This is a genomic window from Orrella sp. 11846 (assembly GCF_048820935.1).
Lineage (GTDB): Bacteria > Pseudomonadota > Gammaproteobacteria > Burkholderiales > Burkholderiaceae_B > Algicoccus.
On sequence record NZ_JBMERD010000001.1, the window covers coordinates 1 to 56229 of the forward strand.

Annotated in this window: 57 protein-coding genes, 1 tRNA gene and 2 pseudogenes (1 of these 60 only partly in view); 44 read left to right on the top strand and 16 right to left on the bottom strand. The window is 47.8% G+C overall.

Annotation, left to right across the window (positions count from 1 at the left end; translation table 11 throughout):
• The 4 genes from ACOI06_RS00005 to ACOI06_RS00020 all read right to left on the bottom strand — a co-directional run.
• A partial coding sequence (locus ACOI06_RS00005) for an AAA family ATPase (RefSeq protein ID WP_420660355.1) occupies positions 1–362 on the bottom strand: 362 nt, incomplete at its 3' end.
• Between the two features lie 297 nt (positions 363–659).
• Complete coding sequence (locus ACOI06_RS00010) at positions 660–1112, bottom strand: DUF805 domain-containing protein (protein WP_420660356.1); 453 nt, start codon at positions 1110–1112, stop codon at positions 660–662.
• Positions 1109–2053, bottom strand: coding sequence for an NAD-dependent epimerase/dehydratase family protein (locus tag ACOI06_RS00015; protein WP_420660357.1), 945 nt, complete (start codon positions 2051–2053; stop codon positions 1109–1111). The genes ACOI06_RS00010 and ACOI06_RS00015 overlap by 4 nt, the downstream gene beginning before the upstream one ends.
• Positions 2050–2967 carry a class I SAM-dependent methyltransferase gene (locus ACOI06_RS00020; RefSeq protein ID WP_420660358.1) on the bottom strand — a complete coding sequence of 306 codons (918 nt, stop codon included), beginning with the start codon at positions 2965–2967 and terminating at the stop codon, positions 2050–2052. Before ACOI06_RS00020 ends, ACOI06_RS00015 begins: the two co-directional genes overlap by 4 nt.
• 170 nt (positions 2968–3137) lie before the next feature.
• On the opposite strand from ACOI06_RS00020, the gene ACOI06_RS00025 reads away from it, so the two are divergent.
• From ACOI06_RS00025 to ACOI06_RS00045, 5 genes are all read left to right on the top strand, one after another.
• Positions 3138–3983 carry a haloacid dehalogenase-like hydrolase gene (locus ACOI06_RS00025; protein ID WP_420660359.1) on the top strand — a complete coding sequence of 282 codons (846 nt, stop codon included), beginning with the start codon at positions 3138–3140 and terminating at the stop codon, positions 3981–3983.
• Complete coding sequence (tadA, locus tag ACOI06_RS00030; protein ID WP_420660361.1) at positions 3976–4542, top strand: tRNA adenosine(34) deaminase TadA; 567 nt, start codon at positions 3976–3978, stop codon at positions 4540–4542. Before ACOI06_RS00025 ends, tadA begins: the two co-directional genes overlap by 8 nt.
• A 28-nt stretch (positions 4543–4570) precedes the next feature.
• Positions 4571–5530, top strand: a complete 960-nt coding sequence (locus ACOI06_RS00035) for an LD-carboxypeptidase (RefSeq protein WP_420660363.1) — start codon at positions 4571–4573, stop codon at positions 5528–5530.
• A 45-nt stretch (positions 5531–5575) separates the two neighbouring features.
• The gene (tsaD, locus tag ACOI06_RS00040) at positions 5576–6622 is read left to right on the top strand and encodes a tRNA (adenosine(37)-N6)-threonylcarbamoyltransferase complex transferase subunit TsaD (RefSeq protein WP_420660365.1); all 1047 of its coding nucleotides are present in this window, start codon (positions 5576–5578) and stop codon (positions 6620–6622) included.
• A gap of 198 nt (positions 6623–6820) precedes the next feature.
• A complete protein-coding gene (locus ACOI06_RS00045) occupies positions 6821–7012 on the top strand; it encodes a hypothetical protein (RefSeq protein ID WP_420660367.1) in 192 nt (63 codons plus the stop codon).
• Positions 7013–7627: 615 nt separating this feature from the next.
• On the opposite strand, the gene plsY is transcribed toward ACOI06_RS00045, so the two are convergent.
• Entirely contained in the window at positions 7628–8263 is a 636-nt protein-coding gene (plsY, locus tag ACOI06_RS00050; RefSeq protein WP_420660368.1) for a glycerol-3-phosphate 1-O-acyltransferase PlsY, read from the bottom strand.
• Between the two features lie 152 nt (positions 8264–8415).
• Here plsY and surE point away from each other — a divergent pair, with 152 nt between their 5' ends.
• Genes surE through rlmD form a run of 5 tightly spaced genes read left to right on the top strand, consistent with a single transcriptional unit; the run spans position 8416 to position 12861 of the window.
• Positions 8416–9165 carry a 5'/3'-nucleotidase SurE gene (gene surE / locus ACOI06_RS00055; protein ID WP_420660711.1) on the top strand — a complete coding sequence of 250 codons (750 nt, stop codon included), beginning with the start codon at positions 8416–8418 and terminating at the stop codon, positions 9163–9165.
• A gap of 23 nt (positions 9166–9188) precedes the next feature.
• On the top strand, positions 9189–9980 hold the full coding sequence (locus tag ACOI06_RS00060) for a protein-L-isoaspartate(D-aspartate) O-methyltransferase (protein WP_420660370.1): 792 nt from the start codon (positions 9189–9191) through the stop codon (positions 9978–9980).
• Positions 9981–9993: 13 nt separating this feature from the next.
• On the top strand, positions 9994–10737 hold the full coding sequence (locus ACOI06_RS00065) for a peptidoglycan DD-metalloendopeptidase family protein (protein WP_420660371.1): 744 nt from the start codon (positions 9994–9996) through the stop codon (positions 10735–10737).
• Positions 10738–10753: 16 nt separating this feature from the next.
• Positions 10754–11533 (top strand): 3'-5' exonuclease, encoded by a 780-nt coding sequence (locus ACOI06_RS00070; protein WP_420660372.1) that lies wholly within the window; start codon positions 10754–10756, stop codon positions 11531–11533.
• Positions 11530–12861: a 23S rRNA (uracil(1939)-C(5))-methyltransferase RlmD gene (gene rlmD, locus ACOI06_RS00075; protein ID WP_420660374.1), complete on the top strand. Its 1332-nt coding sequence runs from the start codon at positions 11530–11532 to the stop codon at positions 12859–12861. Before ACOI06_RS00070 ends, rlmD begins: the two co-directional genes overlap by 4 nt.
• Here rlmD and argH read toward each other — a convergent pair.
• Complete coding sequence (argH, locus tag ACOI06_RS00080; RefSeq protein WP_420660375.1) at positions 12841–14274, bottom strand: argininosuccinate lyase; 1434 nt, start codon at positions 14272–14274, stop codon at positions 12841–12843. The two genes, rlmD and argH, sit on opposite strands and share 21 nt — an antisense overlap.
• Positions 14275–14359: 85 nt before the next feature.
• Between argH and ACOI06_RS00085 the strand changes: the two genes are divergently transcribed.
• From ACOI06_RS00085 to ACOI06_RS00120, 8 genes and pseudogenes are all read left to right on the top strand, one after another.
• Entirely contained in the window at positions 14360–16114 is a 1755-nt protein-coding gene (locus ACOI06_RS00085; RefSeq protein ID WP_420660377.1) for an NAD+ synthase, read from the top strand.
• A gap of 8 nt (positions 16115–16122) precedes the next feature.
• Positions 16123–16461, top strand: a complete 339-nt coding sequence (glnK, locus tag ACOI06_RS00090) for a P-II family nitrogen regulator (protein ID WP_420660379.1) — start codon at positions 16123–16125, stop codon at positions 16459–16461.
• A gap of 128 nt (positions 16462–16589) precedes the next feature.
• A complete protein-coding gene (locus ACOI06_RS00095) occupies positions 16590–17819 on the top strand; it encodes an MFS transporter (RefSeq protein ID WP_420660381.1) in 1230 nt (409 codons plus the stop codon).
• Between the two features lie 90 nt (positions 17820–17909).
• Entirely contained in the window at positions 17910–18176 is a 267-nt protein-coding gene (locus ACOI06_RS00100) for a PAS domain S-box protein (protein WP_420660383.1), read from the top strand.
• Between the two features lie 36 nt (positions 18177–18212).
• Positions 18213–18536, top strand: a complete 324-nt coding sequence (locus ACOI06_RS00105; RefSeq protein WP_420660384.1) for a diguanylate cyclase domain-containing protein — start codon at positions 18213–18215, stop codon at positions 18534–18536.
• Positions 18529–18822, top strand: a complete 294-nt coding sequence (locus ACOI06_RS00110; RefSeq protein WP_420660386.1) for a diguanylate cyclase domain-containing protein — start codon at positions 18529–18531, stop codon at positions 18820–18822. The genes ACOI06_RS00105 and ACOI06_RS00110 overlap by 8 nt, the downstream gene beginning before the upstream one ends.
• A gap of 261 nt (positions 18823–19083) precedes the next feature.
• Positions 19084–20463 (top strand): RNA-guided endonuclease InsQ/TnpB family protein, encoded by a 1380-nt coding sequence (locus ACOI06_RS00115; RefSeq protein WP_420660387.1) that lies wholly within the window; start codon positions 19084–19086, stop codon positions 20461–20463.
• Between the two features lie 46 nt (positions 20464–20509).
• Positions 20510–20944, top strand: a pseudogene (locus ACOI06_RS00120) (EAL domain-containing protein); the annotation flags it as partial.
• On the opposite strand, the gene ACOI06_RS00125 reads toward ACOI06_RS00120, so the two are convergent.
• The 3 genes from ACOI06_RS00125 to ACOI06_RS00135 are packed head-to-tail and all read right to left on the bottom strand — an operon-like array spanning position 20936 to position 23573.
• Positions 20936–22342 carry an amidase gene (locus ACOI06_RS00125; RefSeq protein ID WP_420660388.1) on the bottom strand — a complete coding sequence of 469 codons (1407 nt, stop codon included), beginning with the start codon at positions 22340–22342 and terminating at the stop codon, positions 20936–20938. The pseudogene ACOI06_RS00120 and the gene ACOI06_RS00125 overlap by 9 nt on opposite strands.
• On the bottom strand, positions 22339–22584 hold the full coding sequence (locus tag ACOI06_RS00130; RefSeq protein WP_420660390.1) for a hypothetical protein: 246 nt from the start codon (positions 22582–22584) through the stop codon (positions 22339–22341). Before ACOI06_RS00130 ends, ACOI06_RS00125 begins: the two co-directional genes overlap by 4 nt.
• Positions 22584–23573 carry a Bug family tripartite tricarboxylate transporter substrate binding protein gene (locus ACOI06_RS00135; RefSeq protein ID WP_420660392.1) on the bottom strand — a complete coding sequence of 330 codons (990 nt, stop codon included), beginning with the start codon at positions 23571–23573 and terminating at the stop codon, positions 22584–22586. The genes ACOI06_RS00130 and ACOI06_RS00135 overlap by 1 nt, the downstream gene beginning before the upstream one ends.
• Positions 23574–23682: 109 nt before the next feature.
• Here ACOI06_RS00135 and ACOI06_RS00140 point away from each other — a divergent pair, with 109 nt between their 5' ends.
• From ACOI06_RS00140 to ACOI06_RS00185, 10 genes and pseudogenes are all read left to right on the top strand, one after another.
• Positions 23683–24591: a LysR family transcriptional regulator gene (locus tag ACOI06_RS00140; RefSeq protein WP_420660393.1), complete on the top strand. Its 909-nt coding sequence runs from the start codon at positions 23683–23685 to the stop codon at positions 24589–24591.
• Between the two features lie 163 nt (positions 24592–24754).
• Entirely contained in the window at positions 24755–25744 is a 990-nt protein-coding gene (locus tag ACOI06_RS00145) for a Bug family tripartite tricarboxylate transporter substrate binding protein (protein ID WP_420660394.1), read from the top strand.
• A gap of 128 nt (positions 25745–25872) precedes the next feature.
• A complete protein-coding gene (locus ACOI06_RS00150; protein ID WP_420660395.1) occupies positions 25873–27420 on the top strand; it encodes an acyl-CoA carboxylase subunit beta in 1548 nt (515 codons plus the stop codon).
• 6 nt (positions 27421–27426) lie between these two features.
• Positions 27427–28788: an acetyl-CoA carboxylase biotin carboxylase subunit gene (locus tag ACOI06_RS00155; protein ID WP_420660396.1), complete on the top strand. Its 1362-nt coding sequence runs from the start codon at positions 27427–27429 to the stop codon at positions 28786–28788.
• Between the two features lie 51 nt (positions 28789–28839).
• On the top strand, positions 28840–29055 hold the full coding sequence (locus ACOI06_RS00160; protein ID WP_420660397.1) for an acetyl-CoA carboxylase biotin carboxyl carrier protein subunit: 216 nt from the start codon (positions 28840–28842) through the stop codon (positions 29053–29055).
• A gap of 1 nt (position 29056) precedes the next feature.
• Positions 29057–31162, top strand: coding sequence for a 3-hydroxyacyl-CoA dehydrogenase NAD-binding domain-containing protein (locus ACOI06_RS00165; RefSeq protein ID WP_420660398.1), 2106 nt, complete (start codon positions 29057–29059; stop codon positions 31160–31162).
• Positions 31162–31854: a 3-oxoacid CoA-transferase subunit A gene (locus tag ACOI06_RS00170; RefSeq protein ID WP_420660399.1), complete on the top strand. Its 693-nt coding sequence runs from the start codon at positions 31162–31164 to the stop codon at positions 31852–31854. The genes ACOI06_RS00165 and ACOI06_RS00170 overlap by 1 nt, the downstream gene beginning before the upstream one ends.
• A complete protein-coding gene (locus ACOI06_RS00175) occupies positions 31847–32509 on the top strand; it encodes a 3-oxoacid CoA-transferase subunit B (RefSeq protein ID WP_420660400.1) in 663 nt (220 codons plus the stop codon). Before ACOI06_RS00170 ends, ACOI06_RS00175 begins: the two co-directional genes overlap by 8 nt.
• Before the next feature lie 161 nt (positions 32510–32670).
• On the top strand, positions 32671–34146 hold the full coding sequence (locus ACOI06_RS00180) for an aldehyde dehydrogenase (protein WP_420660401.1): 1476 nt from the start codon (positions 32671–32673) through the stop codon (positions 34144–34146).
• A 27-nt stretch (positions 34147–34173) separates the two neighbouring features.
• Positions 34174–35076, top strand: a pseudogene (locus tag ACOI06_RS00185) (NAD(P)-dependent oxidoreductase); the annotation flags it as partial.
• A gap of 173 nt (positions 35077–35249) precedes the next feature.
• Here ACOI06_RS00185 and ACOI06_RS00190 read toward each other — a convergent pair.
• Together ACOI06_RS00190 and ACOI06_RS00195 are read right to left on the bottom strand one after the other, a co-directional pair.
• On the bottom strand, positions 35250–35969 hold the full coding sequence (locus tag ACOI06_RS00190) for an IclR family transcriptional regulator (protein ID WP_420660402.1): 720 nt from the start codon (positions 35967–35969) through the stop codon (positions 35250–35252).
• Between the two features lie 57 nt (positions 35970–36026).
• Entirely contained in the window at positions 36027–36998 is a 972-nt protein-coding gene (locus ACOI06_RS00195; RefSeq protein WP_420660403.1) for a hydroxymethylglutaryl-CoA lyase, read from the bottom strand.
• A 204-nt stretch (positions 36999–37202) separates the two neighbouring features.
• On the opposite strand from ACOI06_RS00195, the gene ACOI06_RS00200 reads away from it, so the two are divergent.
• The 6 genes from ACOI06_RS00200 to ACOI06_RS00225 all read left to right on the top strand — a co-directional run bounded on the left by ACOI06_RS00200 (position 37203) and on the right by ACOI06_RS00225 (position 42293).
• A complete protein-coding gene (locus ACOI06_RS00200; protein WP_420660404.1) occupies positions 37203–38396 on the top strand; it encodes a CaiB/BaiF CoA transferase family protein in 1194 nt (397 codons plus the stop codon).
• A 17-nt stretch (positions 38397–38413) separates the two neighbouring features.
• Entirely contained in the window at positions 38414–39247 is an 834-nt protein-coding gene (locus ACOI06_RS00205) for a citryl-CoA lyase (protein ID WP_420660405.1), read from the top strand.
• A gap of 249 nt (positions 39248–39496) precedes the next feature.
• A complete protein-coding gene (locus tag ACOI06_RS00210) occupies positions 39497–40465 on the top strand; it encodes a Bug family tripartite tricarboxylate transporter substrate binding protein (protein WP_420660406.1) in 969 nt (322 codons plus the stop codon).
• 358 nt (positions 40466–40823) lie between these two features.
• Positions 40824–41075 carry a type II toxin-antitoxin system prevent-host-death family antitoxin gene (locus ACOI06_RS00215; protein ID WP_420660407.1) on the top strand — a complete coding sequence of 84 codons (252 nt, stop codon included), beginning with the start codon at positions 40824–40826 and terminating at the stop codon, positions 41073–41075.
• Positions 41062–41250: a hypothetical protein gene (locus ACOI06_RS00220; protein ID WP_420660408.1), complete on the top strand. Its 189-nt coding sequence runs from the start codon at positions 41062–41064 to the stop codon at positions 41248–41250. Before ACOI06_RS00215 ends, ACOI06_RS00220 begins: the two co-directional genes overlap by 14 nt.
• 374 nt (positions 41251–41624) lie before the next feature.
• Complete coding sequence (locus ACOI06_RS00225) at positions 41625–42293, top strand: M48 family metallopeptidase (protein ID WP_420660409.1); 669 nt, start codon at positions 41625–41627, stop codon at positions 42291–42293.
• Between the two features lie 271 nt (positions 42294–42564).
• On the opposite strand, the gene ACOI06_RS00230 is transcribed toward ACOI06_RS00225, so the two are convergent.
• Both ACOI06_RS00230 and ACOI06_RS00235 read right to left on the bottom strand, forming a co-directional pair.
• Entirely contained in the window at positions 42565–43365 is an 801-nt protein-coding gene (locus ACOI06_RS00230; RefSeq protein WP_420660712.1) for an IclR family transcriptional regulator, read from the bottom strand.
• A gap of 190 nt (positions 43366–43555) precedes the next feature.
• Positions 43556–45688: an acetate--CoA ligase family protein gene (locus ACOI06_RS00235; protein ID WP_420660410.1), complete on the bottom strand. Its 2133-nt coding sequence runs from the start codon at positions 45686–45688 to the stop codon at positions 43556–43558.
• A 144-nt stretch (positions 45689–45832) separates the two neighbouring features.
• On the opposite strand from ACOI06_RS00235, the gene ACOI06_RS00240 reads away from it, so the two are divergent.
• The 10 genes from ACOI06_RS00240 to ACOI06_RS00285 all read left to right on the top strand — a co-directional run bounded on the left by ACOI06_RS00240 (position 45833) and on the right by ACOI06_RS00285 (position 54337).
• Entirely contained in the window at positions 45833–46981 is a 1149-nt protein-coding gene (locus ACOI06_RS00240; RefSeq protein WP_420660713.1) for an acyl-CoA dehydrogenase family protein, read from the top strand.
• A 10-nt stretch (positions 46982–46991) separates the two neighbouring features.
• Positions 46992–48143, top strand: a complete 1152-nt coding sequence (locus ACOI06_RS00245) for a thiolase family protein (RefSeq protein WP_420660411.1) — start codon at positions 46992–46994, stop codon at positions 48141–48143.
• Position 48144: 1 nt separating this feature from the next.
• A complete protein-coding gene (locus ACOI06_RS00250; protein WP_420660413.1) occupies positions 48145–48564 on the top strand; it encodes a Zn-ribbon domain-containing OB-fold protein in 420 nt (139 codons plus the stop codon).
• A complete protein-coding gene (locus ACOI06_RS00255) occupies positions 48561–48971 on the top strand; it encodes a hypothetical protein (protein ID WP_420660415.1) in 411 nt (136 codons plus the stop codon). Before ACOI06_RS00250 ends, ACOI06_RS00255 begins: the two co-directional genes overlap by 4 nt.
• Positions 48972–48980: 9 nt before the next feature.
• Positions 48981–49355, top strand: coding sequence for a MaoC family dehydratase (locus ACOI06_RS00260; RefSeq protein ID WP_420660416.1), 375 nt, complete (start codon positions 48981–48983; stop codon positions 49353–49355).
• Positions 49356–49455: 100 nt separating this feature from the next.
• Positions 49456–50442 (top strand): Bug family tripartite tricarboxylate transporter substrate binding protein, encoded by a 987-nt coding sequence (locus ACOI06_RS00265; protein WP_420660418.1) that lies wholly within the window; start codon positions 49456–49458, stop codon positions 50440–50442.
• A 217-nt stretch (positions 50443–50659) separates the two neighbouring features.
• Positions 50660–52189 carry a pyruvate carboxylase subunit B gene (locus ACOI06_RS00270; protein WP_420660419.1) on the top strand — a complete coding sequence of 510 codons (1530 nt, stop codon included), beginning with the start codon at positions 50660–50662 and terminating at the stop codon, positions 52187–52189.
• Positions 52170–52742: an acetyl-CoA carboxylase biotin carboxyl carrier protein gene (accB, locus tag ACOI06_RS00275; RefSeq protein ID WP_420660420.1), complete on the top strand. Its 573-nt coding sequence runs from the start codon at positions 52170–52172 to the stop codon at positions 52740–52742. The genes ACOI06_RS00270 and accB overlap by 20 nt, the downstream gene beginning before the upstream one ends.
• A gap of 28 nt (positions 52743–52770) precedes the next feature.
• On the top strand, positions 52771–54132 hold the full coding sequence (gene accC / locus ACOI06_RS00280; protein ID WP_420660421.1) for an acetyl-CoA carboxylase biotin carboxylase subunit: 1362 nt from the start codon (positions 52771–52773) through the stop codon (positions 54130–54132).
• Between the two features lie 70 nt (positions 54133–54202).
• The gene (locus ACOI06_RS00285; RefSeq protein ID WP_420660731.1) at positions 54203–54337 is read left to right on the top strand and encodes a hypothetical protein; all 135 of its coding nucleotides are present in this window, start codon (positions 54203–54205) and stop codon (positions 54335–54337) included.
• Between the two features lie 169 nt (positions 54338–54506).
• Here the strand turns inward: ACOI06_RS00285 and ACOI06_RS00290 are convergent, their stop codons facing one another.
• From ACOI06_RS00290 to ACOI06_RS00300, 3 genes are all read right to left on the bottom strand, one after another.
• The gene (locus ACOI06_RS00290; protein WP_420660422.1) at positions 54507–55247 is read right to left on the bottom strand and encodes a Fic family protein; all 741 of its coding nucleotides are present in this window, start codon (positions 55245–55247) and stop codon (positions 54507–54509) included.
• Between the two features lie 584 nt (positions 55248–55831).
• Positions 55832–55908 (bottom strand) — tRNA-Pro (locus ACOI06_RS00295).
• Positions 55909–55951: 43 nt separating this feature from the next.
• Positions 55952–56229: the 3' portion of a MerR family transcriptional regulator gene (locus ACOI06_RS00300; RefSeq protein WP_420660423.1), read on the bottom strand. 97 nt of this gene lie beyond the right edge of the window; only the last 278 of its 375 coding nucleotides appear in the window; its start codon lies off the right edge, out of view; its stop codon occupies positions 55952–55954.

A 56229-nucleotide genomic window follows, 5' to 3' on the forward strand; every position in this document is an offset into this window, starting at 1 on the left:
GGACGTGCTATACCGAAGCGTGGTACAGAGAAATACAGCATTTCTGAGGTAAAAATGAGACCGTCATTTGCAGTTGGCTCCAGTTCTATATCATAACCATTTGGACCGAATCGAACCGATGTTTTTAGGACCGTAGTTTCTTTGACGCCAAAGGTAAGTATTCGGTCAGCACCACCTTGTTTGGCAACCCAAACTTGCAACCTACCTTCTACGAGTTCGGATAACATGCGGAAATAAGCAACAAAATTACTTTTCCCAGAGCCATTGGCTCCGATCAGAACATTGAGATTGCTTAAATGCAGGTTTTTCAGATTCCGTATAGACTTAAAGCCAGAAATGGATAAGGTTTTGATTTCACTCATTTTTATTTCCGGTGAGGCTAAGCATTACGGTTTGTTTTGTGAGATTGTTGGAGATTTTCATAATAAAACAACCAGCAACTCTGCTCTCGGTGTAATTTCATTGTTGGTTCGATAGGTTTGCGTGGTTGGAAATCCATCCAGTACAGCTTGTCATTGTAGCTGACCTTATCGTTTTGACTATTCGTGTGAGCGACAGTTTATTGCATCAAAATGTTCCAATTTTTTAATATGAATTTAGAAAAATTTAAGATAAAACCAAACCTAGTACATTCGAGCTGTGTGGCTGTGGCAAACCGTTCAGGAGTCACGACGGTTTTTTAGATCCAGATAACTAGCATCTCCAGTCTGTTTAGGGTCGATTGATGGAACTTCACGTGTTCTGTTGCGTTCATCTCTGGGATTTGGACCATACCTGTTAGGTCCGGCTTGACTCTTTAACAATAGAAGAATAAGCAGTATCAGAGTGCCTATGAGTGCAATAAATCCGACCATAAACCACCAGCCACTACGACCTGAGTCATGTAAACGACGGATACAGATAGCTATCGAGGGTATTGTTTGAAACAGAATGTAAATTCCCGATAGAAAGCCCACACCAAACTCTGGATTTAACTGATCCATCCCAACGTCTGCAACGATGAGTACCAAGGTCACGATCAGATTGATGACAAAGAATGACCAGTACTCTGCGCGTGAGGCTCGTCCATCAAACACTGCGTACTTTTTGAAAGCTTGTACGTAACCGTTCAATTTGGCTCCTTTCTGATCGCTTCGATCATGGTTTGATAGCCACTCAGTGCATTAGGCCATTCACACTCAAACCCTGTGCTTTTTAAAAGCGCATTACTCAAGCGCCTTTGTTGAATACCAGGTGTATAACGTGAGGGATCTGTCGTGCGTGATGGCACAGGAACATCAAGTTGTTTGGCCAGCGTGTCATAAAACTGGTGTGCTGGCAAGGGGCTGTCATCTGTGCCGATATAAATCGAAGGTTTGGGTGCAGGTGTTTTTTGAGCTTGTGGAGCTTGTGCAGTTTGTTGAGTTCGTTGCAACAAATGTAAACAAGCCCTAGCTGCATCTCGGATATGAATGCGATTGACCCAGTAATCAGGGTCTTCTGGCAATAGAATGCGGCCCGCCATCAATGAGCGCAATGCTCGGTCACGACCTGGGCCATACAAACCACTTAAGCGTAGGATGCTTACTTGTCCCCGGTAGGTTGTTTGCAACCACGTTTCTGCTTGTAAAAGGACTTGTCCATTGAATCGATCGGGTTCGGTTGGGGTCGACTCATCAATCCAGCCAGTTAGTGCCCGATCATAAACAGCCGTTGAAGTGACCATCAAGATGTGTGGTAGTCGGGCCTGAGTCATAAGTTGTGCGCACAGGGTTTGTAAACCCGTCAGAAATGTGTGCTCATAGCCTTGGCGTGTGAACGCATCGGGTGTTGGACAGTACACCACGTGGGTGATGTCGGTGGGCAAGGCTTTGAGTGATTCGCGATCGGTCAGATCGGCTGCGATGGTTCTGAAATGATCACTGTCTTGAGCCTGATCCGAGTGATGGCGTCGCAGTGCGATGATGCGTGCCGTGGCAGCTTGCTGTTGAGGATCAAGGGCTTGTATCTGTGTTTGATAGACGCTGGCGATATGTCGCCCGAGATCGCCGTAACCTGCAATGAGTAGTTTCATGCGTTTGTCAGTGACTCCTTAAGTTCTGGTGCAAAAAATCGTTCTTTGAGAGCGGGCAATCCAATCCGATCCAATAGGCTTTCCAAACGGTCAATGGCTTGGCGCTGTGGTGAGCCTTTGCGTTGTGCCAGAATAAGCTCGTTTTTAAGGGAGTGCTCCCAGCCCACCAATTCGGTGACGGTCACTTGGTAACCATGTGCTTCAAGCTGTAAGCAACGCAACGTATTCGTGAGATGGCTGCCAAATTCTCGGGTATGAATGGGGCGACGCCACAATTCACTGATTGGATCCTGGCTATAAGGTGTTTTACTGGCACGCAATAGGCTAGCGACCTCGGCTTGACAGCAAGGCACGACCACGATGTATTCAGATTGACGCTTTAACCCAAACCGAATGGCATCGTCTGTTGCCGTGTCACAAGCGTGCAGGGCAGTGGTGATGTCGATTTGTTCAGGGATCTCTGTGCTCTCTAATGCGTCTTGGGTGTCTTGTGCTAAGAACGTCATCTGCGCCTCAAACCCGCAGTCACGGGCCAGTGCTCTGGCGCTCTCAACCAGATCTTCACGCCGTTCGATGCTGATGACTTGCGCTTGTGGTGCATGCCGACTCACAAAACGGTCAGTGAGAATAAAGCCCAGATAAGATTTACCCGCGCCATGATCAACCAATGTCCAGTTGGGTTTTTTCTCGGTCAAGGCTTTGAGGGCAGGTTCAATAAATTGATACAGATGATTGACCTGCTTTAGCTTGCGTCGACTGTCCTGATTGAGTCGACCGTCACGTGTCAAGATGTGGAGTGCCTTGAGTAAAGCAGGAGACTGGTCGGGTGCGATTTGTGCAATGGTTTGTGCATCAGCTTGGCTGGCTTTGCGTGAACGAGCGGGTTTGGCTGCAGACGAGATCGCTTTAGGCATGATGATTGAAAAAGTTATCTGAATTAAAGGAGGAGTCACCTAGTACTTGTGATCTGTCTCGAGGCAACACGTACGGAGATTCTAGTGCATCGTGTGAATCCGAAGCTGAGAAGATCCCTGCGATTGGTAAACTAGCGTTTTAATTCAGTTCACTATAGGCGGATTCCACTATGTCTGATGTCATCGCATTGGTTTTTGATTTTGATGACACTCTAGCGCCCGACAGCACATCTGGTTTTTTGCAAGAAATCGGTGTGGATGTCGAGGCTTTCTGGCGTGATGATGTGAATCCTTTGATGGCGCAAGGTTGGGATCCAGTGCCCGCGTATTTGTACGCCATGATTGAATTGTCCCGTTCTGAGAAATATGGGTTGATTACCAAAGAGCGATTGCAAGCTTGGGGTGAAAAACTACCCTTACATCAGGGTGTGACGACTGTCTTTGATCGCCTACAAAAAGTCATTACCAGCACACACCCTAAAGTTCGCCTAGAGTTTTATGTGATTTCCAGCGGTATTGGTGATGTATTGCGCCATATTCCAATTGCCTATCATTTCACACAAATCTGGGCCTCAGAGTTCTCCTACGGTAAAGACGGTGGGATTGATTTTGCGCGCCGGGTGGTGAGCTTCACAGATAAAACTCGCTATTTGTTTCAGATTCAGAAAGGTATTATCGGTCCGGCTTATGAAAGCAAGCCTTTTGAGGTCAACCGTAAAGTCAGTACCGAACACCTGCGAGTGCCCTTTGATCAAATGATCTTTGTGGGCGATGGTTACACGGATATTCCATGCTTCTCACTGGTACGCAATGCCGGAGGCGTGGCCTTTGGTGTTTGGGATCCACGTCATCGAGACACCCGACGCCGTGCTTGGGGGTTTATCGAAGACGGGCGTGTCTCAAATCTGAATCTTGCGCGTTTTGATGAGGATTCAGAGCTTTATATTTGGCTTGAGGAAGCTGTCCATAGTCTGGCCGCTCGCATTACCGTGAAAGGCAAGGCTTACGGTGGTTGATCTTATAGACACTGTGGGAGAGGGCAGCACCTCTCAAGATGCGGTTTTTATGCGTCTAGCGCTTGAAATGGCGCAACAAGCGGCCGATGCCGATGAGGTCCCCGTGGGTGCGGTGCTTGTGAATGCGCAAGGTGAAATTGTGGGACGCGGTGCCAATGCGGTTTTGCGACGCTGCGATCCGAGTGCACATGCTGAAATTATGGCTATGCGTGAGGCTGGTCTTGCTTTAAACAACTACCGCTTACCGGACCTAACGCTCTACGTCACTTTAGAACCCTGCACCATGTGCTTGGGTGCGATTTTTCATGCGCGTATTGCACGTTTGGTTTATGGTGCCAGTGATCCAAAGACTGGCGCTTGTGGTGGCCGCCTAGATCTCACAGAAAAAGGTCTGATCAACTATCATTGCGAGATTGAAGGTGGTGTGCTTGCTGAGGATTGCGCAAAAATGCTGACTCGCTTTTTCTCACAAAGACGACAGCGTCAAGCTGAGAAAAAACGCATCGAACAACAACGTGCTGAACAAGAAACGATCCCACAAAACCCTGCCAAGTCCTGAAGAACCCATCTAATTTTGAGTAATTTACATGTCTGATCATCACAATCACGATTCTGAACCGTCCTCATCTTGTGGTCACTCGCATGACCATAGTGAGAGTAATCCTGATATTTACGTCATTTCCCCATCAGGCGCAGTTCCAACGCGGGAACGTCTTGAGTTAGGGGCAAAGAACTTACGATCTCTAGGGTTTGGTGTGACATTGGATCCAGATGCGGCTTGTCAGTACTCACGGTTTGGTGGAACGGATGCACAAAGGCTGGCCGCGATTGAGCGTAGTCTGGCGCAGCCTTCAGATGTGGTGATGGCCTCACGCGGTGGGTATGGCATGACACGTCTGTTGCCGCAGATTAATTGGAAAGCCGTTGCAGACAGTGGCAAACGTTTTATTGGGCACAGTGACTTCACAGCATTCAACCTGGCGCTTCTTGCACAAACCGGTGCACCGAGTCTGACTGGACCGAACGTGTCAACAGATTTTGGGGAAGAAATGCCCGATGAACTGATGACGGATTTGTTTGTTGAGACGTTGCGGGGCGAATTACAAATCCTAAGTTTTGAAAGCCCGGACTCAGACGAGTTTGATGGGCGGGGGATACTTTGGGGTGGCAACTTGGCGATGTTGATGACATTGCTCGGCACGCCTTATTTTCCCGCGATTCAGGATGGCATCTTATTTGTTGAGGATGTGCATGAACACCCGTATCGGGTTGAGCGCATGTTGTTGCAGCTCTTGCAAGCTGGGGTATTGGCCAAGCAACAAGCTTTGATACTGGGGCAATTTACCGACTATCGTTTATCCGCAGCTGATCAAGGTTACGATCTGGACGAGGTGATTGCCTATATTCGTCAGACAGCGGGTATTCCTGTCATCACAGGATTGCCTTATGGACACGTGCCTTTAAAAGCGACTTTGCCCATCGGTGTGCAGGTTGGATTGGCCACTGAAGATGACATGGCGTATTTGGTCTTAGATGAGCATGAGTGAGTTGTATCAGTTGTTTTATCTGTGGGTGAGTTTGGAGTACGTTGCATGATCGTCCTTGGGTTTGAAAGTTCTTGTGATGAAACCGGTGTGGCGCTTGTTTGCGCCAAGCGTGGTGTATTGGCACATGCCTTGCACTCGCAAGTGGCCATGCATGCAGAATATGGTGGGGTGGTGCCTGAACTCGCATCACGTGACCACGTACGACATGTCATTCCACTGACACGTCAGGTCTTAAAAGACGCACAATTGACTCTAGAAGATGTCGATGCGCTGGCGTATACCGCAGGTCCTGGTTTAGCCGGTGCTTTGCTAGTGGGTGCAGGGGCAGCCCAATCAATCGCTTGGTCTTTAGGTAAACCCGCATTTGCGATTCACCATCTGGAAGGTCATTTGTTGTCACCTCGCTTGGCAGATCCAAAGCCTGAATTTCCATTTGTCGCGCTCTTGGTGTCTGGTGGTCATACTCAACTGATGCAAGTGCGTCATGTGGGTGATTACACCTTATTGGGTGAGACACTCGATGATGCGGCGGGCGAAGCCTTTGATAAAACTGCCAAGCTCTTGGGATTGGGTTATCCAGGTGGTCCAGCACTGTCACGTCTTGCTGAAGAAGGTGATCCGCGTGCATTTGATTTGCCCAGACCATTGATTCACAGACCTGATCTGGACTTTAGTTTTAGCGGACTTAAAACAGCCGTCTTACAGCGTACAAAGACTTTAGGCGGGCTGGATCAAATGACGCATCAGCAACGTGCTGATTTGGCCGCTGCGACACAAATGGCGATTGTCGATGTCTTGGTGTCGAAGGCGACTGCGGCGATGCGCCAGGTCAAGTCTCCACGTTTGGTGGTTGCAGGTGGTGTGGGTGCGAATGCACTTTTACGCAAACGTCTGTATGCACAAGCTGAAAAGTTTGGATTTGAAGTGTATTTTCCACCACTGGATTTGTGTACGGACAATGGGGCGATGATTGCCTATGCGGCGGCAGAGCGTTTAAACGCAGGTTTGCTGGATCCGAAAGGGCAAAGCGATATTTTTGAGGTGCGTGCACGCTGGCCGCTCGATCAGCTGTCGCATCAATCAACTCCCTAACGTCACTGATATTCCAAATATTTCTAGACTAATTACATGAGCCACGTTAATCTCAACCAAATTAGCCAGTCAATATCAATTGACAGTGATTTTCTACTCAAGTAGATGAAATCATTGAGAGTTCTTAATCACGCATTCTGACAGAAAAATAAGTGAACATACTATTTAACGCAGTCTTTCGAGTCAGTAGAAAATATTATGAAAAACTTAATAATTGGTTTAATTGGACTGATTGTGCTGGGTGTTAGTCAACCAGCATTTGCGGTTAAGGTGTTTTGTGTTTTAGAGACTTATGAAGCCAGAAACAAGAATAAATGGTTTACTGAAATATTTGACACAAAAAAGAATTTAAACACACTTGAGACTGAGTTTTTTAAAGCATCTTTATAGTAAGCGTTTGATAAATCATGACGGCTCATATCACTGCACAACAGACAAAGAGCCTCTGTAGGATCAGAATAATCGATATCAGATTTCAATCGAAGAAAGTCATAAAAGGTTAATAAATCATAGAAATGCTTATTCTTTACCAACAAAAATCATCGATTGGCGACCGGGATCTACAGCCAAGCCTGGCAAACCCAGTTCAAGTCAGTCAGTAGCAGCTCCTGCAGCAAAGAAGCCTCAGTCACCTAAGCCTAATCTGCAAGCAGCGCCGAAAGATCTGAGTCACTGTATCAGCGTCACCCATAAATCGACAGGTCGAGCTTATTTGAAAAATTCTTGTGATTTAAAACTAAATGTTCGTTATTGTGTCGAAAGTACACAAAGCTCGTTTAACTGTGCGTCGAAACAATTCGGTCTCAAAACTCTTGAGGCCGGTGCTCAGAGTGGGATTCCATTCTATAAGCATGACGGGGGAGGGATATTCGGTGGGCGGCCTGTGAATATCCCAAGAGTTCAGCAGACTGGAATTTAAGCAACAGTACTTATATTTGTCGTTAACAGTCCAACCATCGTTCACACCATTGTTGTACGAATCAAAAAACGGTGATTAGCCGGTAGTTATTTTTTCTTGCGCTTGCCAAACTTGGGTTCCGTTCCTTTGAGTAAACGTGAGATGTTGGCTGCATGTCGATACAACAGCATGACACTCATAAAGATAATCGCCAGTAATAAATAAGGATTAAGGGTCCAAAACGAGTCTGCGCCTAATAGGTAATAAGTGGGTACCAGAACGGCTGCCATAATCGCTGCAAGTGATGACATGCGTGAGGTGTAAGCCACTGCAAGCCAAGTGATTAAGGTAAAGAGACCTAACCAGGGTGAGATTGCTAACAGAATACCGAGTGCAGTAGCGACACCTTTGCCACCTTTGAACTTTAAGAAAACGGGATATAAGTGCCCCAGAAAGGCGGCAACACAAGCCAAGGCAACGGCGCTGGCGCTGTAGTTCGTGACAACACCTGCAAGCCAAACTGCAAACCAACCCTTAAAGGCATCTCCTAAAAGTGTCAGGACAGCAGCAGTTTTATTCCCTGAGCGTAAAACATTGGTGGCGCCTGGGTTGCCAGAACCATAGCGACGGGGATCTTGTAAACCGAAGACCTTGCTCCAGACCACCGCAAAGGGGATAGAACCCAACAGGTAAGCGATGACGATGATGATCAGGTTGTAGGCATTGGGATCAAGAGTGTCCATGTTGTCTTGTGTCTCTTTTGTTCAAAGTTTGACTGCCCTGCGTATACGCAATTACATAGGGGCTTGATGCGCACAGTTTAAACCGTTGCACCTGAGTTCTGATGCCGAGCACAGTACAATGGTGGATGTTGCCTAATTATTTGTATTTTTCTATGAAGATTCTGATTTCCAATGACGATGGTTATAGTGCACCCGGGATTGAGATGCTCTATGAAGTACTCAAGCCTTTTGCACAGATCACCGTCATTGCGCCGGAAGTGAACCACAGTGGTGCGTCTAACTCATTGACGTTGAATCGGCCGTTGCAAGTTCGCAAGGCGAATAACGGTTTTTATGTGGTGAACGGCACGCCTTCGGATTGTGTGCACATTGCGTTGACAGGTTTGTTAGATTTCAAACCAGATTTGGTGGTGTCTGGCATCAACAATGGTGCGAATATGGGGGACGATACCTTGTATTCAGGAACTGTTGCGGCTGCGACTGAGGCCCATTTGTTTGGTATCCCTGCCATTGCGTTTTCTTTGGTGGATCGACACTGGAACCATTTGGATGCGGCAGGCCGGATTGCTAGAGAAGTGACATTGCGATTTATCCAGTCACCGCCTGTGGAGCAGGCGCTGCTGAATGTGAATATTCCTAGCTGCGAATATGAAGACATGCAAGGGGTTGTGATGACCCGCTTGGGTAAACGCCACAGTTCGCAACCGGTGATCCCAGCCACCAATCCCAGTGGAGAAACGGTTTATTGGATTGGGCCTGCAGGTGATGCGAGCGATCATTCGCGTGGCACGGACTTTCATGCCGTTTATAATCGCAAGGTCTCGGTCACGCCGCTTCGTTTGGATTTGACGCACGATTTACAATTAGGAGCCGTGCAGCGTTGGCTGACAACGCAACCGTAATTTGGGTCATGAGGAACTAAAACGTGACACGTAAGCCATGGGCCGATCCGTTTAAAGGATTTCGGGCTGCCAATAGCAATACTCGGATTCTGAAACCTGGTGAACCTTTACGGGGATCACCGAGTGCGGCTCTGCGTGCACAGCCTGTGTTGACGGGTTCACCCGACAATCTGGGCTTAACATCAGAACGATTGCGTCAGCGTATGGTGGAACGTTTACAGTTAAGGGACATTCATGATCAAAAGGTGCTGGCAGCGATGCGCGCTGTCCCTCGGCATTTGTTTGTGGATGAGGCGTTGGCCAGCCGTGCCTATGAAGATGTGTCTTTGCCCATCGGACATGGTCAGACGATTTCTCAACCCTGGGTTGTAGCGCACATGGTCTCATTGCTCCATGAGTCCGGAAAAACCGATAAGATTCTAGAGGTTGGGGCTGGTTGTGGATATCAAGCGGCGGTGTTGGCGAGGATTTATAAACGCGTTTATGCCGTTGAACGGGTTCGTCCGTTGTACGATGTCACAAAGGCGCGTTTACAGCGGCTTGGTTTGGAACAGGTACATTTACACTATGGCGATGGCATGCTGGGCTGGAAAACGCATGCGCCTTACGATGCCATCGTGGTTGCAGCAGCGGGTCTAGAAATCCCAAATGCGTTATTGCAACAGTTGAAAGTAGGTGGGCGACTGATTGCGCCCGAAGGACAGGAAAGCCAGCGACTGGTGTTGATTGTGCGTGAACAAGCGCAGCACTGGTCAAGGCAAGTGCTTGATGATGTGCGCTTTGTGCCGCTCAAGCCAGGTTTACAGATATCTTGAATTGGAGAGACGGATGAAGGAAATCCGCGCTTTAACTGAACATTTTGTGGATCAGACGGTCACTCAACGTCGTCCTTTGGCACGTTGGTACGCTGTCGCGGGTGCAGCCGTGTTAATCGCTTTGGCGGGTTGCTCCGGGACTGGGATGTCACCGGTGACTGATCTGGGCGCTGAGAGTTATACCGTGCGCTCGGGTGATACGTTGTCGTCGATTTCACGACGTACCGGGGTGAGCGTGGCTGAACTTCAGCGTCTGAACGGAATTTCAAATCCGAGCATGATTCGTCCCGGACAGCGTTTGCGCTTGGGTAGCGGCGCTCAATTGGCTTCTGGCGGCAGTCAAAAACCTTTGGAGCCTGCAAAAACAATCCCATCCGTTGATAAAGCCAAACTCAATATGATGTGGCCTACAAAAGGGAAAGTCACACAACGCTATAGCAAAGAGTCCCAAGGGATTGATATCGTCGGTGAGGTTGGCCAGCCTGTGCATGCAGCTACCGCGGGTAAAGTGGCTTATGCGGGTAATGGTGTGCGCGGTTTGGGTAATCTCATCATCCTTGAACACTCAGATGGCTATATGACGGTTTATGCACACAATGAGAAACTGCTGGTGAAAGTGGGCGACAACGTCGCACGTGGTTCACAAATTGCCACATTGGGACAGACTGAAACCACGTCACCCCGACTGCACTTTGAGGTGCGCCGTAAATCGGGTGAGATTCTTGATCCCATGGCCTATTTGCCGGATAACAATTAATCGCTGAGTTTAAAGAATGATTCCGATGCTTGTTTTTGATCTGGAAACGATTCCAGATGCGGCTGGCTTGCGCAAATTAAATCAATGGCATGATTTAGACGATGATGCTGTTGTCGAGCGGGCGTTTGCCGAGCGAGAAGAAAAAACAGGTAGTACGTTCATGCCGCACTATCTTCAACAGATTGTGGCCATCAGTTGCGTGTTTCGTGATGACAGTGGCGTGCGGGTCAAAAGTCTGGGGCAGCCCGATGACCCCGAAGAGGTTCTCATCACGCAGTTTTTTAAAACCATCGACCATTACACACCACAGATCGTGAGCTGGAACGGATCAGGGTTTGATTTACCCGTTTTGCATTACCGCAGCTTAATTCATGGTTTGACGGCCGTCCGTTATTGGGAAACTGGTAAAGATGATCGTGACTTTAAGTGGAATAACTATCAAAGTCGATATCATGATCGCCACCTTGATCTGATGGATGTGCTGGCACGCTTTACGGGTCGCGCCAATGCGCCGCTTGATGACCTCGCCAAACTGTGTGGTTTTGCAGGCAAACTTGGCATGGATGGCAGTCAAGTCTGGTCAGCTTGGCAAGATGGGAAGATTGATGAGATCAGAGCGTATTGTGAAACAGATGTGATCAATACTTGGTTGTTAACTTGCCGCTTCAATTTGATGCGCGGTGAATTGACACAGCAAGCCTACGACCATGAAGTCAAGATGGTATTCGATTTGTTAAGCCAGACACCTGGCCAGCAGTGGGATGATTATTTGCAAGCTTGGAATTACAACGCATGAGAAAACCACCACGTGAATTGATTGTTCAGATCGATAGTCTGGACGCCAAAGGGCAGGGTGTGGGTCGCGAAGAAGGCAAGATGGTCTTTGCGGAAGATGCGTTGCCAGGTGAGGTGGTGCGTGCCCGTAGTTTGCGCAATAAAACCAACTATCGCATGGTGCGTACCTTAGAGGTGCTCAAATCTTCAACGTTACGCACACGGCCTCGTTGTCCCCATTACGGCGTGTGTGGAGGCTGTGCGCTACAGCATATGGAAGCGAGTGCACAAGTTGCTCATAAGCAGCGCATGCTCGAAGAGGCGTTTGAGAGTGCGGCTGGAATGCGACCCGAACAGATGCTTGCCCCGATTCATGGACCTGATTGGGGTTATCGACATCGTGCGCGCCTAAGCGTGCGTTATGTAGCAAAGAAAGGTGAAGTCCTGGTTGGATTTCATGAAAGAAAAAGTAGCTACATTGCTGACATTCGAAGCTGTGAGGTCTTGCCACCTCAAGTCAGTGCTTTGCTCTTGCCATTGCGTGCCCTGATTGCATCAATGGATGGGATGGAACGACTGCCGCAGATTGAAGTGGCGGTGGGAGCCGATTTGACGGCACTGGTGTTGCGCCATCTTGAACCGCTGAGTGATGCCGATCAGCAAGCTTTGAGACAATTTGCCCAAACGCACGGTGTGCAATGGTGGTTGCAGCCAGCAGGGCCAGACTCGATTCATTTGCTAGATGCCGATGACACACGAGAGCTCGCATACAAATTGCCTGAGTTCGGTTTGAACATGGTGTTTCGTCCAACTGACTTTACGCAGGTGAATCCAGCGATCAACCGTGTGATGGTACGACGTGCGGTGAATTTACTGGATCCGAAGCCGCATGAACGAATTTTGGATCTCTTCTGTGGTTTGGGTAACTTTACATTGCCACTGGCCAGACAAAGTGTTCAAGTGCTTGGCTTGGAAGGCAGTGAGACGCTGGTGCAGCGTGCTCGCGATGGGGCCGCTGCCCATGGACTGACCAATGCGTCGTTTGAGGCGCGTGATCTCTTTGAAATGACACCTGAAAGCCTCATGGCATTAGGCCGTTTTGATGCATGGTTGATTGACCCAGCGCGCGAAGGCGCTTTGGCGGTTGTTGAAGCGTTGGCCGAAGTCGTGACAAAATTGGATCCGTCTTTCCGACCTCGACGCATTGTCTATGTGTCCTGTAATCCGGCCACTTTGGCACGCGATGCGGCCGTCTTACATCACAAAGCAGGTTTTCAATTGAAGGCGGCTGGTGTGATCAATATGTTTGCGCACACCAACCACGTGGAATCAATTGCTGTTTTTGAATGAGGCGATGCGTGATAGCAACGCTTGAGCGGCTTTGGTGACCTGTGCTGGGGCCGTGCCACCCTCATGGTTACGAGCATTGAGCGAGCCTTCGAGTGTCAGCACGTCATAGACATCTTGCTCGATTTTTTGATCAAACGCCTGTAAGTCTGCCAAGGGCAGGTCGGCCAGATCACATCCACGTTCTTCGCAGGTTCGCACAGCGAGTGCAACCACTTCGTGGGCGTCACGAAATGGTAAACCTTTTTTGACCAAGTAGTCTGCCAGATCGGTTGCGGTTGCAAAGCCTTGTAAAGCAGCGGCACGCATGGCTTCGGCATTGACCGTTACACCGTTCATCATGTCCACAAAAATGGTGAGTGTGTCGCGCACCGTGTCTGCAGTGTCAAACAAACCTTCTTTGTCTTCTTGGTTGTCTTTGTTATAGGCCAAGGGCTGCGCTTTCATCAAAGTCAGCAATGCGATCAGGTGTCCGTTGACGCGGCCGGTTTTACCGCGAGCCAGTTCAGGTACGTCTGGGTTTTTCTTTTGCGGCATGATGGAGCTACCGGTGCAGAAGCGATCGGCCAGCATGACAAATCCAACGCGTGGGCTCATCCACAGAACCAGTTCTTCTGATAAACGAGAGATGTGGGTCATGATCAAGGCGCTAGCAGCACAAAATTCAATTGCAAAGTCACGATCAGAGACAGCGTCTAGTGAGTTGCGGCAAATGCCGTCAAATCCTAAGGTTTGAGCGACTCGGTTGCGATCAATCGGAAAACTGGTGCCCGCTAAGGCGGCTGCACCCAATGGCAATTGATTGACGCGTTTGCGGCAATCGAGCATGCGATCGGTGTCACGCTCAAACATTTCGGCATAAGCCAGTAAATGGTGACCAAATGTTACGGGTTGTGCCACTTGTAGGTGGGTAAAGCCAGGCATGATGGTGCTGGCGTGTTGCAAGGCCTGCTGAGCAAGGACTTCGCGTAAATCAACTAATAGACTCACGATCTGATCAATTTGATCGCGCAGCCAAAGGCGGATGTCGGTGGCGACTTGATCGTTGCGTGAACGCCCTGTGTGCAAACGCTTGCCTGCATCACCAACGAGCTCGACGAGACGTTTTTCAATGTTGAGGTGCACGTCTTCCAGATCGATGGACCATTCGAGCTGGCCGGATTGAATTTCTTCGCGAACCTGGGCCAGTCCTTTTTGAATGGCTTGTAGATCTTCTTGTGAAAGGATCTCACAGTGGGCCAACATTTCTGCATGCGCCAAAGAGCCTTCAATATCTTGCATGGCCATGCGTTGATCAAAGTTCACCGAAGCGGTGTAACGCTTGACCAGATCAGAGACGGGTTCTGAGAAGCGGGCGGACCAAGCTTGTGATTTGTTGGCAAACTGATCCTGACGGGATTCTTTAGGTGTGTTCATAATGAAGAATTTATAGTGTGAGCTGGCGTGCAATAATGGCGCAACGCCTCAAATAAATTGACTGCGAAGTCGTTAATGGGATTTTATGACAATGATTAAGGTTGCGTTGGCACAAGTTAAACCTGTTTTGGGAGACTTTGTGGGCAATGCCCATTGTATTCTTTCACAAGCCAAATTGGCAGTTCAGCAAGATGCACAGGTACTAGTCTTACCTGAATTGGCATTGACTGGTTGTCCTGCATTGGATTTGTTGCGCAGACCTGCTTTTATACAACAGGCTGAACAAACGTTTCAGGCACTTTGCGAAGAGTTGACTCAGTTTAACAAGCTCGCAGTCCTTGTGGGTCATATCGTCCAACGTGACGGTCAGCTCTTTAATGCCGCAAGTGTCATTGTGGCCGGTGAAGTGATTCAAACGAGTCTGCAACAGCGTGTAACCGATGCGCAGGATCTGTTGCGTCAGGGGCGTTATTTCAAGCGCGGTCAGGGGCCTGTGTATTTTGAGCATGACGGCTTGCGTTTTGGGCTGACGCTAGGCTATGACACTTGGCATGAACGCACAGCGCAACAAATGCGAGATATGAAAGTTGCTGCGTGGTTTGCCTTGGAAGCCACTGTGTTTCAATCGGGAACGTTTGAGAAAAGAACGCAGGAATTGCGCGATTATGCACACATCGCACAAGCGCCATTGATTCAGGTGAACCGAGCCGGTGCACAAGGTGAGCTGGTATTCGAAGGGGCTTCCAGTGTTTTGACGGTGCAGGGTGAAGCGTTTAGTCTGCCATTTTTTGAGCCATGCACTGGGTTTGTTGGTTTACACAAACCGTCACAAACAGCTGCTGCCGTATCGCTTGGTCAAATATTGAATGCCACTCAAAATGCATCTGACTTAACCTGGCAAACCTGGGATGCTGAGGATGCAAGCGATACTGATCTGACATTGTCACGAATCTGGCAGGCACTTGTTGTGTCTGTGCGTGATTATGTCCATGACAGTGGGTTTCAGAATGTCTTGCTCGGGTTGTCTGGCGGCATGGACTCTGCGTTGGTGCTGGCCATTGCTGTTGACGCTTTGGGTGCCGATCATGTGATGACTGTCATGATGCCGTCCGATTACACCTCGGATATCTCTTTAGAAGATGCCAGTGCCATGGCCCAAGGGTTAAACGTCCGATACGAAATCATTCCGATCCGAGCTATGACCGATGCGTTTGAAACGGCCTTAGCCCCTATCTTTAGTGGGCATGGCGAGGATCTAACCGAAGAGAATATTCAGGCCCGCACGCGGGGCAATATTCTGATGTCGATTTCGAATAAATTAGGTTCCTTGGTGTTGTCAACGGGCAATAAGTCTGAGCTGTCTGCAGGCTACTGCACACTCTACGGCGATATGGTCGGGGCTTACGCAGTTTTACAGGATGTCCCCAAAACCGTGGTGTATCAACTGGCAGCTTGGCGCAATCGCCAGAGTCATGTGATCCCTACCCGTATTATTACGCGCCCACCGTCTGCTGAGCTGCGTGAGAACCAGACAGATCAGGATAGCTTGCCTGAATACGACATGATCGATGCTGTGATCGAAGGGTATGTGAATGAAGATTTGTCCGTTAGTGATTTACAAGCACGTGGTCTAGATGCGGGCGCCATTGAGCAAATGACTCGTTTGATCCGAATTGGCGAATACAAACGCCGTCAGGCCGCACCAGGTCCTAAAATCACAACACGCTCGTTTTCTTGGGACTGGCACTATCCCATGACGCATGCATTTCGTGAAACCAATGATGAGATCACAGAGATCCGCCGTCGTTTGCACGAGATGGATTCCACCGATTCAAACTAGGAAAGACTGTGAAGTTAGTCACTGCAATTATTAAGCCTTTTAAACTCGATGAAGTTCGTGAAAGCCTGTCTGATTTGGGTGTCAGCGGTCTGACTGTCACTGAAATTAAGGGTTTTGGACGGCAAAAAGGGCATACCGAACTCTATCGTGGTGCCGAGTATGTGGTGGATTTTCTGCCAAAAATTAAAGTGGAAGTTGCAGTGGCAGAATCTCAGCTAGAGAGTGTGATCGAAGCCATCATTAAAGTTGCGCGAACCGGTAAGATCGGTGATGGCAAGATCTTTGTGACGTCATTAGAAAATGTGATTCGAATTCGTACCGGTGAAACGGGCGAAGTGGCACTTTAAATCATCGATTCTTTCTAACTCTTTGCTTTAAAACAGACTAGGTCCGGTGTTTCTAGTCTTTGATGAAACCTTTGTTGCGTCAGGATCGTGAATGCTTGCGGTTCTTTCGTGGGTGACTGATAAAAAACATGACTCAAGATACGACTCGCCTCGCATTTCATAATGCAGGTGTTTTAACGGCTGCCCAAGCACTGGGTGGTGCCAGTCCTTCCATTATTGTGTCCCTAGGTGGTTTGGTGGGGCAGCAGCTAGCCAGCCATCCATCACTTGTGACATTACCCGTCAGTATTTTTAATATTGGTCTAGCCATTGGGACACTACCCGCTGCATGGATGATGCGACGTTACGGTCGGCGTGCAGGTTACGTGGTGGGTGGTTTGCTCGGAATGATCGGCGGTCTGGTGGCAGCAGGCGGCATCTTTGGGCAGATGTTTGTGGTGTTTTGTTTGGGCACCTTGATTGCCGGATTTTATTCTTCCTATGTGCAGAGCTATCGATTTGCAGTCGCTGACTTGGCGCCTGCCGCACTGAAGCCGCGTCTGATTTCCTGGGTGATGCTGGGTGGGCTGGCGGCTGGGGTGATTGGGCCGCAAACAGTCATTTGGACGAGAGACTTAATTGTCTGGGCACCGTTTGCTGGAAGCTTTCTAGCCTTAGCGGCTCTGTCGTTATTAGCCATTCCGGTTGTAATGCTGTTGCGTGGCTCCACTGGCCATAAAAGTCAATCGATTACGACTCAGCAAGCAAAAGACTTGCCACCCGATGAGCAGGCTCGACCACTCAAAGTTATTGCAGCGCAACCTCGATTTATTTTGGCTGTGACTGCAGGTGTGGTGTCGTATTCCTTAATGAGCTTTGTGATGACAGCTGCACCTGTCGCCATGGTCGGTTGCGGCCATAGTGTGGGTGATGCAGCCTTGGGCATTCAATGGCACGTGCTGGCCATGTTTGCACCAAGCTTTTTTACGGGTCGACTAATTCAGCGCTTCGGTGTGGACCAGGTGATCTCGTTAGGCTTATTGCTCTTGGTGGCTTCGGGCGTTGTGGCTTTGTCAGGTCTTGATTTGTCCAACTTCTGGATTAGTCTTGTTTTGCTGGGTGTGGGTTGGAACTTTGGCTTTATTGGTGCAACTGCGATGGTGACCAGTTGCCACCGTCCTTCTGAAACAAATCGCGTACAAGCCTTAAATGATTTTCTGGTATTCGGCTCTGTGGCCATTTCTTCGTTATCATCAGGTCAGTTTTTGTCGGCAGCTGGTTGGGACATCATCAACTGGATGATTATGCCGTTTGTGGCCATTGTGTTTGTCGTCATGGGATGGCAGCGCTGGCGTACAAAGTCGGCCAGTTCGCATTAAGACCTGCGTTCACTGGAGAGGGGCGGCGATGCTGCGTCGTTTATTTAAAAAACATCGCCAGCAAACAATGAACCAAATCTGAATCCAAACATGGATCCAGAGGTTGTTGATGATTTAAAGCAAGCACAACGCGTTGCTGAGGCTGTTTTTGAATACACGCAACCCGTCCTGATCACGGATGCTCGCGCGCGCATCCAGAAAGTCAATCCAGCTTTTTGTGAGTTGATGGGCTTTACTGAGGAAGAAATGCTTGGGCGCACCCCTCGAATGTTTCGTTCTGACCATCACAATGATGCGTTTTATGCGCAGATGCTGGAATCGATTAAAACCACAGGCGTTTGGGAAGGGGAGATCTGAGATCGTCGTAAATCGGGTGAAGTCTTTCCGAAGTGGATGCACATCATTGCGGTTAAAAATTCCAAGGACGAAGTCATCAACATGGTGGCTTGCTACACCGATTTGCGTGATCAGATGCAAACAGAGCAGCAAATCCATCAGCTCGCTTTTTATGATGCGTTGACCGGTTTGCCCAATCGCGCCATGTTTTTAGAAAAACTCAGAAGTGCGCAAAAACTCACAAAAATGAGGGCACAATCAGCGGCTTTGCTGTTGCTGGAGTGGGATGACTTTAAGGCGGTTAACGAGACGTTTGGGTATGCCAAAGGCGATCAAGTTTTAAATGAGATTGGTCAGCGCTTAACCCTTTTCTGTGTCTAGGCTTGGTGGCGATGAATATGCGCTCTTATTAACCGATCTGCCTCAGGATCTAGAACAGGCGGCTTGTCAGACAGAAAGCAAAAGCCAGGAGATTCTGAATGCGTTGAAAGCCCCCTTTGATCTGGGGTCTGGTCTGTATGAAGGGCAAGCCAGTCTGGGGGCTGTGGTGTTTACGGATGACCAAGTGAGTGCACAAACCTTGCTTGAGCAAGTTGAGCAAACCGCTTGCGCAACCTCGTTCATTCATGTGCGAGTCAAGCAAGCGAGTTGGTTTTTAACTTATTAGCGGCTTTGGCCGTTCCGAATGACTTTTCGCTAAGAGGGGCGTTTTGCTCACAAGTTTCCATGAATACACCTTGAAGGTACTCTGGCATTTCTTTCGTTAAAATTTTTGTCTGTATTTCGTGATAAAGACTAGCTGTGTATGATTCTTATAAAGACATGATTTAACTGCTTTCTAGTTACATATTCTCTCTTAAGGGTTGATTGAATGGTATGCAATATTTTAGTAAAATAATGCGGATGAATCAGCTAGAGAAAGAGGATCATGCTTGTTGGTATCAAACTTCACGCCAATCCAACGCCTGAGCAAAAGAAAGTGCTTAGCCAATGGATGGGTTGCGCGCGTTTGATCTGGAATGCAAAAGTGGATGAGGAACGCTACCATCGCACTTTTGCGAACAAGTATTATCCAATAGGGACTTACGCCCCAATTGATAAAAAGGCAGCCCACTTCAAGTCAAAAGAGCTCACGCCTTGGCTCTATGACTGCCCTAGTCAAATCATTCGAAATAGTGCGACCAATTGGTGCAACACTTATTACGACTTTATGAAAGGCTTGTGCGGCAGACCCAAAAGAAAGTCAAAATTAGACAGGGGTAGCATCCACCTGACGAGAGAGCTATTTCGTTTTGAACATTGCTCCGACGGGAATATCCGTCTTTTCATTGGCTCAAAGACCAATAACATTGGTTACCTGTCATTTAAAAAGCATGCCAATTTCAACACCCCTAGATCCATCTACATCCGTAAAGAAAGAGGACGTTACAGCATTTCCTTTTGCTATGAGGATGGCTTTGATGCGGCTGGTTTAAAAACCAATCAGCAGCATTTGGATTACCTACGTGATGAATCAGACGAGTATTTAGAGCAAAACACCATCGGCATTGATCGAGGTGTTGCGATTCCTGTCCAAGCCGGCGAAAAGTCGTTTGATTTCAGCGAAGGACAAAAGAAAAACTTAAGCAAATCTGAGCGATATATAAAGCGACTACAGCGTAGGCTTTCTAGGCAAACGAAAGGCTCGAACCACAGAAACGAAACGAAGTCTAAGCTCTCAAAGTCTCATGCGAAGAAAGCCAATATCCGCAATGACTTTGCGCATCAAACGAGCAGAGCCATCGTCGATGGAAAAGAAACAGTGATTGTGCTAGAGGACTTAAAAACCTCTAACATGACTCGCAGACCAGCCCCTCAGCAAAATGAAGCCGGTCAATATCTGCCGAATCATGCCAGTCAAAAAGCAGGCTTAAATCAGACGATCTTAAACGTCGGCTGGCATCAAATAGAAGTCTGCATTAGTTACAAAGCACACAAAGAAGGTAAAGCAGTTTTTAAAGTTGCTCCCCACAGCACCAGTCAGGAGTGCGCCCAGTGTGGCTACACTCACCCAGACAACCGCAAAACTCAATCAAAGTTTCAATGCGGTCAATGTGAACATGCTGACAATGCCGATCAAAACGCATCGATGGTGATTAAGAAAAGAGCAATCAGGTTAATTAAGGACACTGGAACGGTGTTGTCAGAGAAAGGGGTTCTAATGCCGTTCTCTGATATTGGGCGTGGAGGAAAGCGTCAGACTAACAAAGCGCAAAGCAATGTTAGCCGCATCCAAAGAAGTGTCAAAAAAGAAAAAATAGCAGCCTAGCTGTTGTTTTGGAAGCTCGCTGCTTTAGCGGCGAGTAGTTCACCCTCAAAAGCTAAAGCTGGAACTCACAGAAAGCATTTTGATGGACAACACCGATCAGGTCATCGGCACGATGTCTGAGTTACAAGCTCAGGGCGTGCGGTTTTCTTTGGATGACTTTGGAACGGGCTATTCATCTTTACAGTACTTGAAGCAATTACCTTTGTTTCAGTTAAAAATCGATCAGAGTTTTGTGCGTGATCTGGAAACGGACTCTGCCGCACTCACGATTGCTGACTCGATTGTGGGTTTGGCACGCAGTTTAAATCTGGAAGTGATTGCCGAAGGTGTGGAAACAGCTCAACAGCTTAGCCTCTTACAAACACTGGGCTGCATGGTTTATCAAGGTTACTTGTTTAGCAGACCCTTACCAGTTGATGCGTTTGAATCGTTTGTTCAAACCTCATCAACTGGTGTTGACGCTTTCAGTTCATCAACTTAAAGCCGAGAATCGCTCTGAAGGTTTAAAACTCCAGCCGATTTTTTGACTTAAATGATGCGCGATCGACAAAAGGCGTGCTTCAGAAAAAGGTTTGCCGATGAGTTGCAATCCAAGTGGCAGGCCATTGGCATCGATACCCATAGGAACCGACATCACGGGCAAGCCTAAAAAGCTAAACGGTCGGGTCAGACCAGTGAGTCTAGGCACGAGATTATGCACGTTGGAACCCGCTTGCATGTCCATGTCCGAAATACGAGGTGTGGCCATGGGTAGGGTGGGTAAGAGCAGCACATCCACTTCATCAAAAGCTTGCTCTAAAAAGCGTTTAAGCATGATCGGACGCAGCTGCAAGGTCTCCATATAACGGACGGCCGTTAAATGTAAGCCTGGTTCAGTGCGGGTATAGATCGCTTTTGAATATGTGTTGGGTGCTTGCGCCATGGTTTGTGCATGCACTTGGGCAGCTTCAACTTTGGAAAGTACGTCACCTAGGGCATATAGACCATGCCAGTCTGAAAATTCACGTTGTGCCACGTGACCGTAGATCTGTGAAGCTTGGCTGACAATCTCATCAAAACAAGTCATGACATCGTCATCAATCACTTCTTGCGGCGTGAAAACAGCCAAGCGCGAACCTTGATGTGCGCCTTCAATGGTCTTTACGTAATTCGGGGTGGCTACACCCAGGGTTTCGCTGTCCTGAGGATCTGGGCCGGCAATGGCATTCAGAATGATGGCGCAGTCCATAGCACTGCGTGCCAAGGGCCCGATGACGTCGGAAGACACCGATCTTGGATAAGCGCCGTAACGTGAAACCCGACCAAACGTGGGTTTCATACCAAAAAGCCCATTCACAGCGGCAGGTATGCGAACTGAGCCCCCCGTATCGGTGCCGAGTGCAGCATACACGCAACCCATGGCCACGGCTACGGCTGAACCGCTCGAAGAGCCACCAGAGATGTAGTCTGGGTTCCAAGCGTTTTTACAGTCCCCAAAATGCACGTTGTTGCCCGAAGGACCCGCAATCACTTCACTTAAATGCAGGCGGCCAATCTCAATGGGATCATGGCGCTCTAGCCGAGACAACACGGTCGCGGTAATGTCGTCAGGTTCGCGAGTCCATTTAGCCCCTACAGTCATGGTTTGACCCTCTCGGGCCAAACAGTCTTTGTGGGCGAGCGGTAGACCTGAGATCCAGTGCGTGTGCTTAGAGGCTTGCTGCGCTTTGGCCTGAGTCAGGGCAGCTTCATCCAGAATTTGAATAAAAGCATTGTGTGCTGGCTGAATGGCATGTGCGCGGTCTAAAGCGGCTTGCGTGACTTCAACGGTGTCGAACTGGCCGTTTATGAGTGCTTGATGCGCTTCATGCATGGTCAAGTCAAGAATATCTGTGCTCATTCTGAGAACTCCTGATTACTTGGGTCTTGCAAATTGCGCAATTCAGCATGAAAGCTCACTAACGGTTGCAATGGATTTAAGTAACGATGACTTAAATCGCGTACAGCGTGGTTGATCCGTAAAACTTCACGCTCGATGTCTTGTGGCTCGGCACGACTGCAAGCCCCATACTGGGCCTGCAGGCTATGCGCCAACAGCGTTGCATACGCTGTTGGGCTTGTCTCTGACACTTGTTTAGACATTAGTTACTCGTCACGCCAGCTTTTTTAACAATGGCAGGCCAGCGAGCGACATCACGCTTGACGAGATCAGCCAGGACTTGAGGTTCACCTGGGCTTGATGTCAAACCTTGGTCGGACAGCAGCTTGACGACTTCTGGATCTTTAAGCGCATTGTTCAATGCGTCACGCAAGATTTTCATCTTGTCAGCGTCAACGCCTTTAGGTGCAAATAAGCCATACCAGAGGTCAATTTCAACACCGGGATAGCCAGATTCAGCAATGGTCGGGGTGTCTGGTAAAGCAGGGCTGCGCTCTCCGGTGGTGACACCTAATGGTTGGACTTTGCCAGCTTGAATTTGTGGCATCGCGGCGGCAATCGAAGCGACATACAGACCCACGCGTTGACCCAAGAGGTCATTCATTGCGGGACCTGCACCTTTATAAGGAATGTGTTGCAAGTCGATGCCCGCTTCTTGCTCAAGGAGCGCCACTGATAAGTGTGAAATGCTACCCACACCGGGCGAGGCATAGTCGATCTTGCCGGGATTGTCTTTAGCGGCTTTGATTGCATCGCCCAAGTTCTTGTAAGGACCGTCTGCATGAGACACCAGCAAGAGCGGTGATATGGCCATCAAACCAATGGGTTCAAAGTCTGCTTCTGGATCCCATGTGACATTGGTGTAGATGGCGGGTGCAATGGCGACCGTATCGAGCTGCCCCAGAATAATGTTGTGACCATCAGTACCCGCACGCAGTGCGTGGTTCATCGCAATGGTGCCTGCTGCGCCCGGACGGTTTTCAACGACCATGGGCCAGCCGGTTTGCTCTGACATTTTGTTGACCACAGTTCTGGAGAGAAAATCTGTTCCACCACCCGGTGCATAAGGAATTGTGACGCGAATTGGCTCACTTGGGAATGAGGCTTTAGCATCAGCAGATTGAGCGTTTGCTGTGGTCATCATCAGGGTGCTGGCCAATGCTGAAACAAGCAGCGTAGTTTTAATTTTCATGGAACAAACTCCTCACAATTAAATGGTGACTCAATGATTCTAGGAAGATCAATTTATTCTGTCTAATATAATATTCAGCATAAATTGATATGTATTTGAGAATAAGTTGATGTTGTTTGATCCTAGATTAATCCGTATGTTTTGTGTGATGGCACAAGAGCTTCATTTTGGCAATGCCGCCAAACGACTCTTTATGAGCCAACCACCTTTAAGCCAAGCCATCCGTCAGTTAGAAGAAGAGCTGGGCGTGCGACTTTTTGAGCGAACGACTCGTTCGGTGCGTTTGACGCGTGCAGGTCAAACGTTTTACGACGCGATGCAACACATGCAGCAACAGACACAGCAAATACGTGATGAGGTACAGGCGATTGCGCAAGGGCATCAAGGGGTGGTTCGGGTGGGTGTTACCCCATCTGGAATCTATTCGAACTTCTCACGGGTTTTACGGTATTTTGCATCAAACTATCCAGACATTGACCTTGATATTGTCGAGTTAAGCACCGAGGAGATGATTGAAGAGTTGCGCAAAGGATTTCTGGATGTGGGTTTGATGCGCCCGTTGACAGCGATGCCAGGCATTGAGACACGGGTCGTTTATCGTGAACCACTTTGTTTGGCGATGCCGGTTGATCATGCATTGACCGATCGCACACAGCTGGATGCCGAGGATTTGCAGAATGCGAAGATGGTTACCTACGATCCTGTGCGTTCCCCATATTTTCATCGTCTGGTGAATCAGTGGTTAAGTGATCATGAGGTGTCTTGTCATTTAGTTCAGGCAGGGATTTTGCCAACGATTCTTGCGCTTGTGGACGGAGGCGCAGGGATTGCGATCGTGCCGTCTATTTTTTCTCGATTCAGAACATTTGGCCTACACTACGTTCCACTCGTCAACGGACAGCACTATCTGGCAGAACTTAGCGTGGCTTGGCGTGAAACGGATTCGGATACGCTCGTGCGTTTTGTGGTCGATATCCTCTTAAGTAACCAAACATTATTTGCCGATTCGGCTTTTTGAGGCTTCTCCCTAAGATCTGTTTCTATTTGACCGATTGAAAACTCACTAAAAAATCTCTTGACACGCGTTGTGTTCGTCTTTAATGTAGCTCTTGTCGTTACGCTAGACAGAACGATCATTCTAAAAATGTAACATTTCAAAAAACGATGATGTGGAGACAAGTATGCGAATGAAACAAACCATGCAGCTGTTTTGTGCTGCTTTATTGACAACGAGCGTCGTACCAATGGCCATGGCGACTCAGTTGCCAGAAGGTCCGATTCGGTTTGTGGTGGGCTTTGCACCGGGTAGCACCATTGATACGGTTGCCAGAATTGTGGCGGAAGGTCTCACAAAACGCACTGGCGCAACAGTCGTGGTCGATAACCGTTCAGGTGCCAACGGCATGATTGCAGCCCGTAATGTGGCGACCTCTAAACCAGATGGACAGACTTTTTTAATCAGTAACTCCAGCTCAATTACAGTCAATCCTTTGTTGTATGACGACTTGTCTTACGATCCGCTGAAGGATTTTGAGGCGGTGACGACTGTAGTTTCAGTGCCGTTTATTGCGGCGATCAACCCACTGAATCCAGCTACACAAAATATCAATACGCTGGAAGATCTGGTTGAGACGGCTCGCAAAAAGCCTGCTGAAGTGACCTATGGTTCGGCAGGTATCGGTAACCTCATGCATTTGGCTGGTGCACAATTGGCGCAAATGTCTAATACAGACATGACGCACGTGCCGTATCGTGGTGCAGCACCCATGGAAGCCGCACTGTTAGGCAACGAGATTTACTACGGCTTTGATACGCTGGCAGGTGTTCCGCTCATGAAATCTGGCAAGCTCAAACCCTTGGCGGTGTCTGCCAAATCTCGCTGGCATGAGCTGCCCGATGTGCCGACGGTTGCAGAATTAGGTTATCCCGATTTTGATATTTCATTCTGGGTCGGTGTTTTTGCACCAGCTGGCACACCTCAAGCATTGGTCGATAAGTTCAACGAAGAGATTGTGGCGCTGTCCAAAGATCCTGAGATAGCTGCCAAGCTTGAGCAGCAGGGCAAAATTGACACGCACAGCCCACAAGATTTCTTGCAAAAAATCAAAGATGAAATGCAAGCCAACGAAGCACTGATCAAACGTGCCAATATTAGTATTCCGAAAAAATAAAGGAATTTCGGGAAACGGTTGAAAAGACCAATGAGGATGCAAATACAACTGAAGTGTTTGCATCCGTCCGATTGAGTTGAGTCGCTTAAGCGAGTGCGGTTAGATCGCACAACAGTGGAGTTATTGCAATGCCTTGGAAGAAAACACTTGAAGAACTGGCACAACGCCGTGAACTGGGTCGTCAAATGGGAGGGCCAGAGCGGCTAGAACGCCATCGTGCTCAAGGTCGTTTGCCCGTTCGGGAACGGATTGATGCCTTGGTGGATGCCGATTCGTTTAGCGAAGTCGGCGGACTGGCAGGTTCAGGTGTTTATGATGACAAAGGCAATCTGACCGCGTTTGTTCCTTCCAACTTTCTGACAGGGCGTGCAAAGATTAATCAGCGCCCAGTGGTCATCGCCGCCGATGATTTCACGGTTCGGGGTGGTGCCAATGATGGTGCAGTGGGTGACAAGCTCATGGCTTCAGAACGCATGGCGCATGATTTACGTTTGCCGCTTGTGCGTTTGGTCGATGGAACCGGCGGGGGCGGCTCTGTCAAAAATATTGAAATCCAAGGCCATACGTTATTGCCCAAATTGCGGATGTGGCCCTTGATGACAAGCAACTTGGCGACCGTGCCAGTGGTTGGCGTGGCTTTGGGATCAGTCGCTGGCTTGGGTGCAGCCCGTGTAGCGACGAGTCATTACTCCATCATGGTCCGTCAAACATCTCAATTGTTTATTGCAGGCCCACCCGTTGTGGCACGAATTGGTCAAGATCTTGAGAAAAACGAACTCGGCGGCAGCGGCATTCACACTAAAAACGGTGTGGTCGATGATGAGGTCCGTAGCGAAGAAGAGGCCTTTGAGCGGGTGCGTCGTTTTCTGTCGTATCTGCCTAGATCAGTGTATGAGTTGCCACCGATTCAGGCGCCTATACCTCCCAAGAGTACGGATTTTGAGTGGTTGCGTGAAGTGATCCCGGCAGACAACCGCTCGGTTTACAAAATTCGTCCCATTGTCGAGTCCTTGATCGACGAAGGTTCTCTCATGGAAATCGGTAAGGGCTGGGGTCGTGCGATTGTGACTGCATTGGCCAGAATTCAAGGCTGCCCCGTGGCAATTGTGGCCAGTGATCCCTACCACTACGGAGGTGCTTGGGACAAACAAGCGTCCGAGAAGTTTGTTCGTCATCTGGATTTGGCTGAAACCTTCCAATTGCCCATTGTGAATTTGGTCGATGTGCCCGGATTTCAAATTGGGCTTGCCGCAGAAAAAGAAGGGGCGATGCGTTATGGCGTGCGTGCACTGACGGCTGTTGCGCAATCTACCGTGCCCTGGTGCACGTTCATTATCCGTAAAGCGTTTGGCGTGGCAGGCGGTGGTCATCAGAGTGATGGTCGTTTTAACTTTCGATATGCTTGGCCTTGTGCCCAGTGGGGTTCCTTGCCCATTGAGGGTGGCTTAGAAGTCGCTTACAAACGGGACATTGAAGCAGCGCAAGATCCGCAAGCGATGCGCGATGAAATCGAGGAGCGAGTCCGTGCGCTGACTTCTCCCATGCGTAGCGCAGAAGCGTTTGTGATCGAAGACGTGATCGATCCAGCAGATACCCGTCGTTTACTCGAAGAGTTCATTGAAATAGTGGCGCCTTTGCGTGAACCCGGCCCTCGTTCGTTTACTTACAGACCTTAAGCGCGCATGAAAACTATTCAAAAAATACTCATTGCAAACCGTGGTGCGGTGGCTCGTTCAGTCATCCGCGCTGCGCGCAAACTGGGCATTCAGACTGTGGCTATTTATTCAGACGCAGATCAGGATCTGAAGTATCTGGCCGATGCCACTGAAACCTATCATGTGGGTGAGTCGTCTGCGTTAAAGAGCTATCTAAATCAGGACAAGATTCTGGAAATTGCCCGAATCAGTCAGGCCGATGCCATTCATCCGGGTTATGGGTTTCTCGCAGAAAACGCCGAATTTGCACAACGAGTTGAAGAGGCCGGTCTCGTTTTTATCGGACCGCGCGCTGAACTGATCCGTCTTTTAGGGCATAAAACCCAAGCGCGTGACTTGATGCGTGGGTATGGCTTGCCCATGGTCAAAAGTAGCCCTGTGTTGTCAGGGGATCCTGAAGAAATGCGTCGCTATGCGCAGGAGCTGGGCTATCCCATCTTGCTCAAACCCGCAGCAGGTGGTGGCGGTATTGGGATGCTGCCAGTGGATTCGGAAGAGAATTTGCTCGCACAGTTTGAACGCGCCTCGGCTTTGACAGCTCGCAGTTTTGGGGTGGGTGATATTTACATGGAGCAATTGCTCGAACAGCCCCGACATATCGAGTTTCAGTTTCTGGCTGATCGCCATGGTCAGGTGCAATGCTTGTTTGAACGGGATTGCTCGGCACAACGTCGACACCAAAAAATCATCGAAGAAGCCCCCGCACCTGCATTACCGCGTGAAGAAGTGCTTGCCATGGGACAACAGCTCACCGATGTGCTGACAAAACTTAAGTTTGATGTCATTGGCACGATCGAAATGCTGTATACGCCACGTACAGGGTTCGTGTTTCTGGAGGTTAATACACGACTTCAGGTTGAACATGCTGTGACTGAAGAGACAACTGGTGTCGATCTGATTGCTTCGCAAATCCGTCTTGCGGCTGGGGAATCACTGTCTGACGTTTTGCCTGAAGCGGTGCAACAGTTTGGATATGCCATTGAAGCGCGTGTGTATGCAGAAGACCCAAAACGCATGTTGCCAGCACCAGGCGTTTTAACAGTCTTTCAAGTGCCTGAAATGGAAGGTTTGCGCATAGAAACGGGTTATCACGAAGGCGCCAGAGTCTCAAGCTACTACGACCCCATGGTTGCCAAAGTGATCGCCAGTGGGCAGACTCGAGAGCAAGCGAATGCACGTTTGCAACAAGGCATAGAAGCGTTTCAGATTGAAGGCATTAAAACCAATATCCCATTGATTTTGCAGATTCTGCAAAGCGCACGATTTCAGAATGGCGAGGTGTCAACCGATTTGGTGACCCATGTTTTGAGCCAACCCAAAGACGCTTAAATAGTTATAAACAGTTCAATATTTTTAGAACAAAAGGAAAGGAGAACAGAGATGGAGAAAGTTGAAGCCACAGTGGCAGGTCGCATCTTATCAATTGAGGTGAAAGTGGGTGACACGATCTCGATCGAGGATGAGGTGGTGATGATTGAATCCATGAAAATGGAACTGCCAGTTGCCAGTGAATATGACGGCACCGTCACTAAAATTTGCGTCAATGTCGGCGATGAAGTCGAAGAAGGCGACGTGTTGATGGAGTTGGGTGACTAAGATGGTTGAAACCACATGGAAAACGTTTGCCCAAGGTAAGGTGGCTGTTCTAAGGTTGGACAACCCGCCTGTCAACAGTTTGGGTAGCAAAGCTCGCGTGGACTTGTCTGCGGCTTTTCAGGCGGCAGCTCAAGATTTTGATGTCAAAGCCATTGTGTTGACAGGCACGAGGCGGTTCTTTTCTGCGGGTGCAGATATTCGAGAGTTCAATACACCGACTTCGCGCCAAGAGCCTTTTTTGCGTGATTTGATCAATCAAATTGAAGAGTGTTCCAAACCCACCGTGGCCGCCATTAATGGTATTGCATTAGGGGGAGGTTTGGAGCTGGCACTGGGGTGTGAACACCGAGTGGCCAGTGCAGATGCCCAGCTGGGGTTGCCTGAAGTTAAGTTGGGTCTACTGCCAGGTGCGGGTGGGACGCAACGCTTGCCCCGATTTATAGGTGTTCAAAATGCATTGGAGATTATTGTGCGTGGTGATCCCGTGTCGGCACAAAAAGCCCAGTCTTTGGGTTTGGTCTCTGAGGTGCTGGTCGGAGATTTGATTGCCAAGGCGTGTGAGTTTGCTATCACACTGGTTGATCAACCGCGTCGTGACCTAGCGACCTGGCGTTCGCCTTTGCAAGCTTCAGTTGAGGCAAAGGTTTTTGATCATGCTCGTCAGCAAGGACAGAAATATTTCAGAGGTTGCGTTGCACCTCAAGCTTGCGTCGATTGCATTGAGCAAACGCTGACACGTTCACTGGCAGATGGCTTTAAGTATGAGTCTGAGCGGTTTCAGGAACTTGTGCAAGGTACCCAATCCAAAGCTCAGCGTCATTTGTTTTTTGCGCAGCGCAAAGCCGCCAAAGCACCTGAGACCGATCAGCTTTTGCCTGAAATTAAACAGGTTGTGGTTATCGGTGCTGGAACCATGGGCGTTGGCATTGCCATGAGTGTGGCCAGTGCTGGCATCCAGGTGCGCTTATTTGAACGCGATGAGGGCGCACTTGAAAAAGGTTTGGCAAAAATTCGTCAACTTTACGAAGGCAATGTCAAAAGTCAGCGTATTACTGAAACGCAGATGCATGAGCGTTTGGCACGCATTGAGCCCATCTTGTCTTATGACGACATGGCGCAAGCCGATTTGGTGATCGAAGCCGCTTTTGAAGACATGGCCGTCAAGAAAGCGATTTTTACGCAACTTAAAACGAGCACCAAGCCCGGTGCCGTTTTGGCGACCAATACGTCCCGACTGGATATTAATGACTTGGCCACGGTCGTGGATCAACCCGAGTTTGTCCTGGGAACGCACTTTTTTAGCCCTGCCAATGTGATGCGTTTGCTCGAGGTGGTGAAAGGCGATCAAACGTCACCGGCGGTGATTGCTGCCGTCTTTAAGTTTGCACAACGTATCGGAAAAATCCCAGTCTTGGTGGGCGTTTGTGACGGTTTTGTGGGTAACCGCATGGTCAGTCCCTATACACGTGAAGCGCAGTTCTTACTGGAAGAAGGAGCCACACCTTCTCAAGTCGACGGTGCATTACGTGCGTTTGGTCTGGCGATGGGTCCGATTGAAATGGGTGATATGGCCGGTCTGGATATTAGCTGGGCTGCGCGCAAGCGACTTGCACCGACACGACCCGCGCATATTCGCTACAGCAAAGTGGCCGATACGATTTGTGAGCTAGGCCGTTTTGGGCAAAAAACCGGATCGGGTTTTTATCGCTATGAACCCGGTCAACGCACCCCGATTGCCGATCCGTTCATTGACGAACTGATTGAACGCTGCGCACAAGAAGCCGGTATTGAAAGACGTGAGATTTCTGATGAAGAAATCATTGAACGCACGATTTATGCCTTAGTCAATGAAGGTGCGCGTCTTTTAAAAGAAGGCATTGCCCAACGTGCCAGTGATATTGATGTCATTTATGTGACTGGCTATGGCTTTCCAGTGGGACATGGCGGACCGATGTTTTATGCCGATACCGTAGGTCTGCCTAAGGTGCTTGCCCGAATTCGAGAGTTTCATGCGCAGCACGGTGAACTTTGGGAGCCAGCGCCATTACTCATTGAACTGGTCAATAATGGGCAAACATTTGCCGATTTTGAAGTGAGTCGCGTCTGATGATGAATAAAGTCTTTCAAACCGCGCAAGAGGCGCTGGCCGATGTGCAGGATGGGGCCACGATTTTGATCGGTGGATTTGGCGTATCAGGGGTTCCGACCGAGTTGGTGGTGGCACTTCTGGAGCAAGGTGCGCGTGATCTGACCATTGTGAATAACAATGCGGGCAATGGCCCGATCGGTTTGAGTCAGCTCATTGAAGCCGGTCGGGTTGCCAAAATGGTGTGTTCATTTGCTCGCTCTTCGGATAAGAAAAATCCGAATGCCGTGGCGTTTGCTCAAGCTTATCGGGAAGGCAAGATTGAACTTGAGGTGGTTCCACAAGGCACGATGGTTGAACGCATGCGCGCAGCTGGTGCTGGGATTGGTCCGTTTTTTACACCAACATCCTATGGAACCCGATTGGCTGAAGGTAAAGAGCAACGCGTCATTGATGGGGTGGGCTATGTGCTGGAGCAACCTCTCAAAGGGGATGTGGCGCTGATCAAAGCGCAATATGCAGATCCGATGGGGAATTTGACCTACCGTTATGCCGGTCGCAATTTTGGGCCCACGATGGCCATGGCTGCGACAGTGACCGTTGCGCAGGTTGATGCGGTTGTCGATTTAGGCGAGATTTCGCCTGAGCATGTCGTGACACCAGGGATTTTTGTGCAACGTGTGGTTGAAATCAAGGGGCGCGAACATGGTTAAAGCACTCTCACGAGAAGATATGGCCAGAATTGTGGCCAATGACATCCCAGACGGTTATTACGTCAATCTGGGGATTGGTATCCCAACGCTCGTCTCGGCCAAACTGCCACAAGGCAAACCGATTACGCTTCATTCAGAAAACGGCATTCTGGGCATGGGGCCTGCGCAGCCTAGTGAAACACCAGACCTTGATTTAATCAACGCCAGTAAAGAGCCGGTTGCATTGCTTGCCGGATCCTCTATTTGTGATCACTTGGTGTCGTTTTCTATGATGCGTGGCGGTCATATTGATCTGACTGTCTTGGGTGCATTTCAAGTCGCTCAAAATGGTGATCTAGCCAACTGGGATACTGGGGAAGAGGGTGCCATTCCTGCTGTAGGTGGCGCCATGGATTTGGTGGTTGGTGCCAAGCGCGTTTGGGTGACGATGTCACACACCGCGCGAGATGGCACTCCAAAAATCGTACCCGAATGTACGTATCCCCTGACAGGCAAAGGGGTTGTTGACCGAATTTATACAGACCTTGCCATGATTGATTTCACACCGGATGGTTTGGTCGTGCGCGGGATGGTGCCTAGCATGACTCACGAACATTTGCAGTCTTTAACCGCGGTGCCGCTCCTTAAAGATTCAAATTGTCGGGTGTTGATCTGAATTTATACGTAGTTTTAAAGCGGGCTTTAAAACTTTAGGGATATAGACAATCAGACTGTGGCTGGGGAGATTCTCGTTGAATAGCTTCGAGAATATTGGACCAGTCACCGAGTTTTGTCGTCTTAAACAAAAAACGTTGTGGTTATTGAAGGAGTCGAACGATGTCACAAACGACGGCGCAAACCCTCAAACCCATGTTGATTCAGGGTGAATGGGTCTCCACCCCAGGGCAAGAGTTTGATGTGGTGAACCCGGCTACAGGGACTGTGAATTATCGGATGAGCGCAGCCGATGCACAGCAGGTTGATCTGGCTGTCACGACGGCACATCACGCCGCGCATCAACTCGCGTGGCGCAATATGTTGCCGCATCTGCGTGCTCGTTTGCTGATGGCGATTGCCGATGGCATTGAAGCCCGTAAAGAAGATCTGGCTCGTTGTCAGATGCTAGAAAACGGTAAAGTCTGGTCGGAATGCTTGGCCCAAGCGGGAAGTGCGGCTGCCACGTTCCGTTACTACGCGGCAGTTTGTGAAACCATGGTGTCTGAAGTGACCCCGTCGCGTGGGGCCTATCTTTCAATGACGCGCTATGAGCCTTATGGCGTTGTGGCTGCGATTACACCGTGGAATTCCCCATTGACCATGGAAGCTCAGAAGGTGGCACCTGCTTTGGCAGCCGGTAATGCCGTGGTTCTGAAGCCCTCTGAAGTCACACCATCCGGTGCTTTGTTACTCGGTGAAATTGCACTGGCCAGTGGCTTGCCAGCCGGTATTCTCAATGTGGTGACAGGCTTAGGGGGTGTGACTGGAAAAGCGTTGATTGAACATCCACTGGTGCGCATGATTTCGTTTACAGGTGGAACGGCCACAGGTCGAGCCATTGGTGTTGCTGCGGCACAGCGTCTGATTCCGACTGCTTTGGAGCTAGGGGGTAAATCACCCCATATCTTGTTTGCCGATGCCAATCTATCCGCGGCTGTCGATGGTGTGGTGGACGGCATTTACGAAGGCACAGGACAGTCGTGTGTCGCAGGTTCCAGACTGTTTGTTCAACGCCAAGTGCTTGATGAGGTGCTTGACCGCTTGATGCAAAAAGCCAATGGGATTCGTGTGGGCTTGCCTGATGTGGCCGATTCAGAGATGGGACCTGCAGCGAGCTTTGCGCATCGCGACCATATTGAACGCTACATCCAGTCCGCTCGCGATGAAGGCGGTGAAATCCTCGCAGGTGGCTATCGTCCGGATGCGCCCGAATTGGCACAAGGTGCTTTTATACGGCCCACATTGATTGCAGGCTTAAGCAATCAAGCCAAAGCTGTTCGTGAGGAGATCTTTGGGCCAGTCCTGTGTGTCTTGCCATTTGAAGATGAGGATGATTTGATCGCCCAAGCCAATGACACGACCTATGGCTTGGCATCCGGAGTTTGGACTGCGGACTATCAGAAAGCGTGGCGGGTTGCAGACAAATTGCAAACGGGTTTGGTCTGGATCAATACCTATAAACAGCTTTCTATTTCAACGCCATTTGGTGGTTACAAAGACAGTGGTCTGGGACGAGAAAAAGGGCTTTCCGGTATGCGCCTATATCAGCAAAGCAAAGGGATTTACTGGAGCATGAATCCGAACAATATGCCCTAAACCTAATTCACACAAAAAACAAATTGCAGGAGTAACAACATGACATTTAAAACGATAGGCTTTATCGGTGTTGGCGTGATGGGAGAACCGATTTGTCGTCATTTGGCGCAGAAGTCAGGCTTAAAAGTCATCGCAGCCGATCCCGATGAAGCACCTTTAAAACGTCTGCAAGCTTACGGTGTGGAGCCTGTGTCCATCGATGAACTGGTGCGCGATGCCGATATTATTTTGATGTCTTTGCCATCCGGTGCCGTTGTTGAGTCCGTCGTGCTGGGCACAGATGAGAAACCAGGCTTGATCAACGCCTGTCGTGCCGGTCAGTATGTGGTTGATTTAAGTACTTCAGCCGTGGATATCACACATCGAATCGCCAAAGCCCTCAACGAAAAAGGCGTGATCTTTGTTGATGCACCCGTGATGCGTACTCGTCGTGCAGCCGAAGCTGGCACACTTGCTGTGCCAGTCGGTGCCAGTGATGAGGCGTTTGCGAAGGTGGAGCCATTCATCCGCATGTTTGCCAGTGATGTGAATCACGCCGGTGAAAACGGTGCAGGGCAGGTTGTGAAGATTCTGAACAACATGGTTTTGTATGAAACTGTGCTGGCCTTGTCTGAAGCCCGTGCAATTGGTGTGCGTGCCGGTGTAGACCCAGAAAAACTCTTTCACGCCATGAGCAGTGGCTCGGCTGATAGCTTTGCACTGCGTAATCATGGATTAAAAGCGATTGTGCCGCAGGAGTTCCCTGAGCGTGCGTTTCCTGTGAGCTATGCCCGCAAGGACCTTCAATATGCCGCTGAATTGGCTGAACAGGTTGGTGTGGATGCCACGGGTGCTAAAAACTTGATTGCTTGTTTTGATGAGGCGATTGCCCAAGGCTATGGCGATAAATACGCCCCAGCCATCAGTCTGGTGTTTGAGAACACGAAGTAAGCGACAAAAGTAAGTGACAAAAGTGAGCGACAAAAATTCGAAAGCTAAATTAAAAGCCTTCGATATGACGTCTTGGATATGAGGTCATCGCTTAAATGAGGGGGCATCCATATTCCATGCGCACTCGGTGCTGGTTTTAAGCCTGATCATGGCTTGAAACCAGCGTATTGCATTTAAGCGGTTGGCCACCGCGCACCGAGTTGTTCTGAAGCTCTTTGAGAAATTTGGCGCACCATGGTTTCTAGCGAAGCAATGGCTTCTGGCGTAAATCGTTCTTTTGGACCAGATAGTGAAATTGCACCAATAAATTCGTTATTCACTCCAAATACAGCGCACGCAACGGCCGCACAATCTGGATCACGTTCTCCCATCGAAAGTTCAAACACATTCTCTAAGCTCGGTGCTGTGTTCCCACCCTGAAAACGTCGAATCAATCTGCCAGCCGCGCCATGTACCAGTGGCAATAAGTCACCTACATTAATGCTGTCTAGCGTCGAGTGATTTGAGTCGATGCGCAATAGGCACATACGTGTGTCTGTGTCGTTATAAACGTGAAATGAACTACTTTCACTGCCCATCGCTACGGCTTCTTCCAGAAGTGGCTGTAGCGTATCGGTGAGTTGGAAGGTGGTTTGGTAAGCACGTCCAAGCTTGTGCGCATAGGGGCCTAGTAGATAGCGACCATCATGACGTCGGATAACTAGAGAGGTTTTTTCTAGCGACGCAATTAAACGCAGTAGCGTACTTTTGTAGAGCCCTGTTTCACGAGAGAGATCTGCCAGACTGATGGGAACCTCTGAACTGGCAACGGCGTTCACAATCAGGAATGCGCGATCAACGGCGGCCACTCCGGTGTGATTGGATTTGTCATTGTTGGTGTCAGAAGTTGGCATGTCAAATGAGGTATTGGGTTGTAGTCTGAGATTTGGGAGTGAATTGTAGTCTGTCGATTATGCGTTTTTTGCCTTGGCAATGTTTTCTCGGAGTATTGCCAGTGAGCCCCCTGTTTTGACGGATCCCGGGAGTGGATGACCGACGATCTCTTCGGCTAAGAGCGCCGATTCGATAATTTTATTCAAATCAATTCCGGTTTCAATGCCCATCTCATCGCACATAAAGACCAAATCTTCTGTGCAAACGTTGCCGGCAGCGCCTTTGTGCGCGGCAAAGGGGCAGCCACCCAAACCACCCACACAGGCATCAAACAGGGCCACTCCCATTTCGAGACCAGCGTATGCATTGGCAATGCCCATGCCGCGAGTGTCGTGTAAGTGCAGACAGATATCCAACGTGGGAAATGCGTCTTGTACGGCTGAAACGACGCGTTTAATGGAGGCAGGAGTTGCCCATGCCATGGTGTCTGCGAGGGAAACGTGATTGGCTGACATATTGTGTTCGGCAAGTAGGTCAGTCATTTGGCGCACAAACTTCACGACGGTTGATGGTGAAATATCACCCTCAAAATTGCACCCGAATGCAGCCATCAGACTTAGACGATGGATCGAAATTTCATGATCCTGATAGATTTGGAGTAAGTCTCTGGCTGCTTGCAGGTTTTCTTGCGGGGTGCGTTTTTGGTTTTTTGCCAAAAATGCCGTTGATGCGCACAAAGACAAATAACCCTTAATGTCTAACTTTGAGTGGTTCAGGGCGCGACGCAAGCCTCGCTCATTAAGCCAAAGTGCGGTGTACTCAACGTCTGGAAATCGCGTAAATCCGTTCACAACGTCATCGGCATCTGCCATGCCCGGTACATTCTTTGGTGGCACAAAAGAGACCGTTTGAATTTGTTGCAATCCCGTTTGCGACAGACTATCGATGAGTTCGATTTTGCGTTCTGTGGGGATATGATTTTTTTCAATTTGAAAACCCTCTCTTGGGCCTTCTTCATTGATGCGAATTTTTGAAGGTAACTGAGTCATGTTTTCACCTAAACGTGGACGATTTAATGACTTGCTCAAGGCGTATTATGACGTAGGGAATCTCTATAGAAACGTTTGAATTGACGTATTCTCGCTGTTAGTATTTGTGAGAGTTTAAATTGAATCGACGGTCTAGCTTTTATGAAAACCTCCTCATCCAGATAACGTGATGGTTAGGTGATCTTTGTTGACAGGAAAGGTGTGATGGCAAATTTGTTGAAAGGTATTCGAGTTTTAGACCTAACTAATGTGCTTGCAGGTCCATATGCGAGTTATCAGCTTGTGCAATTAGGCGCTCAAGTGATTAAAGTTGAACGCCCAGAAGAAGGTGATTTGGCTAGACAGCTTGGTCCCAGTGTAGAGCGCAATTTCAACAAAATGGGGGTGTCTTTTTTAGCCCAAAATGCCGGCAAACAATCAGTCACACTTAATCTGAAAGACAAGCAAGGCAGGGATGTGTTTCTGAAGCTTGTCCAACACGCAGACGTCGTTATTGAAAACTTTCGTCCGGGCGTGATGGATCGTTTGGGACTCAGTTATGCCGAGTTGAGTGAAGCGAATCCCGGCATTATTGTGTGCTCGATTTCAGGGTTTGGCCAAGATGGACCGATGGCAGACTCGCAGGCCTATGACCAAATTGTGCAGGGTTTGGCGGGCGTGATGAGTGTGACAGGCGAAGAGGATTCGATGTTTCGTGTTGGTTATCCGGTCTGTGACACGATTGGCGGTTTGACTGCCGCATTTGCGATTAGTGCAGCATTGGTTCAGCGTTCGCGCAATGGGCGTGGTGAACACATTGATGTGTCTATGCTGGAATCAACACTATCGACCATGGGATGGGTGGTTTCCAATTGGCTCATTGCCCAGATGGAACCCCAACGTTGGGGAAATCAAAACATGACCGCCGCACCTTCAGGCGCGTTTCGTACCAAAGAAGGCATGCTCAATATCGCAGCGAACCAGCAAGCGCAGTTTGAACGCTTAGCCGCGCTTTTAGAGCGCACAGAGTGGTTAACTGATGAACGTTTTAAAACGCGCGAAGATCGTAAGAAAAATCGACACGAACTCACTGTCGAGCTTGAGAAAGTTCTGAGTGAAAAAACTGCCGCACAGTGGGTTGTGCTGATGAGAGAACAACACATTCCAGTGGGTGAAGTGTTATCCGTACCCGAAATACTGGCTCACGAACAAATCCAAGCTCGCGGTTTTATCAAAACCGTCAAAGGTCCCGATGATGAATCTTTGAATTTAGTCAGAAGCGGTTTTCGTTTGCATTCAGAAGATCCAGCCCCTCAGAGCTATCCGCCACGTCTTGGTGAACATACAACATCGATCCTGTCAGAGCTTGGGTATTCAGAAACTGAAATTGAACAACTTAAAAATTCAGGCATTATTTAAGAAAAAAGGGGAAGGCAATGCAGCAGCATTCAGATCGTCAATTGGCCGAAGATTGGTGGAGAACTCGCATCATTCGGATGCAACCCGATCAAATTGAGTTTCATGGGCATCCGATTGAGTCGCTGATTGGACAGCTTAGCTTTACTGGCATGATTTGGCTCATGTTGCGGGGTGAGCAACCGACAGCGGTGCAAGAGGCGCTTTTGAGTGCCGCATTGATGGCGGGGGTCGATCACGGACCACAAGCACCCAGTATCGCCATTGCGCGCATGGCTATCACTTGTGGTGTGGGTATCAATAACGCAATGGCGAGTGCTGCCAACGTTTTAGGCGATGTGCATGGTGGGGCTGGCGAACAATGCCTAGAGTTCTATGACTCGATTCAGGCGTCGCTTGCAGAATCTGGGAACCTCAACGAATCAATTGATCAACAGTTGCAGCAATTTTTTGCGAGTGGGAAGAAGTTTGTACCCGGATTTGGACATCGTTTTCATCGTCAAGACCCACGAGTCAAACCCTTGATGTCACTTTTAGATGAAGCTGAAGCAACTGGAGAAGTGAAGTTGGGTTATGCCGCCATCGCGCGTGGCGTTCAAGAAGCGTTAACAGCGCAGAAAAAAAGACCGATTACGATGAACGTGGATGGTGCGACCGCAGCCATTTATGGTGCGTTGGGGTTCGAACCCGCGTTGTGTCGAGGTTTATTTGTGCTGTCACGATCGGTAGGGATTTTGGCGCACGCCAACGAGCAGCGATTACAAGGTGAGCGCAACAAAGGACCTATACCCAAAGGCTGGCTGTGGACCTATGACGGAAAACCAAGCCAACGCAATGAAGACTCAAGTGATTGATTTTTTAATTGATACTTTTAATTGATGTTTCTAATTAATTCTTTCGATTAATTCTTTTGTTTTTTGAAACACAAGGAGGTTGTGCGGCAAAGAGGGGGGATGCCAGATTGAAAGTCTGGCGTTTGATTCAAAAAAATTAGTTCAATTCATCTCACGTCGGCGCATTAGTTTGGATTCTAAAAACATTGAATGATTCATTGAAGGGAGTCCAGATGTAGTTCGCAAACTGTGTGGGACATGGAGGCAATGATGAAACAAATATTGATTCGTTCAATGATTGCGGGTGCTTTTGGCCTTGTGCTATCGACCGCTTCAGCTGCAGGTTTTCCGGAAAGAGCCATCACAGTGGTGGTACCCTACCCACCGGGTGGCGGCACAGATATTACCGGGCGTCTAATTGCTGATGAATTAGCCCGTCAAGAAGGTTGGACAACGGTTGTGGACAATAAAGCGGGTGCAGCCGGCAGTGTCGGTCTGGGCCATTTGTCACGCCAAAAAGCCGATGGTTATACGATTGGGATTGGCCAGACATCGAACTTGACCATTAATCCTAATTTAAATAAGGATTTGCAATACGACCCTCTGAAGGATTTCACGACCATTAGCCTGATCAACGAGCAACCCATGGTGGTTGTGGTGGCGCCTGATTCGAAATTTAAAGATTTCAAAATGTTGCTCGAAGAAGCCAAGAAACCTGACGTGCTCCTGAATATGGGGACACCTGGGGTGGGTACAGCATCACATCTTTCCATGGAGTATTTGGCTCAGTTGTCTGGTGCAAACTTTAGCCATGTGCCATATCGTGGTGCGGCAGCGGCTTTAACAGAAATCTTGGGTGGTCACATTGATTTTGCAGTGGCCAGCTTGCCAAGTTTTTTATCACATATTAAAAGTGGTGCGGTCCGGCCTTTGGTTGTAACAACTGCGCAACGTGCTCCTTCGATGCCTGATGTGCCAACAGTCTCAGAATCTGGCTATGACGGCTTTAGTACCAGTGACTGGAAAGCTGTTGTTGCACCGGCAGGCTTACCTGCTGAGCAGTTAGAGATTCTGAACGCTGCGATTGCAAAAGCACTTCAAAACCCAAGCTTGGTCGAAGCTTTTGAAAAAGAAGGTTCACAAGTGGTCGGTGGTGGACCTGAGAAATTCAACAAGCTGTTGAATGAAGAAAGCAAGCGCTGGGGGGATGTAATTGAGAAAGCCAATATCGGCCGCTAACATCAACTAGGGGCAATCATCAACTAGGGGCAATCACGCGATTGCCCCAGAAAAACCAAAACAAATCATTCACCTTAAAAACCACTCTCTGATAACCATTCCCTGCTTCCTTCAAGCATTTTGAATGTCACGCCCTTTGAAGATCACGTTTTTTAAGTGTTACGCATTTTAGGTGTAACAGGGGAGTGGTTTTGATTTGTTATTTTGCACGCCTGAAATGAACCAGATGTAGTCCTGACTTTTCGCAACAGTCAGATGAACTATGGTCAAAGCCAGGTACAGATCGTGTAAAACTGTATCATAAACGCTAAGTTAAGCTCTACAATTGACTCTAAATAGAGTTCAAAGGAGTGCGATCATGGATGTCATCTATGCCGATTTTTCCATCAGCATGTCCGAGTTTAAGAAGAACCCAGCACAGGTTTTGCGCACAGCAGGTGAAAAACCAGTCGCCGTGCTCAACCATAATCGGCCTGCCTTTTATATGGTGCCACCTAAGTTGTTTGAAAGGCTGCTCGAAGAGCTGGCTGATCGGGATCTAGTGTCCATAGCACGCCAACGTCTGGCACTAAAAGACGCGGCTGTCGAGGTGGATATTGAGAAAATTTGAGCTCGACGAGGATGCGCGATATCGCCTGATGTACCGTACAGACGGTGTGCTGACCGTGTTGGTGCTGGCGATTGATAAGCGCGAAGATTTGGTCGCGTATCGCTCAACCATCGAACGGTTGCTGACGGTGCCCGGGTTGGTTTTTGTTGAGAGCAATAAGTGTCTGTTGCTTTGAAAAAGAGAGTAGCTAATTAACATGAACAGAGAGTGCTCGTCTTTTACCTCAAGGTATGGCGTATTTGTGTCTGTGAATACGGTACAGTACAGCAGCTCATGCTGGGGCAGATTCAGTTTGTGAAAGTCTAAATCCGGCTCAACACTATCCAATGTTGGGAAACCGGACACAGGATGGCGAGTCTCAAGTTGACTCGATTACGGCACATAAGACGCTGTTGACAGCACACGTATTCATGCCGCTGAGGGAAGCAAATTGGCTGCATGCAACGAAAATAAAAACAATTTAAACTGAGTGAAAATATCCGATTTTATCGGCTCATCACATTGTGTCAGTCTGAAAAGGCTGTTTAACTTTAGGAATCAAATAATCCCATGGCCATCAAGAGAGAGGTCGAAGTGGTCGTACCAGATGATTTCAGTGAGACTGCCTTACGGGTGGCTTTTATTGCTCGCATACCTTGGATCAAGACTCAACAGGCGGAATTGCGTCAGCAGGAACGTCAAACTACCCGACATTGGATCAGTGGTGAAACGCATTATTTGTGGGGACGCGCCTGGCGTTTAGAGGTGATTGAGCATAAGGATACTCATACGGTACGTAAGGGTAAGAGTTGGCGATTACAGCTCTGCGTGAAGCCCGGTACCAGCATGGAAAACCGCGGCAAGTTACTGGATTCCTATTATCGAAATCAGTTGCAGGAAGAAATCCCTCGCTTGCGTGGACATTGGGAACAACGTATGGGTGTGCAACTGGCTGATTGTCGTATTAAAAAAATGCGGACGAAATGGGGCAGTTGCAATATTGACGCTGCTCGCGTCTGGCTTAATCTCGAGTTGGCAAAGAAGCCTTACGAATGCTTGGAGTACGTGTTTGTACACGAGCTAGTTCATTTATTGGAACGCAATCACAATGCACGCTTTATTGCTTATATGGATCAATTTATGCCTGACTGGAGACAACGACGAGCGTTGTTAAACCGATTGCCAATGGCTGAGTTGGTAGAGCAGGGCAAAGAATTCAATAGTAAGGACGCTCAATAGATTCGTTTGTGTAATGCCCACGCTTCGTATGCGTGCGGGAATCTCATATGACCGAATCGGTGGTCGAATGGAACATCAAGTGAAGATGCTGGCCAAACGTATGTTGCGCTAAAGGATGATCCAGTCGAGGTTGATTGATGCAGAGATTGAGGAATTGTACCTGTAGACGTACCACTACAGTCCCATTGTGGCGGTGCGTCTACCAGCAATCTGCTACTCTAAATTGCAGGAAAATCTGGACCATATGCGTAAATTGGGCAATATTCGATTCTTAATGTTTGATTGTGCGAATGTCTTTAATGATCCCGCCAGACAATGCTGTGGTAGCTTCCTGGCATCGATCTCTTAAGTCTTCTCCGAGTGTTTGTAGAGAGTTTTCAGAAAACTGTGACATAAAGCCTACCGCACTTAATGCCATGATGGGTTCTGCTTGGCTGTTAAGAATGGGCGATGAGACAGTGACAACGCCTTTTACATAATTCCCGTGGTCATACGCAAAACCGCGTTCTTTAGCGTCTTGTGTTTCTTGTAGATAGGTTTCGAAACTGGGGCCGTCTTCCCAGCGCAGTTCACTGATTTTGCGTCTGAGTTCTTGGTGCGATAAGTTCGAATGCGCTGCCATACATCGACCTAAAGCTGCGATGTACATCGGTAGACGCTGGCCAATGCTCATATGGATGCGCATCGGCGAACCACTGTCGGCCAAATCGACTAAAACCACGCGATCAGCACTACTGCGTTGCCATAAGGTAATGGTCGTATTATGTCTTTCGGCCAATTCCAATAAATGTGGGCGCATAAGACGTACATAAGATGCTTTCTCTAGAGATCCTTTAGAGAGCTCTACTAGACCCAGGCCCATGGAATAAGTCTTTGTAGACTCATCAAACGTGATGAGCTTTTCATGGACAAGTGTTTTGAGAAGATTAAAACAGGTACTGGAATTTAAATTTAGTTCTTTAGCGATGCGGGTTACACCGAGAGGAGTGGGTGCACCGGCCAAGTAGCGCAATATTTTAATACCAGAGCTTAACGCTCCAACTAATTTTTCTGATGTGGGGTGATTCGACATAAATAAACTTTTGATGATCCCGATAAGCTGTTGTGCTACACGCATGTAAATTACTCCATGCGTGTGTTTCACAACCACTGATTCTGGCTATTGTATGTCTGAACAGAGAACTGGTACCAGACAGTCCCATTGAATGAAGGAACTCGCTGTCCTTTTCAGATTTTTGGGACTATGTTTTGGGATGCAACAACTATTGACTGCTATTTTGATCGATTTTTAAAGGGGTAATTAGTGCATCTAGCGCAAAAGCTTGATCATTTTTTAATGCCAAAGGGTTGATTTCAACTTCACGTAATGTTTGTTGCTCAAACCAATGGCAAAGCTCAGCAATTTTTTTAGAAATTGAAGGTATATCAATCCTAGGACGTCCTCGATATCCTTGTAGTATCTTTGCATGGCGCAAACTTCTGAGAGATTTTTCGATGTCTTTGGCATCGGCAGGCAATAATAAGTTGGTCACATCCGGGTCTAGTTCTGCTTCAACTCCGCCTCGAGCGAGTGTGAGAACAGGTCCAAATCGTGGGTCTTGTCGCAAGCCTAATAAAATTTCGTGATCAAAAGGCAGCATGGATTCCACAAGAATTCCCTGCACATCAATCCCAAGTGATTGGCCAATTGAATGTAGTTTTCGAACTGCAATATCAAGTGATTGTTCATCTTGGATGTTCAGGATGACGCCACCAGCATCACTCTTATGTAATAACTGCGTTGATTGTAGCTTTGCGGCAAGCGGAAATGACGCATCAGGTGGGCAAGGGTCACCAGGCTGCAATAACCAACCTTGTGGAACTTGAAGGATTTTGTGCTGACCAAGCAGCTGTTTGCCATCCCATTCGGTGAGTGTAGATGCTTGCGATTCAATCTGAGTTAGGGGCGATGGCAGTTCTTTAGGCCCTTTCAGTTGAATTTGACTTAATACATTTTTTTGTTGCAAGCAACTGGCGATCGCATTGGTGGCTTGCGGGATGTCCAGGAATACTGGAATTCCGATTTTTTCTAATGCATGAATGCTTTCATCCATAGCGCCGACCCAGATGACAATGATAGGGCAGTGCACGGTTTGTCTGGCTTGTGATAAAGCTTCCACAAAAGCATCAGCAATACTGTGCATCATGCCGATAAAAAGCACAATTGCATTTAAATCCCTATCTTCCGATAAGGCTGCCATCGCATTGGCAATCATGGGTGTATCTTGCAGTACTTGTCCTGTAATATCCAGTGGATTGTTTGGTTGGACGAAACTGGGAAGAATAGATCGCAAAGCCTCTTTGGTTTCTTCTTTTAAAGCTGGTAGCTCAAGGCCTTGGGGTTCAAAAGCGTCAGCAATTAAAACGCCAGCGCCACCCGATACGGACATCACAGCAATGCGTGAGCCTGAGGGGGTTGCATCATTTAACAGCAAACGTGCGGCATCCATCATTTCAGTCAAGCTGCTAACTCTTAGAGCGCCATATTGGTTTAAACACGCTTCATATAAGGCATCGTCACCAGCCAGTGCCCCAGTATGGGATGCGGCTGCTGCTGCACCAGCCTGAGAGCTTCCAGCTTTAATCGCAATAACCGATTTTCCTGCTAAGGCCGCTCGCTCAAGTGCGGCGCGTAATGCTAAGGAATTGCGTGAGTCTTCCAGATACAAACCGATGACTTGTGTATCTAGATCGTCAACTAAAAAATCAATTGCTTGTGCAATATCCACATTACATTCGTTGCCGGTCGTGATCCATTGTGCAAAACCGATTCCGCTACTTAACACGATATCGAGCCAGTAGGCACCTAGTGCGCCACTTTGTGTGATAAATGAAAACTTACCGCGTTTTAGCTGATGGCTTTCTAGGGCTGTCGTAAATGTCGCGAGTAAAGCCGTGCGGCTGTTTGCAATACCCAGGCAATTGGGGCCGATGATGACTATGTCATGTTCCTTTGCCAGTGCCGTCAGTCGTGACTGCATCGCTTGTCCCTCTGCATTCAGTTCAGCAAAGCCAGAAGAAAAAACAATAAACGCTTTAACACCAACTGAGATGCCTTCTTGGATGACGCTTTCGACTTGAGCTGCTGCCAACCCAATCACAACAAGATCAATGGGCTCATTAATGGCACTGAGGCTGGCATAGGACTTTAGACCTTGTATCTCATGACGGCCAGGATTGACTGGATAGATTTTTCCCTGATAGCCATTCGCGAGCATATATGCGATTGGTCGACCATTGATTTTCGTGGGGTCTGCGCTGGCACCAACGATTGCAACACTTTGTGCGTTGAGCAAAGCTTCTAAGCGATTAGATTGTTCTATTTCAGAAAGCAAGGTTGTGGGTTTTGTCTTCATGATTATTCTTTATAGAGAATACGATTGATGGTTTATAGAGAATAAAGATTTTTTTCTTTGAAAATAATTAGGGTTAATACTAGCTTCTTTTTATTTATAAATAAATTAAATTCTCTATACAGAAAACTTTTATCGAGCTCAACTATGTCATTAAACTTTTCTTTTTCACCTGAACATGAGGCTGTTCGAGATACAGTGCGTCGCTTTTGCCGTGATGAGCTGGCCCCTTTGGTCGTTGAGGCTGAAGAGAAAGAACAGTTTCCAAAACATCTTTTTAAGCGTTGGGCTGAGCTTGGATTGCTGGGCGTCCGTTACCCCGTGGAGGATGGTGGGACGGGGATGGATAAAGTTAGCGATTGCATAGTGCGTGAAGAACTTAGCTACGTCAGTCAAGCATTCGCAACAAGCTGGTCAGCACAAACACATTTGGCAATCTGGCCGATCTGGAAAAATGGCACAACCTATCAAAAAGAACACTTCTTTCAGCCAGCGCTGGCGGGGGAAAAGATTGCCGGATTTGCCCTAAGTGAGCCTGATGGAGGTTCTAACATTCGAGCAATGACCACTAAAGCTGAAAAGGTAGAGGGTGGATGGCGTTTGAATGGTAGCAAGCTCTATATCACGAATGCACCAATTGCAGACTTTTTGATGATGGCTGCTCGGACGTCACCGGAGCTGAAACCTGATGCGATTAGTTTGTTTATTGTCGAGCTGCCATGTAAAGGCATCGAAATACACAAATTAAAAAAAGAAGGGATACGTGGTTCCGAAACAGCCCTTATTCACATTGAAGATGTATTCGTGCCTGATGAATGTCTACTTGGTGAACGTACTGGTACATACCCATTGTTGCTGGAGTGCCTGAGTGAAAATCGAGTCGGCGTTGCTGCCAACGCCTTAGGTATGGCACGCGCCGCATTTGATGCTGCTAAATCCTATGCAGAGGATCGAATTGTCGCTGGAAAACGCATTGGTGATTATCAGGCGGTTGCACATAAATTAGCGGATATGGCAACAGACATAGAAGCATCGCGCTTAATGGTGTATTACGGTGCGTGGTTGGTAGATCAAGGACGGTTGGATTCCGCAACGGCAGCCAAGATCAAACTAATCGCATCAGAAACCGCACTTAAAGTGAGCGAGCAAGCTATTCGTATCCATGGCGGTGCTGGCATTATGCGCGAGTATCCAGTCGGTCGTATTCACCGTGATGCTTTTGTTTATGTCATTGGTGAAGGCACAAGCGATGTTCAACGAAACATTATTGCTCGTGACTTAGGTTTTAAGCCCTGAGGATTAAGCAATGACTATGAACGCTTTTGTGACGGGCGCTTTTGACACTGAGATTGGTGAGTTGCCCGGTAGTAGTTGTATGGATTTGCACGCGCAAGCAGCATTGGGTGCGGTTGCAGATGCTGGATTAACGCTACAAGATATTGATGGTGTGCTTTGTGCGTACTCTTTTACTGAGCCACATTTGATGCTGGCATCAGTTTTTTGTGAGTATTTGGGCATTCATCCAGGCACATGTTTAGCCATTCAAGCGGGCGGTGCGAGTGCTTGCATTATGGTGATGCAAGCTGCAGCTTTGGTTGCAAGTGGCCAGTGCCAACATGTTCTTGTGGTGACTGGTGACAATCGTCTGACGGGTATGTCTCGTGATGGGGCGGTTGCTGCTCTGTCAGAGGTGGGTCATCCGCAATTTGAGCGACCCTTTGGAATTAGTGTTCCGGCTTCTTATGCATTGGTTGCGCAGCACTATATGCATCAATACGGAGTCACTTCTGAACAGCTGGCTGCAATTGCAGTTGAGCATCGTCGACATGCCGGGCGTCATCCAAAAGCACACAAACGTGAGCCTATTACGGTTGATCAAGTTGTCAACTCGAGGCTTATTGCCGAACCTTTACACATTCTTGATTGCTGTCTCATTTCTGATGGTGGCGCTGCGATTGTGGTTAGTAGCCGAGAGGCTGCACGTGATACCCAAGGAAAATCTGTCGAGATTCTAGGTGCAGGACAAGGGCATACGCATGAGCATATTGTGGCCGCTCCAAGCCTGATTGATTTTGGTTGTAAGCAATCTTCAGCGACGGCGTTTGCAAGGGCGGGAGTTCAATTATCAGATATTGATGTTGCGCAAATTTACGATTCTTTCACGATCACGCTCGCTGTTGAGCTGGAATCAATCGGTTTTTTTGAACCAGGGCAAGCAGGCTTAGCTGCTGCAGAAGGAGAGCTTGGGCTTGGAGGGAAACTGCCCTGCAATACGCACGGAGGCCTGCTGTCATATGGTCATTCTGGCGCAGCTGGTGGTCTGTTCCATGTTATTGAAGCAATCCATCAATTGCGCGGTCGCGCACAAGCACGGCAAGTTGAAGATGCGAAATTAGCGTTTGTGCATGGTGATGGCGGTATTTTGTCAGCGCATTGTTCTTTGGTTTTTGGGGTGTGAGATGAGTGAATTAAATTATCCATTGCCACGACCCAACGCACACACTGAACCCTACTGGAGTGGCATTCAAGATCATCAATTGCGTTATCAGCAATGTGATGTTTGTGACGCGGTTCAGTTGATCCCGAGAAGCCTCTGTGAGCATTGTCATTCTGTGTCATTGCAATGGAAAACTTCGATGAAGAAGGGTCGGGTCTTAACTTACACCATCGTTCATCGAGCGCCGCTACCAATTTTTAAATCAATGACGCCGTACGCAATTGTGATTGTGAATATGGAGGAAGGGTTTCGGGTTATGGCGAATGCGCTGCCAGAGGCACAACCACTTCTCAAGATAGGCAGCCAAGTTGAAATCGAATTTCAGAATGTACACGGCATGACCTTGCCAATTGTCGGCAAGGTTCTGGAGGCGTCGTTGTGAATAAAAATCCAATTTTATTTGCTGATTTCATACCCGGTGTGGTGATGGGTCAGTGCCTGCAGGTTTATGACGAGGCACAAGCTCAGCGTTGGCAAGCCATTTTTGGGATTGATGTTGAGGCTCCCGACAACGGGGCTGCGCAAGCAGCCAGTATGGCGATCGTGGGCATGATGCACGCCTATTTAGATGTTGTGAGTCCACGTCCCCCCGGCAATGTACACGCTAAACAAAAGTTCACTATCCATGATTTGCCAAAGTTGGGAGAAGCCATGCGGATCACTGTGAAATGCGAATCAAAGGAAGAACGCCGCTCGCGCAAGTACCTTCAGCTCAGGGTTTCAGGGATAGAGGACAAACAGCAACGTCCTTTATTTGATGGGCTTTTAACGTTGATTTGGGCGGCTTAAGAGGTGTGTGTGAAAAAAATTCAAACATTACAGACTGTCAGTTTTTTGGTGACAGAAGAAGCTGTTCGTTCGTATGCCGAATTAACAGACGATTTTAATCCGATTCATTTAGATGCTGATTTTGCTGCTACGACACCAATGGAACGTCCGATTGCGCACGGAACGATGTCTTTGTGTTTGATTTGGAAGTGTTTGCAGAAGAATTTTGGTGATTCTGTTTTTGCAGATCTGCAGTTAGATGCGCGGTTTGTTAAGCCTGTTTTTATCGGTGAGAAATTAATTACTGGTGGGCAGGCTGATCCAGATGAGTCAACGCGATATCACGTCTGGGTTCGAAATGATGATGGTGAAGAATGCATCGCGGCCATTGTCACGCGTGGATAAAGATCAATAACAAGAGTTAGGGATACGACTGACCAAAAACAACTTTAGTAGTAACACCTCAATACATAACTCTAATCATAGAGATCATAAGGAGATATTCATGATTTTTTGTAAAAAAACTTTGACTGCGAGTTTGGCAGTGATGACCTTGAGCATGCCATTAGCGTATGCACAAGATCAGGTCAGTAAAGAGCAGAGTTTGGGACAGATGCACATTATCGTTCCTTATGCAGCAGGAGGTACATCCGATGTATTGGGCCGTAAATTGGCACAGAAACTTAGTGACCGTCTTGGACAACCCGTTGTGGTTGAAAACAGAGCAGGTGCGGGTGGTTCGATTGGAACACAAGCGACTGTACGATCCAATCCGGATGGATCAACAATTTTGTTGCATAGTGGAGCGATCGCCACTGAGCCTGCAATTCAAAAAAATCTACCCTACGATGCCACAAAAGATTTGCGAGCCATTACAACAGTCGTTCGCGGACCCTTTGCATTGGTAGTGAGTAACAATTTACCGGTCGAGAACGTTGAGCAATTATTAGCCTATGCCAAAGAAAATCCTGGCAAAGTCAATTTTGGTACACCAGGTGTTGGTACATCGGTTCATTTTGCATCAGAACATTTTAATGCGGCCGCGAATACAAAAATGACGCACGTGCCGTACAGAGGGGCAAGTGCGGCGTTGGCTGGTTTGATGGGTGATGAAGTTCAGTTGGTCATTGATCCGTTGTCGACCGCAAAGCGTTACGCCGAGGCTGGAAAAATTAAAGCGCTTGGTTTAACGACGGCGCAACGCAGTGAGCTTTGGCCTGGCATGAATACCGTGTCTGAAGCTGGATTACCTGATTTTGATGCATCGGTTTGGTATGGATTATATGTGCCAGCTAAAACGCCCACCGAAACAGTTGAGCGTTTAAATGCGGAGTTTTTGGCTATTTTGCAAGACCCTGAAATGCGTGAGTGGCTTAGTGAGCAAGGTTTGGAACCAGTGGGTGATTCAGCGGCTGAGTCACAGGCTTTCTTAGTTAAAGAGATTGAGAACTGGAAAGCCCTTGCGGAAAGTGCAGGCATTTCTATCGAGTAATTATTGACTCACTCACCGGAAAATATCCTACGTGTACATGCTGAATGTCATGCAAGAAAATCCGGTGGGTACCGTAATGATGAATGTGAACCCGTATAGAAACTAGTTGACTGAACTGTTTAAAGTGAAAATAACCTACTTGAATTAGGTATGTGCGATTTTTTGTATCTGTGGCGTTCACTTGCGGCTTATCAGAGACTTTTTAGGCAGATTAATTATGCAGGCACAAGATAGAAAACCAATTTCTACAATCATGAGTCTTGGGGGGCGACCAGCGAATAGCCTTCGTGAGATCAAGATTATCGATACGACATTGCGTGATGCGCCTCAAAGCTTGTGGGCAACACGCATGCGGACAGAACACATTGTTGAAATGGCAGAAAAGTTCGATAAAGCTGGTTTTGATCAGATTGATTTGATGGCGCCCATTCAATTTGATGTCTCAGTGCGTTATTTGAAAGAAGATCCGTGGGAGCGTGTCCGCTTAGCTCATCAATTAGCCCCAAACTCTAAATTTAGAACCATTGTACGTTCACGAAATATTGCCGCTTTTGATTTCTTACCGAACGACGTCATTTTGAGTTGGATAGAGCGCCTATATGCGAATGGGTTTCGAGTCATCGGATCATTTGATGGTTTGAATGATATTGACAACATTGCTGAGGGCTTACGTTTAGCAAAAAAGTTAGGCGCAGAAACTTTCGGGGCAATTTCGTTTTGTGAAAGCCCGGTGCATACAGATGAATTATTTGTCAGTAAGGCAAAAGAGCTGATCGACAAGGCTGATGTTGATTTCATCATGCTTAAAGATGCAGGCGGTTTACTAACAGCTGAACGAGTCCGAACACTGGTGCCTGCTTTAAAGGAAGCCATAGGAAATCGTCCACTTGAATTACATAGTCATTGTTTAACAGGACTGACTACGTATATGTACCTCGAAGCGGTGGAGTTGGGCGTTGATGCACTACATACGTCGATTGCGCCGTTGGCAAATGGTGCTGGACAGCCATCAACTCAGCATATTGTGAGGGACTTACGTGCGCTAGGTTATCAAGTCAATGTGAATGATGAAATTGTTGATGAAATTAGCGAGCACATTTCAACAATTGCCAAAAAAGAAAACAAACCTGTTGGTGTACCGAACGAATACGACGGATTGCATTATATGCATCAGCTCCCTGGTGGCATGTTAACGAATTTTCGTTCTCAATTAGAAACTGCAGGGTTGTCACATCGCTTTGACGAGTTGCTTCAGGAAACTGCGAGGGTTCGGGCTGAATTGGCGTATCCGATCATGATTACACCATTTGCGCAGTTTGTTGGTACACAAGCTGTGATGAACGTGATTTCAGGCAAAAGATATGGTGTTGTTCCCAATGAGATCAAAAAATATGCCTTGGGTTACTACGGAAAATTATTAACGGACATGGATCCCGATGCTTTGAAGCTGATTTTAGAGAATGGCTCTTCAGATATTCCAGAAACGCCTGCAGAGTTGCTGCCCGCATTACCAGGGCTTAAGCAACGATATCCCACGGACAGTTTGGATGATCTTCTTTTGCGAGCAATGTTTGCCGGCACTCAAGTAGATGAAATGCGCAGGGCGATAAGAGAAGGGGAGCGCTCAGAAGATGCGGAAAGCTCTTTGTTGAAATTAATAAAGAGTTTGTCTAAGAAAAAAAATCACGGAAAAATTTCATTAAAAACTAATGATCTAGAAATTTGTATTGATAAAGGAGAAGGATGAAATGTCCAAGCTAATAGAGTTGCATGAAATTAAATCGTTGGTTGATTGGCTCAATCTCAATGATGACATTCAGGAGTTCTCTCTTAAATATGGGGAATTAGAACTTTTTGTTTCGAGAAGAGAAGAAAGTTCACCAGCACAGATTCTGCCGGCTGTGTCTTCGGCAACTACTTCAACGCCAACACTGTCAGTTCCAGAAGTCGCTGCTCCAGCACTCGTAGCAGGACAAAAGCGCGATCAAATTCCTCCGGTTGAGCCAGTTGCTCATTCTGGCCCAGCTGTTGCGAGCAAAATTGAAGCAGCCCAAGGTGAGGTGTTAATCAAAGCGCCCATGGTCGGTACTTTTTATGCGGCTCCAAAACCGGGTGCGCCAGCTTTTGTTCAAGAAGGTGATGTTGTCAGCCCGCAAAGTGTTTTGTGCATCGTTGAAGTGATGAAGCTTATGAATAATCTTGAAGCAGGTGTTCATGGTGTTGTGAAGAAAATTCTTGTCACAAACGAGCAAGCTGTGGAGTACGGGCAGCCTTTGATGCTGATTGAATTAAGTCAATAATAATTTGAACAGTTGGGGGAGAAGTAATATGTCGGATCTTTTAGGCAGTGTTCTAATCGCTAATCGTGGCGAAATAGCTTTACGGGTGATACGTGCTTGTAAAGAGTTGGGTATACGTAGTGTATTGGCTTATTCTGAGGCTGATGCAAATTCTTTACCGGTACGATTGGCTGATGAAACTGTTTGTATCGGTCCGGCTCAGGCAAGATTAAGTTATCAAAACCAACAAGCGCTGATCAGTGCAGCAAAAGCATTTAAAGTCGATGCGATTCACCCTGGTTATGGATTTCTAGCAGAAAATCCAGAGTTTGCAAAATATTGTGAATCCGAAGGTATTACGTTTGTTGGTCCTGCGTCTGAAATTATCCAAAAAATGGGCGACAAAATACAGGCACGAAAAATTGCCAAAGCAGCTGGAGTTTCGACAATTCCTGGGTCAGCGGGTGAGGTTTCAGAGCTGCACGCTGCTATGGAAATTGCAGATGAAGTTGGCTTCCCGTTGTTAATTAAAGCTTCAGCAGGCGGCGGGGGACGTGGTATGCGTGTCGTTTATGAGCGAGAATCATTGGCGCGTGATCTTGCAGAAATTATGGCCGAAGCTGATGCTGCATTTGGAAATCCAGCTGTTTACATCGAGCGCTATCTAACGGATATTCGCCATATTGAAGTGCAGGTAATTTCTGACGGTATTAAAACTCTTCATTTTGGTGAGCGTGATTGCACTGCGCAGCGACGTAATCAAAAGCTGGTAGAAGAAGCGCCATCACCAGTTTTGACCGATGAGGTGCGCAGACGTATGTGTGAAGCGGCTGTGCAATTGTGTGAAGCGGTCAAATACAAAAATGCAGGCACAATTGAATTTGTGTACGACAATATTTCAAAAGAATTTTATTTCATTGAAATGAATACACGAATTCAGGTTGAGCATCCTGTGACGGAAATGGTAACTGGCGTGGATCTAATTAAATTGCAACTGCAAATTGCAAGTGGGATGCCATTAACTCTAGATCAGTCTGATATTCAAATTCGCGGACATGCAATTGAGTGCCGTATCAATGCTGAAGATCCAAAACAAAATTTTATGCCATCACCCGGCAAAGTAGAGTATTTTCGGGCGCCCGGCGGCTTTGGTGTGCGTATGGATAGTCACATTGAGTCAGACTATGTTATTCCTCCTTATTACGATTCCATGGTTGGAAAGTTGATTTGTTGGGGAAATAATCGGGAAGAGGCGATTATGCGGATGTCACGAGCTTTAAAGGAAATTGAAGTTCAGGGAATTAAGACAACTGCAGACTTTCACTATTTTCTTCTGAATCATCCTTCTTTCTTAGACGGTGAGATCAATACGTCATTTGTTGCGAAATTACTAGACGCAAAAGAGTTTTAAACAAGAGTGGCAATCTTCCCTAGCTTATTGCTCTGATGACGTATTCGACTGTATTTGTTGAGTCTGGCTGATGCGCAATCCCTGTGTGTCGTGGTTCAACCACCAACGCTTGTTGGAATCGATTGGTGACGTTCCACCTGCTGAAGCAGAAGAGCGGTATTATCAACAGCGTGAAGCGTTGGTTGCTGAACTTGTTTTACTTTAACCAAATGGCCTCCACGATTTCCGGGGCGATTCAGTTCTGCATACATAAAAATGGTATAGCACACTGCGTATAAACAATTAAAAAATCCACTTGGGGCGTACGCTGCGATAGTCCTGTTAGTCTTTCAAAAATATTCTGAGTCTATGGGATTACAAAGGGCCTCTACTAGCTAGTTTATTCCGAGCGCCCACCAATATGGCTCAAAGCTTTGCTCTATGCTATCCGCCACTAACGCAATAAAATCCTCATAATCCCCCGTACAGTGCGCCTTATCTAAGGCCTCATAATAGGGGAGACGTTGCTCTACTGTAATCACAGAGGCAGGAAATCCCGCTTTCATCAGCTCTAGGTTCATCAATAGGCGAGACGTACGACCATTACCGTCTACAAAAGGATGGATCTTAACAAACTCACCATGCACACGTGCGGCACGCTCCACCGGATGCAATGACTGTGCTTGGGTATTACACCAATGAATAAAGGTGTGCATGTGATCTGCGACTTGAAAGGCTTCGGGAGGGCGGTGTTCTGCTCCTGAAATGAGCACGTTCACTTGACGGTATTGACCTGCATTTTGTGCATCAATATTTTTGAGGACGAGTTGGTGTAACGACTTGATAGTCCATTCATCTAGAGGGCCCTGTTGTTTAACTAAATCCTCGACAAATAAAATAGCATCGCGATGATTCACGGCTTCAAAATGTTCTCGTAACGTTTTCCCACCTATGGTGATGCCTTCTAGAGCTACTTTGGTTTCTTTTAGTGTAAGCGTATTTCCCTCAATGGCATTACTATGATAAGTCCACTGCAAAACGAGGTTTTCATGTAGGTTATTAACGACTTGTGGGTCTAATGGGCGATAGCTATCTAATTTTTCTTTTAACGCATCCAGTTTGGCTAGTTGTGTCATGATGTGTTTTGATCCCAATCTCTTGATCTATTATTGTTACTTGTCGTGCAATCGTTAAAAACCTGATTCAATATAAAGCATTCTATTGTGTATTGTTCCTATGCAGTATGAACTGAGTTACAGGACCTCTGTTGTATAGCTGAGTGGCGAGAGTCTTTATATAAGCACATAAAATACGCATAATATACATTTATTATGTAATATAAAAAAATGTTTAATCAAAGAAGAGAAAAAATTTTGCAGCTAACAAAACAAGCACTCATACTTACAGAGAATTCAATCTTCTATCCTTAGATAGGAGAAGACGACAAACCTTATTTAGCTCAAACAAATTACCCCGATAGAGTATCAACCAGAACTCATCAGTTGCTTAGGTAACGATTAAGGGGATAGAACTGAGCAGAAATTTTAGAGGCTAGCCAGAGTAAAAAGCCAAGGCTCATAAGATGGTAGAGTTATTTTCTACGAATGTTAGGGCAGGCCAATTTTGGTCCACCAAATTCAAGTGGTCCACTAAAACCATAGAAACAAAAAAGCACCTAAAGCGGTGAGGCTCTAAGTGCTTGATTGTTTTGAGGTATTCTTGGTCGGGACGGAGTGATTCGAACACTCGACCCCTTGCACCCCATGCAAGTGCGCTACCAGGCTGCGCTACGCCCCGACAAACGACAATTATAACAGAAAATTTAAATTTGTCAGCTTGCTTAAACGCTTTTTAAAAGTTCTGAAATCTCAAGAAGTTCTGTGCGCAATGCTTGAAGTTCCTGGGCACTGAGACGAACTGCGGCTTCGGGATCGTTGAACGCATCACTGCGACCTTGGGCAAGTCGGTTTTTAGCGCCACTGATCGTAAAACCCTCGACATACAGCAACTCACGAATACGACGGATTAAAAGTACCTCATGGTGCTGATAATAGCGTCGATTACCACGTCGTTTGATCTGGTTGAGTTGCGTGAACTCTTGTTCCCAGTAACGTAAAA

What these genes read in the sequence shown, in the direction of transcription:
- ACOI06_RS00205 (WP_420660405.1), top strand. Translation starts at nt 38,414, where the DNA reads ATGCAGCAGCATTCAGATCGTCAATTGGCCGAAGATTGGTGGAGAACT.
- ACOI06_RS00235 (WP_420660410.1), bottom strand. Translation starts at nt 45,688, where the DNA reads ATGAAGACAAAACCCACAACCTTGCTTTCTGAAATAGAACAATCTAAT.
- accC (WP_420660421.1), top strand. Translation starts at nt 52,771, where the DNA reads ATGTCGGATCTTTTAGGCAGTGTTCTAATCGCTAATCGTGGCGAAATA.
- ACOI06_RS00100 (WP_420660383.1), top strand. Translation starts at nt 17,910, where the DNA reads ATGGATCCAGAGGTTGTTGATGATTTAAAGCAAGCACAACGCGTTGCT.
- ACOI06_RS00195 (WP_420660403.1), bottom strand. Translation starts at nt 36,998, where the DNA reads ATGACTCAGTTACCTTCAAAAATTCGCATCAATGAAGAAGGCCCAAGA.
- ACOI06_RS00095 (WP_420660381.1), top strand. Translation starts at nt 16,590, where the DNA reads ATGACTCAAGATACGACTCGCCTCGCATTTCATAATGCAGGTGTTTTA.
- ACOI06_RS00200 (WP_420660404.1), top strand. Translation starts at nt 37,203, where the DNA reads ATGGCAAATTTGTTGAAAGGTATTCGAGTTTTAGACCTAACTAATGTG.
- ACOI06_RS00245 (WP_420660411.1), top strand. Translation starts at nt 46,992, where the DNA reads ATGACTATGAACGCTTTTGTGACGGGCGCTTTTGACACTGAGATTGGT.
- ACOI06_RS00180 (WP_420660401.1), top strand. Translation starts at nt 32,671, where the DNA reads ATGTCACAAACGACGGCGCAAACCCTCAAACCCATGTTGATTCAGGGT.
- ACOI06_RS00250 (WP_420660413.1), top strand. Translation starts at nt 48,145, where the DNA reads ATGAGTGAATTAAATTATCCATTGCCACGACCCAACGCACACACTGAA.
- ACOI06_RS00085 (WP_420660377.1), top strand. Translation starts at nt 14,360, where the DNA reads ATGACAATGATTAAGGTTGCGTTGGCACAAGTTAAACCTGTTTTGGGA.
- ACOI06_RS00290 (WP_420660422.1), bottom strand. Translation starts at nt 55,247, where the DNA reads ATGACACAACTAGCCAAACTGGATGCGTTAAAAGAAAAATTAGATAGC.
- ACOI06_RS00270 (WP_420660419.1), top strand. Translation starts at nt 50,660, where the DNA reads ATGCAGGCACAAGATAGAAAACCAATTTCTACAATCATGAGTCTTGGG.
- ACOI06_RS00145 (WP_420660394.1), top strand. Translation starts at nt 24,755, where the DNA reads ATGCGAATGAAACAAACCATGCAGCTGTTTTGTGCTGCTTTATTGACA.
- ACOI06_RS00070 (WP_420660372.1), top strand. Translation starts at nt 10,754, where the DNA reads ATGATTCCGATGCTTGTTTTTGATCTGGAAACGATTCCAGATGCGGCT.
- ACOI06_RS00020 (WP_420660358.1), bottom strand. Translation starts at nt 2,967, where the DNA reads ATGCCTAAAGCGATCTCGTCTGCAGCCAAACCCGCTCGTTCACGCAAA.
- ACOI06_RS00225 (WP_420660409.1), top strand. Translation starts at nt 41,625, where the DNA reads ATGGCCATCAAGAGAGAGGTCGAAGTGGTCGTACCAGATGATTTCAGT.
- ACOI06_RS00190 (WP_420660402.1), bottom strand. Translation starts at nt 35,969, where the DNA reads ATGCCAACTTCTGACACCAACAATGACAAATCCAATCACACCGGAGTG.
- ACOI06_RS00015 (WP_420660357.1), bottom strand. Translation starts at nt 2,053, where the DNA reads ATGAAACTACTCATTGCAGGTTACGGCGATCTCGGGCGACATATCGCC.
- ACOI06_RS00115 (WP_420660387.1), top strand. Translation starts at nt 19,084, where the DNA reads ATGCTTGTTGGTATCAAACTTCACGCCAATCCAACGCCTGAGCAAAAG.
- ACOI06_RS00025 (WP_420660359.1), top strand. Translation starts at nt 3,138, where the DNA reads ATGTCTGATGTCATCGCATTGGTTTTTGATTTTGATGACACTCTAGCG.
- plsY (WP_420660368.1), bottom strand. Translation starts at nt 8,263, where the DNA reads ATGGACACTCTTGATCCCAATGCCTACAACCTGATCATCATCGTCATC.
- ACOI06_RS00135 (WP_420660392.1), bottom strand. Translation starts at nt 23,573, where the DNA reads ATGAAAATTAAAACTACGCTGCTTGTTTCAGCATTGGCCAGCACCCTG.
- ACOI06_RS00265 (WP_420660418.1), top strand. Translation starts at nt 49,456, where the DNA reads ATGATTTTTTGTAAAAAAACTTTGACTGCGAGTTTGGCAGTGATGACC.
- ACOI06_RS00230 (WP_420660712.1), bottom strand. Translation starts at nt 43,365, where the DNA reads ATGTCGAATCACCCCACATCAGAAAAATTAGTTGGAGCGTTAAGCTCT.
- ACOI06_RS00150 (WP_420660395.1), top strand. Translation starts at nt 25,873, where the DNA reads ATGCCTTGGAAGAAAACACTTGAAGAACTGGCACAACGCCGTGAACTG.
- ACOI06_RS00285 (WP_420660731.1), top strand. Translation starts at nt 54,203, where the DNA reads ATGCGCAATCCCTGTGTGTCGTGGTTCAACCACCAACGCTTGTTGGAA.
- ACOI06_RS00165 (WP_420660398.1), top strand. Translation starts at nt 29,057, where the DNA reads ATGGTTGAAACCACATGGAAAACGTTTGCCCAAGGTAAGGTGGCTGTT.
- ACOI06_RS00175 (WP_420660400.1), top strand. Translation starts at nt 31,847, where the DNA reads ATGGTTAAAGCACTCTCACGAGAAGATATGGCCAGAATTGTGGCCAAT.
- ACOI06_RS00170 (WP_420660399.1), top strand. Translation starts at nt 31,162, where the DNA reads ATGATGAATAAAGTCTTTCAAACCGCGCAAGAGGCGCTGGCCGATGTG.
- ACOI06_RS00160 (WP_420660397.1), top strand. Translation starts at nt 28,840, where the DNA reads ATGGAGAAAGTTGAAGCCACAGTGGCAGGTCGCATCTTATCAATTGAG.
- argH (WP_420660375.1), bottom strand. Translation starts at nt 14,274, where the DNA reads ATGAACACACCTAAAGAATCCCGTCAGGATCAGTTTGCCAACAAATCA.
- ACOI06_RS00155 (WP_420660396.1), top strand. Translation starts at nt 27,427, where the DNA reads ATGAAAACTATTCAAAAAATACTCATTGCAAACCGTGGTGCGGTGGCT.
- ACOI06_RS00105 (WP_420660384.1), top strand. Translation starts at nt 18,213, where the DNA reads ATGCACATCATTGCGGTTAAAAATTCCAAGGACGAAGTCATCAACATG.
- ACOI06_RS00240 (WP_420660713.1), top strand. Translation starts at nt 45,833, where the DNA reads ATGTCATTAAACTTTTCTTTTTCACCTGAACATGAGGCTGTTCGAGAT.
- ACOI06_RS00210 (WP_420660406.1), top strand. Translation starts at nt 39,497, where the DNA reads ATGAAACAAATATTGATTCGTTCAATGATTGCGGGTGCTTTTGGCCTT.
- ACOI06_RS00035 (WP_420660363.1), top strand. Translation starts at nt 4,571, where the DNA reads ATGTCTGATCATCACAATCACGATTCTGAACCGTCCTCATCTTGTGGT.
- ACOI06_RS00045 (WP_420660367.1), top strand. Translation starts at nt 6,821, where the DNA reads ATGAAAAACTTAATAATTGGTTTAATTGGACTGATTGTGCTGGGTGTT.
- rlmD (WP_420660374.1), top strand. Translation starts at nt 11,530, where the DNA reads ATGAGAAAACCACCACGTGAATTGATTGTTCAGATCGATAGTCTGGAC.
- ACOI06_RS00065 (WP_420660371.1), top strand. Translation starts at nt 9,994, where the DNA reads ATGAAGGAAATCCGCGCTTTAACTGAACATTTTGTGGATCAGACGGTC.
- ACOI06_RS00140 (WP_420660393.1), top strand. Translation starts at nt 23,683, where the DNA reads ATGTTGTTTGATCCTAGATTAATCCGTATGTTTTGTGTGATGGCACAA.
- ACOI06_RS00215 (WP_420660407.1), top strand. Translation starts at nt 40,824, where the DNA reads ATGGATGTCATCTATGCCGATTTTTCCATCAGCATGTCCGAGTTTAAG.
- ACOI06_RS00130 (WP_420660390.1), bottom strand. Translation starts at nt 22,584, where the DNA reads ATGTCTAAACAAGTGTCAGAGACAAGCCCAACAGCGTATGCAACGCTG.
- tsaD (WP_420660365.1), top strand. Translation starts at nt 5,576, where the DNA reads ATGATCGTCCTTGGGTTTGAAAGTTCTTGTGATGAAACCGGTGTGGCG.
- surE (WP_420660711.1), top strand. Translation starts at nt 8,416, where the DNA reads ATGAAGATTCTGATTTCCAATGACGATGGTTATAGTGCACCCGGGATT.
- ACOI06_RS00125 (WP_420660388.1), bottom strand. Translation starts at nt 22,342, where the DNA reads ATGAGCACAGATATTCTTGACTTGACCATGCATGAAGCGCATCAAGCA.